Origin of the sequence: Streptomyces sp. NPDC127092 (assembly GCF_042722475.1) — a bacterium.
Lineage (GTDB): Bacteria > Actinomycetota > Actinomycetes > Streptomycetales > Streptomycetaceae > Streptomyces.
The window spans coordinates 27349-84754 of sequence record NZ_JBHXFE010000040.1; the positions used below are offsets into that span (position 1 = coordinate 27349).

Annotated in this window: 47 protein-coding genes, 1 tRNA gene and 1 pseudogene (1 of these 49 cut by a window edge); 30 read left to right on the top strand and 19 right to left on the bottom strand. The window is 73.9% G+C overall.

Annotated elements, in window-relative coordinates; all coding sequences use genetic code 11:
* Nucleotides 1-77: 77 nt before the first annotated feature.
* The 4 genes from ACFWJO_RS28245 to ACFWJO_RS28260 form a co-directional block, all read right to left on the bottom strand.
* Complete coding sequence (locus ACFWJO_RS28245; protein WP_386869563.1) at nucleotides 78-1217, bottom strand: alpha/beta hydrolase family protein; 1140 nt, start codon at nucleotides 1215-1217, stop codon at nucleotides 78-80.
* On the bottom strand, nucleotides 1202-1924 hold the full coding sequence (locus tag ACFWJO_RS28250; protein WP_386869565.1) for a CoA transferase subunit B: 723 nt from the start codon (nucleotides 1922-1924) through the stop codon (nucleotides 1202-1204). The genes ACFWJO_RS28245 and ACFWJO_RS28250 overlap by 16 nt, the downstream gene beginning before the upstream one ends.
* A complete protein-coding gene (locus tag ACFWJO_RS28255; RefSeq protein WP_386869567.1) occupies nucleotides 1924-2700 on the bottom strand; it encodes a CoA transferase subunit A in 777 nt (258 codons plus the stop codon). Before ACFWJO_RS28255 ends, ACFWJO_RS28250 begins: the two co-directional genes overlap by 1 nt.
* Before the next feature lie 166 nt (nucleotides 2701-2866).
* A complete protein-coding gene (locus ACFWJO_RS28260) occupies nucleotides 2867-4351 on the bottom strand; it encodes a PHB depolymerase family esterase (protein ID WP_386869569.1) in 1485 nt (494 codons plus the stop codon).
* Between the two features lie 463 nt (nucleotides 4352-4814).
* Between ACFWJO_RS28260 and ACFWJO_RS28265 the strand changes: the two genes are divergently transcribed.
* The 8 genes from ACFWJO_RS28265 (at nucleotide 4815) to ACFWJO_RS28300 (ending at nucleotide 14876) form a co-directional block, all read left to right on the top strand.
* On the top strand, nucleotides 4815-6275 hold the full coding sequence (locus ACFWJO_RS28265; protein ID WP_386869571.1) for a tannase/feruloyl esterase family alpha/beta hydrolase: 1461 nt from the start codon (nucleotides 4815-4817) through the stop codon (nucleotides 6273-6275).
* Nucleotides 6276-6385: 110 nt separating this feature from the next.
* Nucleotides 6386-7180 (top strand): 3-hydroxybutyrate dehydrogenase, encoded by a 795-nt coding sequence (locus tag ACFWJO_RS28270; protein WP_386869573.1) that lies wholly within the window; start codon nucleotides 6386-6388, stop codon nucleotides 7178-7180.
* A 140-nt stretch (nucleotides 7181-7320) separates the two neighbouring features.
* On the top strand, nucleotides 7321-8727 hold the full coding sequence (locus ACFWJO_RS28275) for an MFS transporter (RefSeq protein ID WP_386869575.1): 1407 nt from the start codon (nucleotides 7321-7323) through the stop codon (nucleotides 8725-8727).
* 42 nt (nucleotides 8728-8769) lie between these two features.
* Complete coding sequence (locus ACFWJO_RS28280) at nucleotides 8770-10782, top strand: helix-turn-helix domain-containing protein (RefSeq protein ID WP_386869577.1); 2013 nt, start codon at nucleotides 8770-8772, stop codon at nucleotides 10780-10782.
* Nucleotides 10783-10818: 36 nt separating this feature from the next.
* A complete protein-coding gene (locus tag ACFWJO_RS28285) occupies nucleotides 10819-11724 on the top strand; it encodes a universal stress protein (RefSeq protein ID WP_386869579.1) in 906 nt (301 codons plus the stop codon).
* On the top strand, nucleotides 11721-12587 hold the full coding sequence (locus ACFWJO_RS28290; RefSeq protein WP_386869581.1) for a universal stress protein: 867 nt from the start codon (nucleotides 11721-11723) through the stop codon (nucleotides 12585-12587). The genes ACFWJO_RS28285 and ACFWJO_RS28290 overlap by 4 nt, the downstream gene beginning before the upstream one ends.
* A 164-nt stretch (nucleotides 12588-12751) precedes the next feature.
* Nucleotides 12752-14485 carry a GAF domain-containing protein gene (locus ACFWJO_RS28295; RefSeq protein WP_386869583.1) on the top strand — a complete coding sequence of 578 codons (1734 nt, stop codon included), beginning with the start codon at nucleotides 12752-12754 and terminating at the stop codon, nucleotides 14483-14485.
* A 25-nt stretch (nucleotides 14486-14510) separates the two neighbouring features.
* Nucleotides 14511-14876 carry a zinc ribbon domain-containing protein YjdM gene (locus tag ACFWJO_RS28300; protein WP_386869585.1) on the top strand — a complete coding sequence of 122 codons (366 nt, stop codon included), beginning with the start codon at nucleotides 14511-14513 and terminating at the stop codon, nucleotides 14874-14876.
* Between the two features lie 133 nt (nucleotides 14877-15009).
* Here ACFWJO_RS28300 and ACFWJO_RS28305 read toward each other — a convergent pair whose 3' ends face one another.
* The 3 genes from ACFWJO_RS28305 to ACFWJO_RS28315 form a co-directional block, all read right to left on the bottom strand.
* On the bottom strand, nucleotides 15010-15426 hold the full coding sequence (locus ACFWJO_RS28305) for an ATP-binding protein (RefSeq protein ID WP_386869587.1): 417 nt from the start codon (nucleotides 15424-15426) through the stop codon (nucleotides 15010-15012).
* 179 nt (nucleotides 15427-15605) lie between these two features.
* Nucleotides 15606-16361 (bottom strand): metallophosphoesterase, encoded by a 756-nt coding sequence (locus tag ACFWJO_RS28310; RefSeq protein WP_386869589.1) that lies wholly within the window; start codon nucleotides 16359-16361, stop codon nucleotides 15606-15608.
* 60 nt (nucleotides 16362-16421) lie between these two features.
* Nucleotides 16422-17918 (bottom strand): PLP-dependent aminotransferase family protein, encoded by a 1497-nt coding sequence (locus tag ACFWJO_RS28315; RefSeq protein ID WP_386869591.1) that lies wholly within the window; start codon nucleotides 17916-17918, stop codon nucleotides 16422-16424.
* 351 nt (nucleotides 17919-18269) lie between these two features.
* On the opposite strand from ACFWJO_RS28315, the gene ACFWJO_RS28320 reads away from it, so the two are divergent.
* The gene (locus ACFWJO_RS28320; RefSeq protein ID WP_386869648.1) at nucleotides 18270-19088 is read left to right on the top strand and encodes a class I SAM-dependent methyltransferase; all 819 of its coding nucleotides are present in this window, start codon (nucleotides 18270-18272) and stop codon (nucleotides 19086-19088) included.
* A gap of 102 nt (nucleotides 19089-19190) precedes the next feature.
* Here ACFWJO_RS28320 and ACFWJO_RS28325 read toward each other — a convergent pair whose 3' ends face one another.
* On the bottom strand, nucleotides 19191-20366 hold the full coding sequence (locus ACFWJO_RS28325; RefSeq protein WP_386869593.1) for a glycosyltransferase: 1176 nt from the start codon (nucleotides 20364-20366) through the stop codon (nucleotides 19191-19193).
* 58 nt (nucleotides 20367-20424) lie between these two features.
* On the opposite strand from ACFWJO_RS28325, the gene ACFWJO_RS28330 reads away from it, so the two are divergent.
* The 7 genes from ACFWJO_RS28330 to ACFWJO_RS28360 all read left to right on the top strand — a co-directional run bounded on the left by ACFWJO_RS28330 (nucleotide 20425) and on the right by ACFWJO_RS28360 (nucleotide 28617).
* On the top strand, nucleotides 20425-21213 hold the full coding sequence (locus ACFWJO_RS28330; protein ID WP_386869595.1) for a glutamate racemase: 789 nt from the start codon (nucleotides 20425-20427) through the stop codon (nucleotides 21211-21213).
* Between the two features lie 59 nt (nucleotides 21214-21272).
* A complete protein-coding gene (locus ACFWJO_RS28335) occupies nucleotides 21273-21848 on the top strand; it encodes a hypothetical protein (protein ID WP_386869597.1) in 576 nt (191 codons plus the stop codon).
* Between the two features lie 139 nt (nucleotides 21849-21987).
* The gene (gene lnt / locus ACFWJO_RS28340; protein WP_386869599.1) at nucleotides 21988-23835 is read left to right on the top strand and encodes an apolipoprotein N-acyltransferase; all 1848 of its coding nucleotides are present in this window, start codon (nucleotides 21988-21990) and stop codon (nucleotides 23833-23835) included.
* 72 nt (nucleotides 23836-23907) lie between these two features.
* On the top strand, nucleotides 23908-24390 hold the full coding sequence (locus ACFWJO_RS28345) for an NUDIX domain-containing protein (protein ID WP_384408369.1): 483 nt from the start codon (nucleotides 23908-23910) through the stop codon (nucleotides 24388-24390).
* Nucleotides 24391-24445: 55 nt separating this feature from the next.
* Nucleotides 24446-25279: a 3-hydroxybutyrate dehydrogenase gene (locus tag ACFWJO_RS28350; RefSeq protein ID WP_386869602.1), complete on the top strand. Its 834-nt coding sequence runs from the start codon at nucleotides 24446-24448 to the stop codon at nucleotides 25277-25279.
* A 76-nt stretch (nucleotides 25280-25355) separates the two neighbouring features.
* The gene (locus ACFWJO_RS28355; RefSeq protein WP_386869604.1) at nucleotides 25356-27245 is read left to right on the top strand and encodes a helix-turn-helix domain-containing protein; all 1890 of its coding nucleotides are present in this window, start codon (nucleotides 25356-25358) and stop codon (nucleotides 27243-27245) included.
* A gap of 172 nt (nucleotides 27246-27417) precedes the next feature.
* Nucleotides 27418-28617 (top strand): CaiB/BaiF CoA transferase family protein, encoded by a 1200-nt coding sequence (locus tag ACFWJO_RS28360; protein WP_386869606.1) that lies wholly within the window; start codon nucleotides 27418-27420, stop codon nucleotides 28615-28617.
* Between the two features lie 43 nt (nucleotides 28618-28660).
* On the opposite strand, the gene ACFWJO_RS28365 is transcribed toward ACFWJO_RS28360, so the two are convergent.
* Nucleotides 28661-29515, bottom strand: a complete 855-nt coding sequence (locus tag ACFWJO_RS28365) for a LysR family transcriptional regulator (protein ID WP_386869608.1) — start codon at nucleotides 29513-29515, stop codon at nucleotides 28661-28663.
* 70 nt (nucleotides 29516-29585) lie between these two features.
* On the opposite strand from ACFWJO_RS28365, the gene ACFWJO_RS28370 reads away from it, so the two are divergent.
* Nucleotides 29586-30518: a DMT family transporter gene (locus tag ACFWJO_RS28370; protein ID WP_386869609.1), complete on the top strand. Its 933-nt coding sequence runs from the start codon at nucleotides 29586-29588 to the stop codon at nucleotides 30516-30518.
* On the opposite strand, the gene ACFWJO_RS28375 is transcribed toward ACFWJO_RS28370, so the two are convergent.
* Entirely contained in the window at nucleotides 30479-31630 is a 1152-nt protein-coding gene (locus ACFWJO_RS28375; protein ID WP_386869650.1) for an AI-2E family transporter, read from the bottom strand. The two genes, ACFWJO_RS28370 and ACFWJO_RS28375, sit on opposite strands and share 40 nt — an antisense overlap.
* Before the next feature lie 113 nt (nucleotides 31631-31743).
* Nucleotides 31744-32811, bottom strand: coding sequence for a serine/threonine dehydratase (locus ACFWJO_RS28380; protein WP_386869611.1), 1068 nt, complete (start codon nucleotides 32809-32811; stop codon nucleotides 31744-31746).
* Nucleotides 32812-33081: 270 nt separating this feature from the next.
* Between ACFWJO_RS28380 and ACFWJO_RS28385 the strand changes: the two genes are divergently transcribed.
* Entirely contained in the window at nucleotides 33082-35559 is a 2478-nt protein-coding gene (locus ACFWJO_RS28385; RefSeq protein ID WP_386869613.1) for an MFS transporter, read from the top strand.
* A gap of 30 nt (nucleotides 35560-35589) precedes the next feature.
* Here ACFWJO_RS28385 and ACFWJO_RS28390 read toward each other — a convergent pair whose 3' ends face one another.
* From ACFWJO_RS28390 to ACFWJO_RS28405, 4 genes are all read right to left on the bottom strand, one after another.
* Nucleotides 35590-35964, bottom strand: a complete 375-nt coding sequence (locus ACFWJO_RS28390) for a BlaI/MecI/CopY family transcriptional regulator (protein WP_386869615.1) — start codon at nucleotides 35962-35964, stop codon at nucleotides 35590-35592.
* Between the two features lie 332 nt (nucleotides 35965-36296).
* Nucleotides 36297-37049 (bottom strand): NUDIX domain-containing protein, encoded by a 753-nt coding sequence (locus ACFWJO_RS28395; protein WP_386869617.1) that lies wholly within the window; start codon nucleotides 37047-37049, stop codon nucleotides 36297-36299.
* Nucleotides 37050-37072: 23 nt separating this feature from the next.
* Nucleotides 37073-37834, bottom strand: a complete 762-nt coding sequence (locus tag ACFWJO_RS28400) for a hypothetical protein (RefSeq protein ID WP_386869619.1) — start codon at nucleotides 37832-37834, stop codon at nucleotides 37073-37075.
* 98 nt (nucleotides 37835-37932) lie between these two features.
* Nucleotides 37933-38346: a hypothetical protein gene (locus ACFWJO_RS28405; RefSeq protein WP_386869621.1), complete on the bottom strand. Its 414-nt coding sequence runs from the start codon at nucleotides 38344-38346 to the stop codon at nucleotides 37933-37935.
* A gap of 277 nt (nucleotides 38347-38623) precedes the next feature.
* On the opposite strand from ACFWJO_RS28405, the gene ACFWJO_RS28410 reads away from it, so the two are divergent.
* From ACFWJO_RS28410 to ACFWJO_RS28465, 12 genes and pseudogenes are all read left to right on the top strand, one after another.
* Nucleotides 38624-39589, top strand: coding sequence for a glycoside hydrolase family 26 protein (locus ACFWJO_RS28410; RefSeq protein WP_386869623.1), 966 nt, complete (start codon nucleotides 38624-38626; stop codon nucleotides 39587-39589).
* 126 nt (nucleotides 39590-39715) lie between these two features.
* Nucleotides 39716-39803 (top strand) — tRNA-Leu (locus ACFWJO_RS28415).
* Between the two features lie 356 nt (nucleotides 39804-40159).
* Nucleotides 40160-41200, top strand: a complete 1041-nt coding sequence (locus ACFWJO_RS28420) for an inosamine-phosphate amidinotransferase 1 (RefSeq protein ID WP_385696324.1) — start codon at nucleotides 40160-40162, stop codon at nucleotides 41198-41200.
* A 117-nt stretch (nucleotides 41201-41317) separates the two neighbouring features.
* Entirely contained in the window at nucleotides 41318-42583 is a 1266-nt protein-coding gene (locus ACFWJO_RS28425) for an ATP-grasp domain-containing protein (RefSeq protein WP_386869625.1), read from the top strand.
* Between the two features lie 33 nt (nucleotides 42584-42616).
* Nucleotides 42617-43819 carry an ornithine--oxo-acid transaminase gene (gene rocD, locus ACFWJO_RS28430; RefSeq protein WP_386869627.1) on the top strand — a complete coding sequence of 401 codons (1203 nt, stop codon included), beginning with the start codon at nucleotides 42617-42619 and terminating at the stop codon, nucleotides 43817-43819.
* A gap of 12 nt (nucleotides 43820-43831) precedes the next feature.
* A complete protein-coding gene (locus ACFWJO_RS28435) occupies nucleotides 43832-45148 on the top strand; it encodes an ATP-grasp domain-containing protein (protein ID WP_386869629.1) in 1317 nt (438 codons plus the stop codon).
* A 181-nt stretch (nucleotides 45149-45329) separates the two neighbouring features.
* A pseudogene (locus tag ACFWJO_RS28440) lies at nucleotides 45330-46124 on the top strand (Tat pathway signal sequence domain protein); the annotation flags it as partial.
* Nucleotides 46125-46157: 33 nt separating this feature from the next.
* Nucleotides 46158-46553, top strand: a complete 396-nt coding sequence (locus tag ACFWJO_RS28445) for a discoidin domain-containing protein (RefSeq protein WP_386869652.1) — start codon at nucleotides 46158-46160, stop codon at nucleotides 46551-46553.
* Nucleotides 46554-46648: 95 nt separating this feature from the next.
* Nucleotides 46649-47467: an arylamine N-acetyltransferase gene (locus tag ACFWJO_RS28450; RefSeq protein ID WP_386869631.1), complete on the top strand. Its 819-nt coding sequence runs from the start codon at nucleotides 46649-46651 to the stop codon at nucleotides 47465-47467.
* Between the two features lie 148 nt (nucleotides 47468-47615).
* Complete coding sequence (locus ACFWJO_RS28455; RefSeq protein ID WP_386869653.1) at nucleotides 47616-47993, top strand: hypothetical protein; 378 nt, start codon at nucleotides 47616-47618, stop codon at nucleotides 47991-47993.
* Nucleotides 47994-48028: 35 nt separating this feature from the next.
* Nucleotides 48029-49780 carry a cation acetate symporter gene (locus ACFWJO_RS28460; protein ID WP_386869632.1) on the top strand — a complete coding sequence of 584 codons (1752 nt, stop codon included), beginning with the start codon at nucleotides 48029-48031 and terminating at the stop codon, nucleotides 49778-49780.
* On the top strand, nucleotides 49777-51036 hold the full coding sequence (locus tag ACFWJO_RS28465; RefSeq protein WP_386869634.1) for a sensor histidine kinase: 1260 nt from the start codon (nucleotides 49777-49779) through the stop codon (nucleotides 51034-51036). The genes ACFWJO_RS28460 and ACFWJO_RS28465 overlap by 4 nt, the downstream gene beginning before the upstream one ends.
* Nucleotides 51037-51139: 103 nt before the next feature.
* Here the strand turns inward: ACFWJO_RS28465 and ACFWJO_RS28470 are convergent, their stop codons facing one another.
* The 4 genes from ACFWJO_RS28470 to ACFWJO_RS28485 all read right to left on the bottom strand — a co-directional run.
* On the bottom strand, nucleotides 51140-54181 hold the full coding sequence (locus tag ACFWJO_RS28470) for a hypothetical protein (protein WP_386869636.1): 3042 nt from the start codon (nucleotides 54179-54181) through the stop codon (nucleotides 51140-51142).
* Nucleotides 54182-56062, bottom strand: a complete 1881-nt coding sequence (locus ACFWJO_RS28475; protein WP_386869638.1) for an HSP90 family protein — start codon at nucleotides 56060-56062, stop codon at nucleotides 54182-54184.
* A gap of 96 nt (nucleotides 56063-56158) precedes the next feature.
* A complete protein-coding gene (locus ACFWJO_RS28480) occupies nucleotides 56159-57133 on the bottom strand; it encodes a hypothetical protein (RefSeq protein ID WP_386869640.1) in 975 nt (324 codons plus the stop codon).
* A 131-nt stretch (nucleotides 57134-57264) separates the two neighbouring features.
* Nucleotides 57265-57406 carry the 3' portion of a GNAT family N-acetyltransferase gene (locus ACFWJO_RS28485; RefSeq protein ID WP_386869642.1) on the bottom strand. It continues 479 nt past the right edge of the window, so only the last 142 of its 621 coding nucleotides appear in the window; the start codon falls outside the window, past its right edge; its stop codon occupies nucleotides 57265-57267.

A 57406-nucleotide genomic window follows, 5' to 3' on the forward strand; every position in this document is an offset into this window, starting at 1 on the left:
GGGGATGGGGCACTGGGCAAAAATGGCCGCCTGTCCCCCGCAGAAGGGCCCCGGCCTGACGGCTGCCCGGGCGCCGGCTACGGCGACACGAAGCCGACCTCGGGGAAGGCGGGAGCGGGCGCGTCGAGCAGCGGGCTCGGGACGCCCCGCAGCTGCAGGTCGAGGAAGGCACCGGCATAGGCACGGGTGATCTCGGTGGCGCGCTCACCCGAGACGGTGCCGAACATCGCGGGGACCAGGTGGGGAGGGATGACCTTGGTCAGGTCGACGTGTTCGTACAGCCAGTGGGCGTCGCTGAAGGACATGTGTCCCGCCGTGGGCACGCTGAGCCAGCGCTTCCAGGCGGCGAAACCGCTCCAGCGGTCGGCCCAGTTGGGCGCCGGCGTCCCTCCGGCGGTGGGCCACTGGGCGCCCATCAGCAGCACCGGCTTCGTCAGCGGCCCGGGGGGCGGCGTGACGAACGTGCCTTCCATGTTGACGGCGGCGGTGACCCGCCGGTCCTCTCCCGCGACCTCGACGGCGCTCGACCCTCCGATGCCGTGGCCGACGACGGCGATCCGGCAGGGATCGACCGGGAACGCGGAGCCGGGCCCGGTCAGCCGGCCGAGGAGGAAGCGGATGTCCTTCACACGACTGCGGACGACGTCGGGGCCGCCCTGACCGGTGCAGTTCAGGCAGGGCGTCAGCCGGCCGCCGGGGAACTCGACGACCGCTTCGTAGGTGTGGTCGACCGCGGCCACCAGGTAGCCCTTCGACGCCAGGTCCTCCGCCAGCGCGGTCTGGGAGACCCTGCTCATGCCGAAGCCGGGCGACAGGACGACCAGGGGCCGCCGGCCGGGCAGCGGCGCCGCGTCGAGGGTCGCGTGGGTGCGGACGCCGGCGAGGGCCTCCGTGCCGAAGGCGGCCGCGGACAACTGCGGGGACATGAAGGGGGCCTCGCGGCCGGAGGGCCGGAGGGCCGGGTACCAGACGGTGACCATCAACTCCCGGAAGGCGGTGTCCGGCTTCCAGGGGTCGGGGCGTGACGTGTCCTTGAGGTGGAGCAACCGGGCGCCGACCGGACGGTCGCCCGTCGGTGCCGGCAGAGCGGGACCCGTGGCGCCGGTCCGGGCGTGCGGCGGAGCGGGAGCCGCGGACGCGGTCGGAGCACCGGCCACCACGAACAGCCCCAGGAGACCCGCCACGGTGGCGGCAAGGCGTATTAATCGTTGCGACATGCCTCCACGCTACAAGCAAATGGGCGATCGCCCACCTCCGTTTCCGCATCCGCCGGTACGGACAACTCCGCGTCCGCCGGCACGGACAGCTCCGCGTCCGTGGCGGCGCGGACCTCGTCCACCGTGACACCCGGGGCGAGTTCGACCAGGGCGAAGCCGGCCGGCGTGACGTCCACGACGGCGAGGTCGGTGATGACGCGCTGGACGACGGCACGACCGGTCAGGGGCAGCGTGCACTCCGAGACGAGTTTGGGGGTGCCGTCCTTGGCGGTGTGTTCCATGAGGACGATGACCCGTCCCGCGCCGTGGACGAGGTCCATGGCACCGCCCATGCCCTTGACCATCCTGCCGGGGATCATCCAGTTGGCGAGGTCGCCGGAGGAGGAGACCTGCATGGCGCCGAGGACGGCGGCGTCGATGTGGCCGCCGCGGATCATGCCGAACGACAGGGCGGAGTCGAAGAAGGACGCGCCGGGCACGGTCGTGACGGTCTCCTTGCCGGCGTTGACGAGATCGGCGTCGAGCTCGTCCTCGGTCGGGTACGGGCCGACGCCCAGGATGCCGTTCTCGGACTGGAGGAGCACCTCGACGCCGGGCGGCAGGTGGCCGGGAATGAGCGTGGGAAGGCCGATGCCGAGGTTCACGTAGCTGCCGTCGGTGAGTTCCCGGGCGGCCCGGGCCGCCATCTGCTCGCGGGTCAGAGCCATCAGGCGTCGCCTTCCTGTCGTACGGTCCGGCGTTCGATGCGCCGTTCGGCTGCGGGGTCGCCGGGCGTCACCCGGACCACGCGCTGGACGAAGATGCCGGGCAGGTGGACCTCGTCGGGGTCCAGCTCGCCCGGTTCGACGAGGTGGTCCACCTCCGCGACGGTGATCCGGCCCGCCATGGCGGCCAGCGGGTTGAAGTTGCGGGCGGAGGACCGGAAGACGAGGTTGCCGTGCCGGTCGCCGATGGTCGCGCGGACCAGGGCGAAGTCGGTGGTGATGCCGTGTTCGAGCAGGTACGGGCGCCCGCCGAACTCCCGGGTCTCCTTGGCCGGGGAGGCGACGGCGACCGAGCCGTCGGCGGCGTACCGCCAGGGCAGACCGCCGTCGCCGACCTGGGTTCCGGTGCCCGCCGGGGTGTAGAAGGCGGGTATGCCGGCGCCGCCGGCCCGGAGCCGTTCGGCGAGGGTGCCCTGGGGCACGAGTTCGACCTCCAGCTCTCCGCTGAGGTACTGGCGGGCGAACTCCTTGTTCTCGCCGACGTACGAGCTCGTCATGCGCGCGATCTGCCCGGCCGCGAGCAGCAGACCGAGGCCCCAGTCGTCCACGCCGCAGTTGTTGGAGACGATCCGGAGACCGGTCACGTCACGCTGCCAGAGGGCGTCGATCAGCGAACTCGGTATGCCGCACAGCCCGAAGCCGCCCACGGCGAGCGAGGCCCCGTCCGGGACGTCGGCCACCGCCTCCGCCGCGCTCGCGACTGTCTTGTCCAGACCCATACGGTCCCTTTCCCTCGGGCGACCGGGCCGACCGTGCTGGTCAGAGCCGGTGCCTGTTCAACCGACGGGCAGCGAGCCTAGGGAGCGGCGAGGGGCCGAGCCATGGGTCCCATCCACACATCAACCCCCTCCGAGGTGGTGGTTGTCGACTCCTCGCCGCAGGCGGTCAGGACGAGCAGCCGGAGTCGGCGACCACGTAGTAGCCGGGAGACGTCTGCTTCAGGGTGTGGGTGGTGAACGTGTTCCACAGCCCCATGGCCTGGCCGGATCCCATGGCGTACGTGTATCCGCCGCTCTGGTAGGCGCGGCCGGCGGCGGTGTGGTCGTAGTTGCTCGCCGTGTGGCACGTGGGCGTGTACCCGGTGGTGGTCGCCGTCACCGAGGCGGACACGGCACCCGCCCTGCCGGCCGCGTCGACGGCCGCCACGGTGTAGCCGTACGCCGTCCCCGTCGCCAGGCCCGTGTCGGTGAACGAGGCCGACGTGGTGGTGCCCGCCTTGGCTCCGTCGCGGTAGACCTCGTACGAGACCGCGCCGGCGACCGCGTTCCAGCGCAGGCCGGCGGTGCTGTCCGTGGTCGCGCTCACCGTGAGGCCGGTGGGCGCGGGCAGGGTGCCCGGGGTCTCACCGCCGCCCGCGCCGTCGAGTCCCCAGAAGCGGGCGGTGTGGTAGCTGGAGCAGATGGTGTCGAGGTAGTACGTGCCGGCGGTGCCGCACTGCTCCGTGCCGCTGCCCGGGTCGACGGCCAGTCCGTGCCTCATGCCGGAGACGGAGTAGACCTGCACCGCGGGCCTGCCCGTGGGGTCGTCGTAGACGCTCAGCGTGGTGCCGCCGCTCAGGTTCTCGGTGCGCGACGGCGTCTGGCCGATGCCCCAGACGTTCGTCCACTGGTCGCGCAGCTCGGTGGCGTTGGCGGGCACGACGGTGGTGTCCGCGGTGCCCTGCCAGATCGCCACGCGGGGCCAGGAACGGGTTCCGGCGGGCGCGGCGGAGCGCACGAGGTCGCCCCACTGGGCGGGCGTCCTGTCCGGCGGGCTGTACATGCAGGTGTATGCCGCGGACACGCTGGTCGCGCAGGAGGCGGGCAGGCCCGAGTCGACGGCGCCGCCGGCGAAGACGTCGGGATAGGCGGCGAGCAGGTTCGCGGTCATGCCGCCGCCCGCGGACAGACCGGTGACGTAGACGCGCCGGCTGTCGCTGCCGTACTGCGCGACGGCCTTGTCGACCATCTGCCGGATCGACAGGGCCTCGCCCTGTCCGCGTGCGCTGTCGCCCGGCTCGAACCAGTTGAAGCAGGAGTTCGCATTGTTGGCGCTGCCGGTCTGGGGGAAGACCAGGGCGAAGCCGTAGCGGTCGGCGAACTTCGGCCACCCCGAGTTCGCGTAGTAGTCGCCGGCGCTCTGCGTGCAGCCGTGCAGGGCGACCACGAGCGGCGCACCGGCGGGCAGGCCGTCCGGCACGTACGCGTACATGGAGAGGTTGCCGGGGTTGGAGCCGAAGCCGGTGACCTGGGTCAGACCGGCTGCGGAGGCCTGGGGAGCGGTGGCCACGAGACCGGCGGTGAGGGCCAGCGCGCCCGCGGCGGCGGTGAGCCAACGGCGGACGCCTCCCAGGAGGCGGCGGCTCTCCGGGGCACGGAAGCCTGTCGGCAAACGGAAACCCCCCGGGGAACGGAAGCCTGTCGGGGAACGGAAACGTGCCCGGGAACGGAAACGCGTCGAGCGACGGGACGTGGAGTGCGGCTCTGTCATGACGACTGACTCCTGATCAGACGGACACGCCGGGCCACGGGGGTTGCCGGGCCCGGACGTCGGTGTGGCCTGAATCATCCGGTCGCCTCCGCCGTCGATGACATGGGCCGGTCAGCCAGGGTTGGCCGAACCCGTGTGTGACGGGCATCCATGGCTCGGCGTTCACTCCCGCGTGTATGTGGCGAGTGGGGAGCCGCGCCTCCTCTGCCGGTCACTCCACCGCGTGGCCGCTCCCGCGAGGAATCGCGGCATGGTGGCCTGCCCCATGAGCAGCCACCGGACCATATGACGCGGAGCCATGTTCCGGGCGGGCCCGTCGCCATAGCCTCCCGCGCATCCCTGCACACGATCTCGGAGGCAACCGATGCGTCTCTCCCGTGGCTCCGCACCACGCTTCTGGCAACGAGGTGTGCCGGCCGCTCTGGCCCTGGCCGCACTCACCTTCACCACCCCGGCCGCGACGGCCACCCCGGCCACCCCGGCCGCGACGGCCACGCCCGCCGACCGGGAGGCCGGCTGCGCGCATCCGTCCCGCCTGCGCGTGCCGGGTGCCGAATACCAGCGGTCGGCCTGTCTCGACGAGCTCACGACCGCCGGCACCGTCGCCTCCGGACACACCGACCCGGCCGACTGGGCCGGTCTGACGCCGAAGGACCTGGCCGTCCCCCGCGGAGTGCCGGGCATCCAGATCGACGGCTACTTCCCGGACACCTCCGCCACCAACACCAACCACGGCTGGCAGCACGACGCCCAGTTCGTCATCCGCCTGCCCGACCGGTGGAACGGCGGCCTGGTCGTGGCGGGCACCCCCGGCAACCGCGAGCAGTACGCCAACGACCGGGCCATCGCCGACTGGGTGCTGGCCCGCGGCTACGCGTACGCCGCCACCGACAAGGGCAACACCGGTCTCGCCTTCCACCGCGACGGCAAGGCGCCGGGCGACGCCATCGCCGAGTGGAACGACCGCGTCACCGAACTGACCAGGGCGGCCCGCGCCACGGTCGCGCAGCGCTATCACCGCCCGCCCTCGCGCACCCTGGTGACCGGGATGTCCAACGGCGGGTACCTGGTGCGCTGGCAGCTGGAGAACCACCCCGAGCTCTACGACGGAGGCGTCGACTGGGAGGGCACGCTGTGGCGCGCCGACGGCCCGACCCTGCTGGACTTCCTGCCGAAGGCCCTGCGCGCCTATCCCGTGTACGCCGCGGGAGGCGACGGCGCGGCAGAGGCGGCGCGGGCCCTGCACGCGGCCGGCTTCCCGGCCGGGTCGGAGTTCCTGTGGCCGTACCACCACAAGGTCTACTGGGACCTGACCCAGCGCATCTACCGTGAGGAACTCGACCCCGGTTTCGACGGCGCCGTCGAGGCCGGCACCCCGTTCTGCGCGTCGGGCACGCCGGCCTGCGACACCGACTACGACTACGCGGCACGCCCCGCCGAGGTCAGGCGGGCCGTCGGGAAGATCGCCCTCACCGGACGGATCGGCGAGCCGCTGATCACGGTGCACGGCACGCTGGACGCCCTGCTTCCGATCGGCCAGGACTCCGACGTCTACGCCCGCATGGTGCGCGAGGCCGGCCGTGGCCCGCTGCACCGCTACTACCGGATCGAGGGCGGCACCCACACCGACGCCCTGTTCGACACCTTCCCCGACAAGCTCCGGCCGCTCACGCCCTGCCACCGCAGCGCCTTCACCGCGCTGGAGCGCTGGATCGGGCAGGCCGGCCGGCCGCCGGCCTCCCGCACCGTCCCCCTGCCCGCGGGAGCGGATCCCGCGACGCTCCTGACCGACTGCTCCCTCGACGGCCGGGACCACCTCGACTAGCGATCATGTCGACCAGCACCACCTATGGTGGCTGCCACCATTCTCAGCTATCGCATTGTGGTGGCGGCTTACATGGGACGCGTCCGGGGCCGTCCCTACTGTTTCCGGCCATGACGAACACGTTTCCCACCCCGGTTCCCCTGCCGCCTCCCGCCGCCGCGGTCGACCTGACCGGACGCACCGCGCTGGTGACGGGCGGCGGCAGCGGCATCGGCCGGGCCTGCGTCCTAGCCCTGGCGCAGGCGGGAGCCGCCGTGCACCTGGTCGACCGGGACGCGGACGCGGCCAAGGCCGTCGCGGAGATCTCCGGGGGAGTGGCGCACACGGTCGACCTCGCGGACGCGGCGGCGGTCGACCTCCTGCCCACACGGGTCGACATCCTGGTCAACAACGCGGGACTGCAACACGTGGCCCCGCTCACCGAGTTCCCCCCGGAGCGCTTCGAGCTGATCCAGAAGGTGATGGTCACCGCCCCGTTCCTGCTGATGCGCCGCGTCCTGCCGCACATGTACGCGGGCGGCTGGGGCAGGATCGTCAACGTCTCCAGCGTCCACGGCCTGCGGGCCAGCGCCTACAAGTCCGCCTACGTCGCCGCCAAGCACGCCCTGGAGGGCCTGAGCAAGGTCGCCGCGATCGAGGGCGCCGCCCACGGGGTGACCAGCAACTGCGTCAATCCCGGATACGTCCGCACCCCGCTCGTCGAGAACCAGGTGCGGGACCAGGCCGCGGCCCACGGCATCAGCGAGGGCGACGTGCTCTCCGACGTCATGCTGGCCCGCTCGCCCGTCAAGCGGCTCCTGGAGGCCGAGGAGGTGGCCGCCGCCGTCCTGTGGCTGTGCGGTCCCCACACCGGCTACCTCACCGGCGCCTCCCTCCCGCTCGACGGCGGCTGGACCGCCGGCTGACCCGACCGGCCCCCGCCTCACGCCGGCCGGCCGGACCGGCCCCGACCGGCCCCGGCTGCCCCCACCGCGGGCCACTCGTTCCCCGCACCACACCTCCACCTACCACCCCCGTCCCGTCCGTTCGTGAAACCGGTGAACCCATGTCTGACGCCACGACCACGCCGAGAGGCGGCATCGGCCGCATCGTCGCCGCGAGCCTGATCGGCACCACCATCGAGTGGTACGACTTCTTCCTCTACGGCTCGGCCGCCGCCCTCGTCTTCAACACGCTGTTCTTCCCCGCGGCCGACCCGCTGGTGGGCACGCTCATCGCCTTCATCACCTACGCCATCGGGTTCGCGGCCCGGCCGCTCGGCGGTGTCGTCTTCGGCCACTTCGGCGACAAGATCGGGCGCAAGAAGCTGCTGGTGGTCAGCCTCCTGATGATGGGCGGCGCCACCTTCGCCATGGGCCTGCTGCCCACCTACGAGTCCATCGGTGTCGGAGCGCCGGTCCTGCTGACCGTGCTGCGTCTGGTCCAGGGCTTCGCCCTGGGCGGCGAGTGGGGCGGGGCCGTCCTCATCGTCTCCGAGCACGGCGGCGACCGGCACCGCGGCTTCTGGGCCTCCTGGCCCCAGGCCGGCGCCCCTGGCGGCAACCTGCTCGCCACCGGAGTCCTGGCTCTCCTGGCCGCGTTCCAGTCCGAGGCCGCCTTCCAGTCCTGGGGCTGGCGCGTTCCGTTCCTGCTGTCCGGCGTCCTCGTGCTGATCGGTCTGTGGATCCGCGTCTCGGTGTCCGAGTCCCCGGTCTTCCTCGCGGCGCAGGCCAGGGCCGAGGCGGCCGCCGCGCAGGGCGTCAAGGAGAAGGCCCCGGTCGTCGAGGTGTTCCGGCGCAGCTGGCGCGAGGTCCTGTCGGCCATCGGCACCCGCTTCGGCGAGAACATCTCGTACTACATCCTCACCTCGTTCCTCCTCGTGTACGTCACGGTGCACCTGGAACTGCCCAAGAGCACCGCCCTGAACGCGGTCCTCATCGGCTCCGCCGTCCACTTCGTCACGATCCCCCTGTGGGGCGCGCTCTCCGACCGCGTCGGACGCAGGCCGGTCACGCTCATCGGCTCCGTGGGCATGGCGGTCTGGGCGTTCGTCTTCTTCGGCCTCGTCGACTCCGAGTCCTTCGCCGTCATCACCCTGGCCGTCACCACCGGCCTGCTCCTGCACGGCGCGATGTACGGGCCGCAGGCCGCGTTCATCTCCGAGATGTTCGACACCAAGGTGCGCTACTCCGGTGCCTCGATGGGCTCGCAGCTCGCCTCGATCGTCGCCGGAGCCCTCGCCCCGATCATCGCCGTCGAACTCCTGAAGGACTACGGGTCCTCCACCCCGGTCAGCCTCTACCTCTGCCTGGCGGCCGTGGTCACGACCATCACCGTGGCCGTCACCCGGGAGACCCGCGGCCGCGACCTCGCCCGCAGCACCCGGGACGAGCAGAAGACCGCCTCCGCCTCCTCCGCCGAATCCGACTCCGCCACCGCCGACTCCCCGCTCGCCGCGGGCGACCCCGCCTGACGGCTCCGCTCCCGTACGGAACCCCGCCTGAGAGGAGGCACCATGAGCACCGCTCGCCGAGCCGACGCCGGGGTTCCGACGCCCGCCGCGGCGGCGGTGCGCCGCCTGCTCGACCTGCTCGCCGCCGACGCGCCCGCCGAGGAACTGGCGGGCCGGGCGACCCGCACGCTCGCCGACGGGGCCGACGACGCCGAGGCCGCGTGGATCGAGGAGACCACTCGGGTGGCCCTGTCCGTACGGCGCGTCCTCGACCAGTACCGCCGCCGCGAGGCGGAACTGGTCGCGCTGTTCGACACGGCGGGCGACCTGGCCGGGCTGCGGGACCTCGACGCGGTGCTCCGCGCCATCGTGCGGCGGGCCAGGACCCTGCTCGGCGCGGACGTCGCGTACCTGACCCTCAACGACCCGCTCGCCCGCGACACGTTCATGCGGGTCACCGACGGATCCGTCTCCGCCGCCTTCCAGCAGCTCAGGCTCGGCATGGGCGAAGGGCTCGGCGGCCTGGTCGCGCAGACCGCCCGCCCGTACGCCAGCACGGACTACCGCACCGACCGGCGCTTCCACCACACCGGGACCATCGACGACGGAGTGGCCGAGGAAGGACTTCGCGGCATCCTCGGCGTCCCGCTGCGGGTGGGCGAGGAGATCATCGGCGTCCTGTTCGCCGCGGACCGCACGCCACGCGAGTTCGCGCCCGAGGCCATCGCCCTCCTCGGCTCGCTCGCCGACCACGCCGCCGTCGCGATCGACAGCGCCCGGCTGCTCGACGAGACCCGCAGCGCCCTCGTCCGCCTCGAGGCGGCCAACGAGACCGCCCGCGCCCACAGCGAGGCCCTCCACCGGGCCTCCGACGCCCACGACCGGCTCACCAGACTCGTGCTGCGCGGCGCCGGAACCGACGACGTGGCGGCCGAGATCGCCGGGCTGCTCGGGGGCGGAGTGGCCATCCACGACACCGACGGCGGCGAACTCGCCAGGACCGGCACCGGGCCGGTCACGCCGTCGGCCGAGGGTCTCGCGGCCTCGCGCGCCGACGGCCGGGCCGTCCACGCCGACGACGCGTGGACCTGCGCCGTACTGGCGGGCACCGAACCGCTCGGCAGCATCACGCTGACCGGCCGCGCGGACCTCTCCGAGGCGGAAGGGCGCCTGTTCGAACGCGCGGCGCTCGTCACCGCGCTCCTGCTGCTGCTCCGCCGGTCCGTGGCCGAGGCCGAGGACCGGGTACGCGGCGAACTCCTCGACGACCTGCTCGCGGGCCCCACCGCGGCCGGCCACTGGGACGCCGGCAGCCTCGCCCTGCGCGCCCGGCGCCTGGACGTCAACCTGACCCGCCCCCACACCGTCGCCGTCCTCGACTGCGAACCGTCACAGCGGCCCAGGCTCGCCGCCGAGACCGCCCGCAAGGCCCGCGGCCTCGGCGGCCTCGCCGGGACCCGGCACGGGCTTGCCGTGCTCCTGGCCCCCGGCGACCGCCCCGGCGACCTGGCCCGCGCCCTCGCCGCCGACCTCACCAGGGCTCTCGGCAGCCCCGTGACCGTGGGCGCCGCCGGGCCCGGCCACGGCCCCGGCCGGCTTCCCGCACTGCACGCGGAGGCGGTGCGCTGCCTGCGGGCGCTGCACGCGCTCGACCGCGCGGGAGACGGAGCCGATACCGCCGACCTGGGCTTCGTCGGCGTGCTGCTCGGCGATCGCGCCGACATCGCCTCGTACGTCGAACGCGTCCTCGGGCCCGTCCTCGCCTACGACGCCGAGCGCGGCACGGAACTGCTGCGCACCCTCCACGCCTACTACGAGCAGGGCGCCAGCCTCTCCCGCGCCAAGGACTCCCTCCACGTCCACGTCAACACGGTCGTGCAGCGCCTCGACCGGGTGGCCCAGCTCCTCGGACCCGACTGGAACACCCCTGCCCGGGCACTGGAGACCCACCTGGCGCTGCGCCTCCACCAGCTCACCCGAGGTCACCAGCTCACCCGAGGTCCCGCAGGGGGACCGGCCGGGCCACGGCCGGGACCGAACGGCCCATCCCCGGCCGGGCCCTCGATGGCAGGCTGAAAGGCGAGACCCTGGGCGCACCGCCGAGGAGGAACCATGAGCAGCGAGAGCCCCGCCAGGCCGCGGCTCGGAGCCGTCGTCGTCGGCGTCGACGGCTCCCCCTCGGCGAGGACGGCCGCGCTGTGGGCAGCCGCGGAGGCGGAACACCGCGGCAGCACGCTCCATCTCGTGCACGCCGCCGACACCGACCGGCGCGCCTACTGGACCGACGCCGAGACGATCCAGGCGGTCCGCGAGGCGGGCCGGGAGCTGCTGGTCTCGACGGCCGACGCGGTCCACGAGCGCTTCCCCGAGCTCACCGTCACCAGGGAACTCAGCCGCCAGGAGCCGGTCGCCGGTCTCCGCGCGGCGGCCGGGGGCCGGGGAACGATCGTGGTGGGCAGCCGGGGGCTCGGCGGCTTCTCCGCCCTCATGCTCGGTTCCGTGGGTCTCGGCGCGGCGGCCCGCGCCGAAGTGCCCGTGATCGTCGTCCGCGGAGAGGGCGAACGGCCCGAGGCCGGCACGGTGACCGCGGCCGTCCGGGACGCCGGCGACCTCGACTGGCTGCTGCTCGCCGCCGCCGAGGCCGAGGCCCGCAAGGCGTCCCTCCGCCTCGTCAGCGTCTGGAACGTGCTCACCCACGTCGGCGGCGTCGCCACGATGCTCGACGACCTCGACGGCGTCGCCCGGCGACGCGTGCGCGAGACGAAGGCCCTCGCCGACCGCGTACGGGAGCGGCATCCCCGACTGGTCGTCGGGCACCGTGTGGAGACCGGCACGACCACGCCGGGCACCCTCGTCGAGACGAGCCGCCGCACCGACCTGATCGTGATGGGCCGCGGCCGCCGGCCGCTCGGCGTCGGACCGGCCCTGGGCCGCGTCGCCCACGCCCTGATCCACCACGCCCACTGCCCGGTGGAGATCGTCCCGTCCGTCTTCGTGACGAGGGGCGAGGAGCCATGAGCGACGTCCTGGCCGGCATCGACCCCCGCGACCTGTCCGTCCCCGCCCTGGTCTGGGCCGCCGACGAAGCCGTACGCAGAGGGGTACGGCTACGCCTGGTCGTCGCCGTCCCGCCGGTCCACGACCGGCTCCGGTACGACGCGCTCGCCCACCAGAGCTCCCTGCGCATCCGCGCGGAGTCGGCGCTCGCCAACGCGCAGGACCTCGTACGCGCCCTGCACGAGGGACTGTGGACCGTCACCGAGCTCGTCGACGGAGCACCCGCCACCGTGCTGGGCGAACGCACACGGGGCGTCGCCCTCGCCGTGCTGGGCTCGCGGCACCTCGGCAGGCTCGCCGAGGTCTTCGGCGAGGGCTCGGTGGCCGTACCGCTGGCCGCGCGCGCCGACTGTCCGGTCGTCGTCATCGCCGAACCGGAACACACGGCCGCCCGTCCGCCGCTGATCGTGGTCGGCGTGGACGGCAGCCCCGACTGCCGTGCCGCGATCGCCTTCGCGGCGGCGGAGGCGAGCCTGCGCGAGGCACGGCTCCTGGCGGTCTGGGTGTGGCCCCGCCCGCTCCGCACCCACGAGGACGGGGCCCAGGGCCTCGCCGAACGCCGCAGGATGCTCGCCGCGTCGGTCGCCGACTGCGCCGAGCGCCACCCCGACGTCGCCGTCGAGCAGGAGGTCGTGCGCGGGCACCCCGTCGAGGAGCTCACCCGGGCCTCCCGTGACGCCCTCGCGGTCGTCGTCGGCCGGCGGGGCCGTGGCGGCTTCTCCGGCATGCGGCTCGGCTCCACGGTCCACGGACTGCTGCACCACGCCGACTGCCCGGTGATCACGGTTCCCCTGCCCAGGGGCGAGTACGAAAGCCGTGCCTAGCCGGTGGCGGCCGCGATCGGCGGCGGCCGCGACAGGTGGAGGTCCCGGCCGGCGCAGGCCCCCGGCCGGGGCGGAGCTCGTCAGGAGCGGGCGGCGCTTCGGGGCTACGGTGAATGCGGGCGTGAAGGACGCGGCGTGCGCGCCCGGAACGACCGGAGGTTCCGATGGGCCGGGAGGACACCGACTCCGCCGCCGCGCGGTTGCCACGGCTGAGACTCGACGAGCTGCTCGACGAGCTCCAGGCGCGCGTCGACGAGGTCCGCGGCACGAGGGACCGGCTCACCGGGCTGCTCGAAGCCGTCATGTCCGTGGGCCGTGAGCTCGACCTGCCGCAGGTGCTGCACGGCATCGTGGAGGCGGCCGTGACGCTGGTCGACGCCGAGTACGGCGCTCTGGGCGTCATCGGCGAAGGACAGATGCTGTCGGAGTTCATTCCCGTCGGCATCGACGACGAGCTTCGCGGCCGGATCGGTGACCTGCCGTCCGGGCACGGCATCCTGGGCGAGCTGATCCGCAACCCGCGCCCGCTGCGCCTCGCCGAGCTGTCCGAGCACCCCGCCTCGTACGGCTTCCCGGCCCACCATCCGCACATGCATTCGTTCCTCGGCGTCCCCATCCGCGTCCACGACGAGGTCTTCGGCAACCTCTACCTCACCGAGAAGCGCGGAGGCGTCGACTTCGACGCCGAGGACGAGGCCGTCGTGACGACCCTGGCCGTCGCGGCCGGCATCGCCATCGAGAACGCCCGCCTGTACGAGGAGGGCCGGCTGCGCCAGCGCTGGCTGGCCGCGAGCTCCGACCTCACCAGCGCCCTGCTGTCCGGCAGGGAGGAGGCGGAGGTCCTCGACGGCATGCTGGAGCGGGCCACGGACATCGCCGGTGCCGACATGGGGGTCTTCTACCTGGTCGGCGCGGAGGGCGAGCTGCGGGGCTCGCTGGCGCGCGGCGAGGGTTCCGACGCGCACCGGGGTGTCGTCCTGCCGAGCAGCGAGGGCACCCTGGCCGCGGCCGCGCTCACCCAGGACGGCCTCGTGACGGTGGCGGACGTGGAGAGCGACGGGCGGATCACGGTCCAGCCCGAGCGCTGGCGGGGCTTCGGCCCGGCGGTGGCCGTCACGATCGGCACCAAGGAACGGCTGAGCGGGGTCCTGATCCTCGCGCGGCGCCGCGGGCGGCCCTCGTTCACGGACGCGGAGATCACCGCCCTTCCCGGCTTCGCCGGCCAGGCGGCCCTCGCCCTCGAACTGGCCGACCGGCGGCGCGATGCCGAGCAGGTGAGTCTCCTGGAGGACCGCGACCGGATCGCCCGCGACCTGCACGACCTCGCGATCCAGCGGCTCTTCGCCACCGGGATGACGCTGCAGAGCGCCCGGCGGTTCGTCGACCATCCGGAGGCCGTGGACCGGCTGACGAGGGCGATCGACGACCTGGACGCCACCATCAAGATCATCCGCTCGACCATCTTCGGCCTGCGCGAGCACGAGACCCCCGGCACCGCCCCGAAGCTCCGCAGCCGCGTCGTCAAGGCCGTCGACGCGGCCGCCGCGACGCTCGGATTCGCTCCCGCCCTCCGCATGGAGGGCCTGCTCGACACGGAGGTGCCGGCCGGCGTGGCCGACGAGGTGATCGCGGTGCTCGGTGAGGCGCTGACCAACGTGGCCCGCCACGCCCGGGCCCGCCGCGCCGAGGTGTCCGTGGTCGTCGACGGCGGCGTGCTCACCGTCACGGTGCGCGACGACGGCGTCGGCATCCGGCCGGGCGGTGCCCGCAGCGGACTGCGGAACCTGGCCGAGCGGGCCGAACGCCTGGGCGGAGACCTGACGGTCCTGGCCCGCTCCGGCCCGCCCGGCGGCACCCGGCTGGAATGGCGCGTCCCCCTGCCGACGGCCGGGGAGTGAGTCCTCCCGCACTTACGATGACCGCATGAACGAGAACCTTCCTCCTTGTCCCGAATGCTCCGGCACCTACACCTACGAGATGGGCGCGCTGCTCGTCTGCCCCGAGTGCGGGCACGAGTGGTCCGCGACCTCGTCCGAGGCCCCGGACGGCGAGTCGGGCGCGTCGGGCGAGAAGGTCATCAAGGACGCGGTCGGCAACGTCCTCGCCGACGGTGACACGGTCACCGTGATCAAGGCCCTCAAGGTCAAGGGCAGCCCCTCCGGCATCAAGGCCGGTACGAAGGTGCGCAACATCAAGCTGGTGGACGGCGTCGACGGTCACGACATCGACTGCCGGGTCGAGGGCTTCGGCAACATGCAGCTCAAGTCGAGCGTGGTCAAGAAGGCCTAAAGCGACGGGCCGGCGGCGGCCCGCACCGGACTCCCCTGGACACGGATTGCAGAATTCTTCAATTCGCCACATGTCGAATCCCGTAACCCGGCAGAACCGGCGACAGGACGGGGAGCGGGACGGCGGCGGGCCGTCACAGGGGCAGGGTGATCCACACGCTCTTGCCGCCGCCGTCCGCGTCACGCCGCAGGACGCAGGTGCCGCCGCTCTCCGCCGCGACCTCGGCGACGGTGGCGAGGCCGCCCGTCGCTCCCGGTCCGGGCACCAGTCCGGGGTGGTGGGGGTGGCGGTCGTGGACGGCGAAGGCGAGCGCGTACTCGCCGGCGGCGAAGGTGACCGTCAGGTCCGGCGAGGAGGCGGCGGCGTGCCGGACGCTGTTGGTGACCAGCTCGCTGAGGATCAGCAGCGCGGGTCCCATCGTCGGGTGCGTGTCGTCGATGCCCCACTCCGCGTACGTCATCTCCGCGGTCTGCCGCGCCAATCGGACCGAGCCGGGCACGGTCGGCATCGTGAGGACGTGCCGGTACGGAAGCACCTCGGATCGCGCCATGGGCCCTTCCTGCGGCCGTTCCTGACGCTGTGCCCACGGCTACCTGCGGGCACAGCGAAACCATGATGTAGCGAATTGCCGAATTGTGCAATTGGCTTGGGTGGGTCCGTCAGTGGCGACGATCCGGATGACGCGACGACCGCCCCGGCGGTTCGTCCCCGTCCCGCGGTCGTGCCGGCTCAGGCGACCACGGTGCGGTAATGGCTCGTCAGACGGCCGGTGTCGTCCAGGACGTGGAAGACGAGCGCCGGAGGCTGGTCGAGGTGGACGTGGTCCGCCGGGTGGTCGCGGTGCTCCCAGGGAAGCCGGAGGGTGGAGACGACGCCGGGCGCGACGACCAGGGGCTTCCCGGCGAACGTCGTCGCCGCCGGGGTGTGGGCGTGGCCGCAGACGAGGGCGGCGATGTTCGCATGACGGCCCACCAGTTCGGCGAGCCGCTCGTCTCCGAACTGGCGGATGCCGTCGACGAACGGGCTGTGCAACAGGGCCGGCGGGTGGTGGAAGCCCACGAGCACGGGCATCCCGTCCGGCGTCCGGGCGAGCACGTCCTCCAGCCAGAGCAGCGTCTCGTCCTCGAGGTAGCCCTCGTCCTTCCCCGGTACGGAGGAGTCGCACAGGGCGACGGTCAGCCGGTCCGTACGGAGCACCTGGTTGACGGGGGCCGCCGACTCGGTCTCGCCGAGCAGGAAGCGACGGAAGGCACCCCGCTCGTCGTGGTTTCCGGGGCACACCAGCACCGGGTGTCGTGACGTCAGCAGCCGGCGGGACAGCTCGTACTCGGCCGGCAGCCCGTGGTCGGCGATGTCGCCGGTCACCAGGACGGCGTCGAGGTCGTAGGGAAGGGCGTTCAGGTAGTCCATGACCGCCCTCGTGCGGTCGGCGCTGCGCTGCTCCCCGTCGATGTGGACGTCGCTCAGATGGGCTGTGACGATCACGGTGATGACTGGTCCTTCCGGGAGGGGCGGGACGCGGTTCCCTCCGCGGCCCTGGCGAGCCTATTCGGCGACCTGGCAGGGGGACAGGTCCGCTTTCCCGCCGGAGAACTGGTCCGGTTCGGCCTTCGATACGGAGCCTTCCTGCCGACCGCCGGCGAGGACCCCGAGGGAGCCGAGGGCCGTGAACAAGGCGTCGAGCGCGGCCGGATAGGCGCGTTCCGCAGGAGCGGCGAAGCCGACCAGCAGGCCCTGCGGCCGTCCGGCCGGGTCGTGGTGGAGCTCGGTGAGGCCGCGCAGGGCGATGCCGTCGCGGGCACACCCGGCCAGGACCTGTTCTTCGCCGGGTCCGTCGGACGGGAGGGTGACGAGGGTGTGGAGTCCGGCGGGGACGCCGTGGGCGACGAGGCCGGGGTGTGCGGCGATCCGGTCGAGGAGGAGTGCGCGGCGACGGCGGTAGCGCAGCCGGGCGGCACGGACGTGACGGTCGTAGGCGTGTGTCGTGATCAGGTCGGCGAGGACGAGCTGGCCCAGCGTCTCCGTGAACAGGTCGGCCTGTTCCTTGGCCCGCGTCATCGGTCCCACCAGGTGGGGCGGCAGGACCAGCCACGCCAGGCGCAGGGCGGGCGCGAGGGTCTTGGACGAGGTGCCGCAGTAGACGACGTGGTCGGGAGCGACTCCCTGCAGGGCGCCGACGGGCTGCCGGTCGTAGCGGTACTCGCCGTCGTAGTCGTCCTCGACGATCAGACCGCCGGTGGAGCGCGCCCAGGCGCACAGCGCCTGACGGCGGCTCGGATGCAGCGGAACGCCGGTCGGGTACTGGTGGGCGGGGGTGAGGACGGCCGCTCCGACGCGCTCGGTCAGCGCATCGACGCGGGCACCGTGGGCGTCGACGGGCAGGGCGAGGGTGCTGATGCCGGAGCGCTGGACGACGCCGCGGTAGAGGTTGTGGCCCGGGTCCTCCATGGCCGCGGTGCCGACACCGCCCGCGGCCAGGACGCCGCTGAGCAGACCGATGCTCTGGTAGTGGCCGGAGGTGATCAGGATGCGGTCGGGCGTGGTGAGCACGCCACGGGTGCGGCCGAGGTAGTCGGCGAGGGCCTCGCGCAGTTCGAGCCGGCCCTGCGGGTCCCCGAACCCGAAGACCTCGGGGCGGGCGCGGTCGAGCACGCGCCGGGTGGAGGCGAGCCAGGCCCGGGTGGGGAAGGCGCCGGCATCCGGGAGTCCGGCCCGGAGGTTGTGCAGGGGAGCCGCCGGAGGGGCGGCGGGGCGTGCGGGGGCCTGGGCGCGGCGCGGGGCCTTGGTGACCCTGGTGCCCGATCCCGGACGCGTGGTCAGGAAGCCCTCCTCGACCAGCTGGTCGTAGGCGGCGGTGACCGTGCCGCGCGAGAGCCCGAGCTCCTGGGCCAGTCCCCGGGTGGAGGGCAGAAGCGTTCCGGCGGGCAGGCGTCCCTGGCGGATCGCCCCTCTGAGCGCGGCTTCGAGCGCGGAGCGCCGCCCGCCCTTGGCGTCGAGGGCGAGGTGCAGGTCGATCCGGGCACCGGACCAGGATTGCGGCATGGAATTGGATCTTATGCGCGGTCAGTTGGCGAACTACGGTCGAGGCAGAAGGCCCTCATGCCACGCAGTGGCGACCCACCACGGCCGCTCACGACGACGACACGCAAGGACACCACCACCATGGCCGAACGGCAGCGCCCCTCCGACCGGCAGGAACCCAGCCGACCCGAGCCCGACCGGCACGAGCCCGCCCGACCCGAGTCCGACCGGCACGAGCCCGACCGACCCAAGTCTGACCGGCACGAGCCCGCCCGACCCGGGGCCGACCGGCACAAACCCAGCGGACCCGAGTCCGCCTCGCGAGAGCCCACGCCGCACGAGTCCGCCCCGCACGAGCCGGACCACACCGCGGTGCGCGTCGCCCTGTGGCGCGCCCTGCACGTTCACGCCGACCCCGCGCCGCACGTCCTCGACGACGAGATCGGGCTCCAGCTCGCCGACCCGGGGCCGGACTGGCGCGAGCGGGGCGACATGACGATGCCGGGAGTCGCCGGCGTCCGCGCCTCCATGGTCGCCCGGGCCCGCTTCATCGAGGACCTCGTCGCCGAGCGCGCCGACGCCGGCGTGACGCAGTACGTCATCCTCGGCGCCGGCCTGGACACCATGGCCCAGCGGCGCCCCGAACTCGGCTCCCGCCTCCGCGTCTTCGAGGTCGACCAGCCGGGAACGCAGGCGTGGAAGCGGCGCCGCCTCGCCGAGCTCGGCCACGGCGTCCCGCCCTGGCTGACCCTGGTGCCCGTCGACTTCGAGGCCGGCGACTCGTGGTGGGAGCGGCTGACCGCCGCCGGGTTCGATCCGGACAGGCCTGCGGTCGTCGCGTCGGCGGGCGTCAGCATGTACCTCACGCACGAGGCCAACACCGCGACCCTGCGCCAGGCCGCCGTGCTCGCCCGCGGCTCCGTGCTCGCCACGACCTTCCTGCTCCCGCTCGACCGGCTGGAGCCGGACCAGCGCCGGGTCCAGGAGTTCTCGATGCGCAACGCCGCCGCCGCGGGCACCCCGTTCGTGAGCCTGTACACGCCCGACGAGATGCGGCGGGCGGCCCTGGAGGCGGGATTCACCAAGGCGGAGCACGTGTCTCCCGACGACCTGGCCGCCCGCTACTTCGCGGACCGCACCGACGGCCTTCGCCCGCCCAGGTCCGAGCAGTTCCTCGTCGCCGAGGTGTAGGGCCGGTCCGGCGGATCCGGGCGCGAATCCGGGCACGGTCCGCTGACGGGCCCGTCAGAGGTAGGGCCGGTCAGAGGTCGGGCCGGTCCGCTGTCGGGCCGGTCAGCGGTCGGGCATGGTCTCCGGGCGGGCGTACGTCCGCCCCTTCCAGGCCGCGCCCCGGCCCCGATAGTGCTGGACGGCCGAGTCCACCGTCATCAGGAGGTACAGCAGCGCGGTGAACGGGAGCAGGGGCGCGAGCCAGGGCGGCTGGCGGTAGTAGCGCAGCATCGGGAGGTACGTGCCCGCCATCACCGCCCAGGCGAGCCCGCCCGCCCACGCCGCGGGCGCGTCCCCGGCGAGCAGTCCCGCGAACAGTGCCGCAGGCGGCGCCAGATAGACCAGTGCCAGGCCGGCGACCGTGCCCGCGAGCACGAGCGGGCTGTGCCGCAGCTGCGCGTAGGCGCTGCGCGAGACCATCCGCCACAGCTCGGTGAGCCCCGGATACGGCCGGACGCTGTCCACCCGCTCCGCAAGCCCCAGCCAGAGCCGGCCGCCGGCCCGCCGCACCGCCCGGGCCAGCGACACGTCGTCGATGACGGCCTGCCGGATCGACTCCGGCACCCGGGCCCGCTCCGCCGTCTCCGCCCGCAGCAGCACGCACCCGCCGGCCGCCGCCGTCGCGAGAGGCCGGCGGCGGTTGATCCAGCGGAAGGGGTAGAGCTGGCAGAAGAAGTAGACGAAGGCCGGCACGATCAGCCGCTCCCAGCCGCTCGCCACCCGCAGCCGCGCCATCTGCGACACCAGGTCGAGCCGGTGCCCCGTCGCCGCCGCGACGAGCAGCCGCAGACTGTCCGGCCCGTGCGCGATGTCCGCGTCCGTGAGGAGCAGGAAGGCGGGTCCACGCGCGCGTGCGAGCGCCATGCCGTGCCGCAGCGCCCACAGCTTGCCCGTCCAGCCGGGTCCGGGCTCGCCGGGGGAGGTCACGGTCAGCGGCAGCCCGCCGTGTCGCGCGGCCAGCTCGCCGGCGAGCCGCCCCGTGCCGTCCGTGCTCCCGTCGTCGACCAGGATCACCTCGGCCCGCCCGGGATAGTCCTGGCCCAGCAGCGAGGGCAGACTCCGCGGCAGCACCTCGGCCTCGTCCCGGGCGGGGACCACCACGACGACGTCGGGCCAGGACTCGGGGGCTGCGGCCGGCCCGGGCAGCCGCTGGTCCGTACGCCAGAAGAAGCCCTGGCCCAGGAGCAGCCACCCCCAGACAGCCAGGGCGGCGATCGCGATCCAGGCAAGCGTGCTCATTCGCCGCAGTCTGCCCCACAACGACGGGGAAACCGGGGTGGTCGGCTAGGGTGACCGGGTGAAGATCGCCCTCATGGACTCCGGAATCGGCCTGCTGCCGGCAGCGGTGGCGGTCCGTCGTATGCGGCCCGACGCGGATCTGGTGCTGTCCTCCGACCCCGACGGCATGCCGTGGGGCCCGCGCACCGTCGAGGACCTCACCGGGCGTGCCCTGGCCGTCGCCCGGGCCGCCGCCGCACACGGGCCGGACGCCCTGATCGTCGGCTGCAACACCGCGACCGTCCACGCCCTGCCCGCGCTGCGCGCGGAGCTGGAGCCGCGCATTCCGGTGATCGGCACCGTCCCCGCGATCAAGCCCGCCGCGGTCGGCGGCGGCAAGGTCGCCATCTGGGCCACGCCCGCCACCACCGGCAGCCCGTACCAGCGCGGCCTGATCCGCGACTTCGCCGACGGCGCCGAGGTCACCGAGGTGCCGTGCCCCGGTCTCGCCGACGCCGTCGAGCACGACGACGCCGAGGCCGTGCGCCGGGCCGTCGCCGCCGCCGCCGAGCTCACGCCCCCGGACGTCCGTGCCGTCGTCCTCGGCTGCACCCACTACGAGCTGGTCGCCGAGCAGATCCGCGCGGCGCTGCACCGCACCGAGGGCCTGCCGCCCGTCGTTTTGCACGGTTCCGCCGGGGCAGTCGCCGCACAGGCGCTGCGACGGATCGGCGCCGAGGCGGACCCGGCGGCGCCCCCCACGGGTGGTCTCACCGTGCTCCTCAGCGGCCGTACGGGCGAACTCGGCCCGGCCGCGCTCAGCTACGCCGAAGGCCGCGCCCTCGCGGAGGCGGCCGCCGTCCACTGAGGGTGACCGGACGACTCCGCCGAGGCGCCGCAACAGCGGAACGTGCTTAGGCTGTCACCATGAGGGACCACTCCACGAACCCGGGTCCCGAGGGACCCGCACCCCCGGTCTGGACCGGCCGCGCCACCAACCGGATGCAGTGGCTGCCGGCCGTCGGTGGCTTCGCCTGCATGGCGCTCGGCATCCTGCTGGCCGTCGAGTCGCCCTGGACCTCCGGCATCGCGCCGCTCCTGATGGCCGTCATCGGCTGCGTCGCCGCCGGCATCCTCGTGCTCTTCGGCACGCTCGCCTTCGTCCACGTCGCCGTCCGGGTCGACGACCGTGCGTGCGAGGTGCGCTGCGGGCACATCGGCGTGCCACGCCGCCGCATCCCGCTGTCGCACGTGGTCGGCGCCGAGTTCGCGCCGTCCGTCACCCCGCGCCAGTGGGGCGGCTGGGGCTACCGCTGGCGCCCCGAGAAGGGCACCGCGGTGGTCGTCCGCCGGGGCGAGGGCCTGGTGCTGCGGCTCGGCGACGGACGGACCTTCACCGTCACCGTCGACGACGCCGAGTCCGCCGTCCACGCCATCCGCGCCCTGCTCCACCGCACCACGCCTCCCACGGCACCGGCCCCGGCCGGACCCGCAGGAGTCTGAGCGGATCACGCGGAGCGGCGAACGCGGCGGGGCGAGACGCCTTCCCGGCGCCTCCCGCCAGCGGAACCCCTCGGCCGTGGGGGCGCGCGGTGCGGACCGCACTCCTGCCGGGCGCGCCCCGCGCCGTAGACTCCGGCTCGTGAGCACCACCATCGCCCCCGCCGACGCGCCCGAGTCCGATACCGCCCCCGAGCGGGCCGGCGGCCCTCGGCGGCTGCTGCGCCCCGGTGCGGCCCTGCTGTCCGGGCTGATGCTCTTCCTGAGCTTCCCGCCCCGGCCCCTGTGGTGGCTCGCGCTGCCCGCGTTCGCGCTGCTCGGCTGGACGCTGCGCGGCCGGCGGCCGCGGGCCGGCTTCGGCCTCGGCTACCTGGCCGGCCTCGGCTTCCTGATGCCGCTGCTCGTGTGGACCGGCGAAGAGGTCGGGCCGCTGCCGTGGGTGGCGCTCGCCGCCGTGTCGGCGCTGTTCGTCGGAGCCGTGGGCCTCGGCATCGCGGTCGTCTCCCGGCTGCCCGCGTGGCCGGTCTTCGCCGCCGCCGTGTGGATCCTCGGCGAGGCGGCACGCGCGCGCGTGCCGTTCGGCGGCTTCCCCTGGGGCAAGATCGCCTTCGGGCAGGCGGACGGGATCTTCCTGCCGCTCGCGGCCGTGGGCGGCACCCCGGTCCTCGGCTTCGGCGTCGCGCTGTGCGGTTTCGGCCTGTACGAGCTCCTGCGCCAGGTCCTCGTCCGGCGCGCCAGCACCGGCACGGGTCCGACGAGCCGTACCGGCACGGGTCCGACGAGCCGTACGGGCACGGGTCCGGCGTCCGAGGAGGCCGCCGACGCCGCCGACGCTGCCGGGGCGTCTGAGTCCGCCCGGACGCCTGAGCCCGCCCGGACCCCCGAATCCGTCCGGACGCCCGAGTCCGCCAGTACGCCCGGGTCCTCCGAGGAGGCTCCCGACTCTTCGCGGACGACGGCCACGGCCCCGGCCCCCGCCGCGGCGCCCTCGCGCCCGGCGCGCGGCCCGCTGGTCGCCGCCGCGCTCGCCGTGCTGGTGCCCGTCACCGGGGCCCTCGCCGCCCTGCCGCTCGTCTCCGACGCGGCGGAGGACGGCACCGCGACCGTCGCAGCCGTCCAGGGCAACGTGCCCCGCCTCGGCCTCGACTTCAACTCCCAGCGGCGTGCCGTGCTCGACAACCATGCCAACCGCACCAAGGAGCTCGCCGCCGAGGTGAGGGCGGGCCGCGCGCCGCAGCCCGACTTCGTGCTGTGGCCGGAGAACTCCTCCGACATCGACCCCTACGCCAACCCGGACGCGTACGAGGTCATCGACGACGCCGTGCGCAAGGTGAACGCGCCCACCGTGATCGGCTCCGTCATCGCGCCCGAGACCGGCAAGCTGCGCAACACCCTCATCCAGTGGGAGCCGGGGAAGGGCCCGGTCGCCGAGTACGACAAGCGGCACGTCCAGCCCTTCGGCGAGTACATCCCCATGCGGTCGTTCGTCCGGCTCTTCAGCAGCGACGTCGACCGCGTCCGCCGCGACTTCGGGCCGGGGAACAAGGTCGGCGTCTTCGACCTGGCCGGTACGAAGGTGGGCCTCGCCACCTGTTACGAGGCGGCCTTCGACTGGGCGGTCCGGGACACCGTCACCCACGGCGCCCAGCTGATCACCGTACCCAGCAACAACGCCACCTTCGGCCGCAGTGAGATGACCTACCAGCAGCTCGCCATGTCGCGGGTGCGCGCCGTGGAGCACAGCCGCAGCGTCGTCGTCCCGGTCACGAGCGGTGTGAGCGCGGTCATCCGGCCCGACGGGACGATCGTCGCGGAGACCGAGCTGTTCACCCCCGCCGTGCTCGTCGAGAAGGTGCCGCTGCGCTCCTCGCTGACCCCGGCGACCCGCATGGGCACCCTGCCCGAGGCGCTCCTCGTGGCGGTCGCCGTGGCCGGTCTCGGCTGGTCGGCCGCACGCTCCGCGCGGGCCCGCCGGTCGGACTCCGCCTGAACCGGCACCCGTGCGGGCCCGGGAGGTCCGAGCGGCGGCCGGGACGATCGGATGATGATCTAGGGTCGAGTCATGGGCACCCCTGACTTCATCCGTGACATCCGGGCATCCGCCGGCCACCAGCTGCTCTTCCTGCCCGGCGTCTCCGCCGTCGTCTTCGACGACCGGGGACGCGTGCTCCTGGGCCGCCGCGCGGACAACGGCATGTGGGCCATCGTCGGCGGCATCGTGGAGCCCGGCGAGCAGCCGGCCGCCTGCGCCGTCCGCGAGGTGTACGAGGAGACGGGCGTGCGGGCCGAGGTGGAGCGGGTCGTGCTCGTGCAGACCCTCCGCAAGCCGGTCGTCTACCCCAACGGCGACCGCTGCCAGTTCATGGACGTGTCCTTCCGCTGCCGGGCCGTCGGCGGCGAGGCCCGGGTCAACGACGACGAGTCGACGGAGGTCGGCTGGTTCGCGCTCGACGAGCTGCCCGAGATGAAACGGTTCTCGCACTTCCGCATCGAGCAGGCCCTCAAGGACGAACCCACATGGTTCGACCCCAGCCCCCTGGGCTGAACTATGTGTCCGGCACACATCGGTCGGGGAGGAACCGCTTCGTAGGGTGCCGCACATGAGCGCCTCCATCACACCGGGACCCGTCCCGGCCCAGGCCGCCCGGCCCCGCCCCGCCCCCGGGCCCGTCACCCTCGACCTCTCCGGGCGCACCGCGCTCGTCACCGGCGCGGCCGGCGGCATCGGCCGCGCCTGCGCGCTGCGGCTCGCCGCCGCCGGAGCCCGGGTCAGAGCGGTCGACAAGGCCGCGGAAGGACTCGACGCGCTGACCGAGGCCGCCCGGTCCCTCCCCGGCGCCGTCGAGCCCCGGCTGCTCGACCTCACCGACCTCGACGCCGCCGAGGCCACGGCCGCCGGCGCCGACATCCTCGTGAACAACGCGGGACTCCAGCTCGTCCGGCCCCTCCAGGACTTCCCCCCGGACGTCTTCCACACCGTCCTGACCGTGATGCTGGAGGCGCCGTTCCGGCTCATCAGAGGCGCGCTCCCGGAGATGTACGCGCGGGGCTGGGGCCGGATCGTGAACATCTCCTCCGTCCACGGACTGCGCGCCTCCGCCTTCAAGTCGGCCTACGTGGCCGCCAAACACGGTCTTGAGGGCCTGTCGAAGACCGCGGCCCTCGAAGGCGCCCCGCACGGCGTCACCTCCAACTGCGTCAGCCCCGGCTACGTCCGCACGCCGCTCGTCGAGCGGCAGATCGCCGACCAGGCCGCCGCCCACGGCATCCCCGCCGAGCAGGTGGTCTCCGACGTCCTCCTGCGCGACTCCGCGCTCAAGCGGCTGATCGAGCCCGAGGAGGTCGCCGAGGCCGTGCTGTACCTCTGCACCCCGCAGGCCTCCTTCGTCACCGGCACCTCGCTCAGCCTGGACGGAGGCTGGACGGCGCACTGAGCGCCGCGTCCGTTGTCCACAGGCGGTTGTCCACAGGGCTGGTGCGACCCCCCGTACGACAGGTATCCCTGTGACCATGACCCACGAACAGGCCGCCTACCTGGAGCTCCTCGCCCGCGGCGCCGCGACCGAGGCGTACGACCGCCCCGTGCTGCTCGCCCGCGCGAGCGGCGCGGGGCCCGAGGAGCTGGCCGAACTGGAGCAGGCCAAGCAGCTCGCACTGCGGGTCCGGGCCGAGCTGGAGGGCCGGCGGCGGCGCGAGGCCGAGCTGTCCGCGCTCTTCGAGACCGCGCACGACCTCGCGGGCCTGCGCGACCTCGACGACGTGCTCCGCGCCATCGTCCAGCGCGCCCGCTCCCTGCTCGGCACCGAGGTCGCCTACCTCAGCCTGAACGACCCGGTCAGGGGCGACACCTACATGCGGGTCACCGAGGGCTCCGTCTCGGCCAGGTTCCAGCAGGTCAGACTCGGCATGGGGGAGGGGCTGGGCGGACTCGTCGCCCAGACCGCCCGGCCGTACGTCACCGAGGACTACTTCCAGGACGCGCGGTTCCAGCACACCGAGGCCATCGACAGCGCGGTCGGCGACGAGGGCCTCGTCGCGATCCTCGGCGTGCCGCTCACCCTCGGCAGCCAGGTCATCGGCGTCCTGTTCGCCGCCGACCGGCGCGCCCGCGTCTTCGAACGCGAGCAGGTCGCCCTGCTCGGCTCCTTCGCCGCGCACGCCGCCGTCGCCATCGACACCGCCAACCTGCTCGCCGAGACCCGCTCCGCCCTCGCCGAGCTGGAGCGGGCCAACGACATCATCCGCGAGCACAGCGGCGTCATCGAGCGCGCCTCCGAGGTGCACGACCGGCTCACCGAGCTCGTGCTGCGCGGCGGCGGGGTCCACGACGTGGCCGCGGCCGTCTCCGAAGTCCTCGGCGGCACCGTCGACTTCGTCGAGGAGCCGCCGGGACCCGCGAGGATCGCCGAGGGCCACGCCGCGCGGGACGGCGACGACTGGATCGCCTCGGTCTCCGCGGGCGGCGAGACCTTCGGCGCCCTCGTGCTGCGCGACCGGCCCGGACTCGACCCCGTCGACCTGCGGACACTGGAGCGGGCCGCCCTCGTGACGTCCCTGCTGCTGCTCGCCCGCCGCTCCGCGGGCGAGGCCGAGCAGCGGGTCCGCGGCGAGCTGCTCGACGACCTCCTCGACGCGCCCGACCGCGACCGGCGGCTGCTGCGGGAGCGCGCCGCCCGGCTGCGCGCCGACACCGACGCGCCCCACGTGGTCCTCGCCGCCCGCATCGACCGGGCCGGCGCCGACACCGAATCCGACGGCGGCGGACGGGAGAGCGCCGACCGCCAGCGGCTGCGCTCGGCGGCCTCGCACCTTGCCGCGACCCGCCACGGCCTGGCCTCGGCGCGCGACGGCGGCACCGTCCTGCTGCTGCCGCTCGGCCCCGGAGAGACCGCCGCCGAGCTCGCCCGGCAGACCGCGAAGCACCTCGGCGGCGCCCTCCACGAGCCCGTCTCCGTCGGAGCCTCGGCACCCGTCCCCGCACCGCTCGCCCACCCCGACAAGGTCGCCCCGGCCTACGAGGAGGCACGCCGCTGCCTGGAGGCGCTGCGGCTGCTGCACCGGCAGGGCGAGGGCGCCGCCGCCGAGGACCTGGGCTTCCTCGGGCTGCTCCTCGCCGACACCCGCGACATCGAGGGCTTCGTGGAGCGGACCATCGGCCAGGTCGTCGACTACGACCGGCGCCGCGGCACGGACCTGGTGCGCACCATGGACGCCTACTTCGCCAGCGGCATGAGCCCCGCCCGCACCAAGGACGACCTGCACGTCCATGTGAACACGGTGGCCCAGCGCGTCGAGCGGATCGGCCGGCTCCTCGGCCCTGACTGGCAGTCACCGGCCCGCGCCCTGGAGATCCAGCTGGCCCTGCGGCTGCACGCCCTCTCGGCGGCCGTCATACGCTGACCGCGCCCGCCCTCATGCCCGCACCGCCCGCCCACACGTCTGCCAAGCACCGTCGGCCCGCACAGCACGCCCGCCGAGCAGCCGAGCACCGCACGACCGTCCGCACCGCGCACCCGCACGCCCGCCCGTACCGCACACCGCGCCGCACCGCCTGGCGCCAGGAGGCCCCCCGATGACCGGACGTCCCGCAGACCTGCCGCTCTCCGGCATCACCGTCGTCAGCCTCGAACAGGCGGTGGCCGCGCCCTTCGCCACCCGCCAGCTGGCCGACCTCGGCGCCCGGGTGATCAAGGTGGAGCGGCCCGGGGACGGAGACTTCGCGCGCCGCTACGACACCACCGTGCACGGGGAGTCCAGCTACTTCGTCTGGCTCAACCGGTCCAAGGAGTCGATCACGCTCGACCTGAAGACGGACGCCGGCCGCGAGGTCCTGGAGCGGCTGCTCGCCGGGGCCGACGTGTTCGTGCAGAACCTGGCGCCCGGCGCCGCGGCCCGCCTCGGGCTCGCCCCCGAGGCCCTCGCCGAGCGCTTCCCGCGGCTCGTCGCGGCCGGCCTCTCCGGTTACGGCACCACCGGCCCGTGGGCCGGCCGCAAGGCCTACGACCTGCTCGTCCAGTGCCAGACGGGACTGGTCTCGCTGACCGGCAACGAGCACGGCACCGCCCGGGCCGGGATATCCGTGGCGGACATCGCCGGCGGCATGTACCTCTACAGCGGCATCCTCACCGCCCTGTTCACCCGTGCCACCACCGGCACCGCCCGCCCCGTCGAGGTCTCCCTCTTCGAGGCGCTCGCCGAATGGATGCACCAGCCCGCCTACTACACCCGCTTCGGCGGCGCGCAGCCCCCGCGCATCGGCACCCGGCACGCCACCATCGCGCCCTACGGCGCCTTCACCGCCGCCGACGGCAAGGACGTCCTGTTCTCGATCCAGAACGAGCGGGAATGGGCCGCCTTGTGCGCGCGGTTCCTGGAGCGGCCGGAACTGGTCACGGACCCGAGGTTCGCGACCGGCTCCGACCGGGTCGCCCACCGGGCGGAGCTGGACGCCCTGGTGGCCGAGCGGTTCACCGAGCTCGACAGCGCGACCGTGGGAAGGATCCTCGACGAGGCGGGCATCGCCAACGCCGGGGTCAACGACATGGCGGAGTTCCTGGAACACCCGGTGCTCGAGGCCCGCGACCGCCGGCGGGACGTGCGGCTCCCGGGCGGCACCGAGGTCCCGGCCCTGCTGCCGCCGGCCGACCTCGGCGGCACGCGGCCGCGCATGGACGCCGTCCCCGGCGTCGGCGAGCACACCGAGCACATCCTGGCCGAACTCGGCTACGACCCGGCCGCCGTCGAGGAGATGCGCGCCGCCCACGCGATCTGACGCCCGGAGGAAGGTGCGGCGCAGGGGCCGACGTGCCGGAACGTCACGGTGTGCGGTACAGCGCGGTGAGCAGTTCGATCACCGCCTGTGCGGCGGGATGCGGGTCGTCCCGCCACCAGGCGAGGCGTACGGCGACCGGTTCGGCGTCGCGCACCGGGCGGTAGACGACGCCGGGCCTGCGGTACTGGCTGGCCGTGGCCTCCGCGCTCATCCCGATCCGGCGGCCGGTGGAGATCGCGGTCAGCCAGTCGTCCACGTCGTACGTCTCCTCCGTCGCCGGCCGGGAGTCGGGCGGCCACAGCTCCGGAGTGGTGGTGCCGGTGCGCCGGTCGATGAGCAGCGTGTGACCGCTGAGGTCGGCGAGCCGTACCGAGCGGCGCCGGGCCAGCGGCTCGTCGGCGGCCATGGCGCACAGCCGCCGCTCGAGCCCCACGATCGCCGAGTCGAAGCGCCGGTCCTCCAGGGGCCTGCGGAGCACCGCCAGGTCGCACGAGCCCTCGGCGAGGCCGGCGGTCGGCGAGTTCACCCGCACCATCTGGAGTTCCGTACCGGGATGTGCGGCGGCCCACTGCCGCTGGAACGCGGGCGTGTGCCGGCCGAGGGCCGACCAGGCGTAGCCGATCCGCAGCGCGTCTTCCCCCGATGCCGCCACCCGGACCAGCTCCTCCGCCTCGGCGAGCACCCGGCGGGCGTGCGCCACCACCCGGGCCCCGGTCGCCGTCGGCGTCACCGACCGCGAGGTGCGCCGCAACAGCCGTACACCCAGGTTCCGTTCGAGCGAGGCGAGGGTGCGGGACACCGCGGCCTGGGAGACACCGAGCACGAGCGCGGCGTCCGTGAAACCGCCCTCGTCGACGATCGCGACCAGACAGCGCAGCTGGCGCAGTTCCATATCCATACGGCCAGCGTATAGATCGGATCCAGCCATGCATTTTGCGCAAGCATCCGTGGCGAGGACGATCGGGACCATGCCCGCAGCCCCGTCCGCCGCCTCCTCGGATCTCGCCTCCTCGTCCGCCGCCGCTCCCGCGCCCCGCACCTCCGCGGCCGGCGTGGCCGCCATGCTCGGCAGCGGTCTGTCCAACCAGATCGGCGCCGCCACCGGCTCCCTCGCCTTTCCCGTCCTCGGCCCGGTCGGGGTCGTCGCCGTCCGCCAGTACGTCGCCGCGCTCGTCCTCATAGCCGTCGACCGGCCCCGGCTGCGCACGTTCACCCGTCACCAGTGGTGGCCGGTGGTCCTGCTCGCGGTCGTGTTCGGCACCATGAACCTGTCCCTCTACACGGCCATCGACCGGGTCGGGCTCGGCCTCGCCGTGACCCTGGAGTTCCTCGGCCCGCTCGCCATCGCGCTCGCCGCCACCCGCCGTCGCGTCGACGCCGCCTGCGCCGTACTCGCCGCGGCGGGCGTGGTCACCCTCATGCGACCCCAGCCCTCCACCGACTACCTCGGCATGGGCTTCGGCCTGCTCGGAGCCGCCTGCTGGGCCGCGTACATCCTGCTCAACCGCACCGTCGGCAACCGCATCCCGGGAGCCCAGGGCAGCGCCGCCGCGGCCGGCCTGTCCGCGCTGATGTTCCTGCCCGTCGGCGTCCTCGTCGTGCTGCGCCACCCGCCGACGGCCGCGGCGCTCGGCTGCGCGGTCGCCGCCGGCGTGCTCTCCTCGGCCGTCCCGTACCTCGTGGACCTCTTCACCCTGCGCCACGTGCCGCCCGCGGCCTTCGGCCTCTTCATGAGCGTCAACCCGGTGCTCGCGGCCCTGGTCGGCTGGACCGGCCTCGGGCAGCGCCTCGGCTGGCCCGACGCCGCCGCGATCGCCGCGGTCGTCACCGCCAACGCCGTCAGCATCCTCACCTCACGCCGTCAGGACCTGTCCGGCGGACGAGGACCGGACGGATCCTGACCGTCCTCCGGGCCCTCCTCCGCGAGGGCCCGTTCCGTCTCGCGGGCCGTCTCGCGGTCCGTCTCCCGGGCCGCCCGCAGCGCCGAGTGCACCGACCACACCACCGACACCAGCGGCACCGCCACCACCGCGCCCACGAAGCCCGCCGCGATGGAACCCGCGACGACCGAGACCGCCACCACCAGCGGATGGAGCCGAACGGCCCAGCTCATCACCAGCGGATGCAGCACATGCCCCTCGATCTGGCCGATCACCACGATCAGCGCGATCACGATCGCCGCCACCAGCGGCCCCTCGGCGGCCAGGGCGACCACGGCGGCCACCGCGAGCGCGATCGGCGAGCCGATCAGCGGGATGAACGCCGCGGCGAACTCCAGCAGCGCGAGCGGCACCGCCAGCGGCACCCCGAGCAGCCACAGCGCGACCCCCACCAGCACCGCGTTCGTCGCCGCCACCAGCACGATCCCGTGGGTGTAGCCGGTGAAGGTACGCCAGGCCGCGCGTCCGCCCACCTCCGCCCGGCCCCGTACGGACACCGGCAACTGCTCCCGGAACCAGGCCCACTGGCGGTCGCCCGAGTGGATGAAGAGGACCGCCGAGAACAACGCGAGCGCCAGCGTCGCCAGCACCGCCACCAGATGGTGGGCCCCGCTCACGGCATCGCTGACCAGCGTCGAACGGTGACTGGACAGGAACTGCCCGATCCGTGCCTGCACGTCCGACAGCGCCTCGGGATTCAGCCGGAACGGCGGCCGCTCCAGCCACTGCTCGATCCGCTCGACGCCGTCCCGGAACTCCCGCACGAGCGTCGTCCGCTCGTTCGCCACCGCCTCGCCCACCAGCGCCAGCACGCCGAGGACCAGTGCGATGCTCCCCAGCATCGTCAACGCCACCGCGAGCGCGCGCGGCAGTCCCCGGGCGACGACGTCCGCGACCGGCCGCAGCAGGGCGGTGACCACCAGACCGAGGAAGAGCGCCACACCGATCTCGTGGAACCGCCCCAGCAAGGCGAACAGCGCGTAGACGAGCGTGCCGACGACCAGCAGCCGCCACGCGTAGGCGGCGGCCGTACGAAGGAAGGGGGCGACCGCGGGGGACGAGCCTGGCTGCATGGCCATCGACGTACCACCCGCGCGTCGGGCGTCAACGCCCGCGCCCGCACATTCCCCCGACCGGGTAACCGTCACCCCGCCGACGGGCAGGCCGGATCCCCGCCCAGGTCACCTCACACCAGGTCGGTGGGATCGGTGTTGGCGCCGCAGAGGACCACGCAGACCTTCTCGCCGGGACCCGGCCGGTAGCCGCCGGCGGTGAGCCCGGCCAGAGCGGTGGCGGCGGCGTGCTCGACCACGAGCCGGTGATCCGCCCACAGCGCCCGGCGCACCCGCACGATCTCGGCGTCCGGGACCAGGAGCGTACGGACGTCGTCCTGGCCGGCCGCGTGCAGCGCGGCGGCGGAGACCCGCCGGGCGCCGAGCGAGTCCGCCGCCACCGATTCGACCGTCACGTCGACCGGAGCGCCGGCCGCCAGGGCGGCGTCCAGCGCGCGGCAGTTCTCCGGCTCGACCGCCACCGTACGGATGCCGTGCTCGCGCGCGGCCGTGGCGACACCGGCGAAGAGACCACCGCCGCCGACCGAGACCACCACGGTGTCCAGGCCGGGGATCCGCCGGTGGATCTCCTCCACGAGCGTGCCCGCGCCCGCGGCGATGAGCGGATGGTCGTACGCGTGGGAGGCGAGCGCCCCGCTCTCCGCCGCGAACGCCTCGCAGGCCGCGAGCGCCTCGGCGTACTCGGAGCCGACCAGCCGCACGTCGGCGCCGTACCCCCGCAACCGCTCGACCTTCACCTTCGGGGCGGTCTCCGGCAGGAACACGGTGGCCCGCACGCCCTGCTGCCCCGCCGCCCACGCGCACGCGAGCCCCGCGTTGCCGCCGGACGCGATGGTCACGCCCGCCTCGGGGAGGGTGCCGGCGTCCCGGTGCGCCTGGAGGAAGTTCCGCGCGCCGCGCGCCTTGAAGGAACCGGTGTGCTGAAGGAACTCCAGGGCGAAGAAGAGCTCGTAGTCGGACGCTCCGGGCGCTCCGGGCGCTCCGGGCGCTCCGGGCGCTCCGGGGGCTTCGGGGGCGGCGGCGACTCCGGTAGCGTCGGAGCCTCCAAGGCTTCCCGTTCCTCCGTCGCCCCGGAGGTCCCGCGGGTGTACGGGCTCCGCGGGTGCGATCGCGACCGGGCGGACGTGGTCGGCGACGCGCTCCACCGCGGCCTTCACGTCGCCGTAGGAGAGGGTCTGCACGATGCTGCTCCTGGAGGGTGCGTCCGGGTGCGGGAATACCGCCGTGCCACCGATGATCGCACCGCCCGTACGCCCGCGACCAGCACCGCCCGTATGCCGCCCGGCACCGTCCGCTCGCCCGTGGCCGGCGCCCCCTCGCCCACTTCCCGCACCGCCCGTCCGCCCGCGGCCGGGCGCCGCTGAGTGTGCCGGGTCGTGCCCCGTAAAGATGCGGTGAGAGCCTGCCAAGTGCCCTCCTCCGGCAGGAGAGTTGGACTATCTTGCTGCCTTGTGGATCAGTTGACCGCCGAAGACCCGACGCACATCGGCCCGTACCGACTCATCGCCCGGCTCGGTGCGGGCGGAATGGGCCTGGTCTACCTGGGTCGTTCCGAGGGCGGCCGCACCGTGGCCGTGAAGGTCGTGCAGGCCGAGTACGCGGGGAACTCCGAGTTCCGCAGGCGCTTCGCGCGGGAGGTGGCGGCCGCGCGCCTGGTGGGCGGGAGCTGGACGGCGGCGGTGCTCGACGCCGACCACGAGGCCGCCGTGCCGTGGGTGGCGACCCAGTACATCCCCGGGCCCGACCTGCACTCCGTGGTGGCGAAGGACTACGGTCCGCTGCCCGAGTACTCCGTCCGCGCCCTCGCCAACCGGCTCGCCCTCGCGCTCGGGACCGTCCACGAGGCCGGTCTGATCCACCGGGACCTCAAGCCGTCCAACGTCCTCGTCACCGTGGACGGCCCCCGCGTCATCGACTTCGGCATCGCCCGCGCCATGGACAGCCTCGCCGGCGACAGCCTGCACACCCGCACCGGCATGCTGATCGGCTCACCCGGCTTCATGTCGCCGGAACAGGTCCGCGGCCTCGAACTCACCCCGGCCAGCGACGTGTTCTGCCTCGGTGCCGTCCTCGTCTACGCGGCCACCGGGCGCATGCTCTTCGGCGCCACGGACACCGGTCTGAACGCCCACCTCTTCCGCGTCGCCGAGGAGGAGGCCGACCTCACCGGCGTACCCGACTCCCTGGTCGACCTCGTGCGGGCCTGCCTGGAGAAGGATCCGGCCAGGCGGCCGACCCCGCGGCAGATCGCCGAGCGCACGGCGGCCGACGGGACCGAGGAGTGGCTTCCGGGCTCCGTGCTCGCCCAACTCGGCCGGCACGCTGCCCAGTTGCTGGACTTCGCACCGCCGGCGGCGCCCGCGCCGCCGACGCCCGCCGTACCCGCGCAGCAGGACCCCCGGGTCGCGCTCGCGCAGCACGGTGCTCCGCCCCACGGCACGCCGCCCGCCTACGCCCCGACCGCGCCCGCCCACCCGGCCGCCGGGCAGGGCTTCGGGCCGCCGGGGCCGGCCGCCGCGTGGTCCGCCGCCACCGCCCCGGCCCACCCCTACGACGTACCGCCCGCGGACCCGAGGCGATGGCGGGTCCTGGCGCTCGCGGTCCTGGTGCAGCTCCTGGTGGAGCTGGACCTGACGGTCTTCGGCGGCTCGGCCTCGTTCATCCACATGGACCTCGGCGTCGGTTCCGACCTCATGGACGCGGTGTTCCGGGCGTACGTGGTCGCGGTCGCGGTGGTCATCCTCCTCGGTGGACACCTCGTCGACGGCATCGGGCGCAGGAAGACGCTGATCGCCGGTCTGACCGTGTTCGTCGCCGCCGCAGCGCTCAACGGCAGTGCGACCGCGGAGCTGCTGGTGGCCACCCGCGCGCTCCAGGGCGTCGCGGCGGGCCTGCTCGTGCCGGCCGCACTGGCCCTGGTCGCCCGGGCCTTCACCGACCCGAGGGAACGCCGGACGGCCTTCGGCGTGTACGCGGCCGTGGCCGTCGGCGGCACGGCGGTCGGCATGCTCGTCAGCGGAGTCTTCACCGAGCTGCTCAGCTGGCGGACGGCCGTGTACGTGGGTGTCCCGCCGGCCGTCCTCGCCCTGATCGCCGCTCTGAGACTGGTGCGCGAACCCGTCGCGGCGGCGGGCCCCGGCACGCCTCCTCGCTTCGACGCGGGTGCGGTCCTCTTCGGCTCCGTCGGGCTGGGCGCCCTGGTCTACGGCCTCGACACCGTCCGTGTCGCCGGCGACGCGCCCGGCCTGGGCTGGATCCTCACCGCCGTGGGGTTGCTGCTGTTCCTGGGCTTCCTGTGGTGGCAGCGCACGACCCCGGATGCGCTCTTCGGGCCGTACGCCCTTCGGGACGGGCACCGCACGGGCGCGCTCCTCGCCCTCGTCCTGCTCGGCACCGCGCTTCCCGTCCTGTACTTCCTCGTGACCATGCGCCTGCAGTTCATCCTCGGCTTCGGCCCGATCGTCGCCGGACTGATGGCCCTGCCCGCCGCCCTCGCGGCGGTCGTCGCCGCGCGCCTGGCCGCCGGCCGGCTCTCGGCGGGCACGACGCCCCGGGCGCTGGTCGTGACCGGCACGCTGTTCACGGCCGCCGGACTCGCCGCCCTCGGCGCCGTACCCGAGCACATGGTCTACGCCGTCAGCGTGCTGCCCGCCCTGCTCGTCGCCGGGGCCGGGGCGGGCCTGGCCCTGATGCCGCTGTACGCCGCCGTCTTCGACGGCATGCCGGGAGAGCGCGTGGGCGCGGTGGCGGCGCTCGCCGGGGCCGCCGGGCAGGTGGGCGCGGGCAGCAGCGTCCTGATGCTCCACCACACCAACCTTGTCATCGGCAGCTCGGCCGCGATCGCGGCGCTGCTCGCCATGCTCGTCGGCGGCCTGACGGCTCGGGGGCGCGGTGTCGTCACGCCCGGGGCCGGGTCCACGGCCGGGTGAGGCGCTCCGCGGGAGCGCCGCGGAAGTGAGCTAGCGGCGGCCGTCCGCCGGCGCGTCGGTCCAGCTCAAGGCCTCGCGCAGGGCCGCGAGTTCAGCCGCGTCGAGCTCACGGACGAACGCGGCGAGTGCGGCGGGCCGGTCCTCGCTGGCGTCGAGACCGTCCGCCATCAGCGCCGCCGCATAGGCCTCGCGCGTGGCCGCGGCCCGGTAGACCCAGATACGGCCCTCCCGGGCGCGGGTCAGATAGCCCTTGTGGAAGAGGATCGTGGTCACGGTCGTCACCGTCGTGTAGGCGACGTCCCGCAGGCGGTTGATGTCGTCGACGATCTCGCGCACCGTGGCGGGCCGGCTCCACCTCCAGAAGCGGTCCATGATCTCCGCCTCGAGCTCCCCCAGCCGACGCATGGGCACGTGTCCTCTCCGCTCCGCGCATCTCTCGCCGGTCATAGTAGACGCGCGGACGCCCAGCTCACGGGCCCTGAAGCCCTACGGGACGGGCCCCCGGGTGGCGGGATCGTGCCACCGCGTGTTCACGCAGCCGGGAACCTCTGGTCCGCGGCTCCGGGCCCGGGACACGATGGGGCACGCGACGCGCACCCCCGCGGCACGGGAGCACCGCGTCGAACGGCACGGACCGGGCGGCGCCCTGGAGGAGTCGCCACGGCGGAGACCTTCCCCGCCTCCGTCGTGGCCGTGGCCCCGCCCGGTCCTGCCGTCCAGGACAGGCCCGTCGGCGGTCAGCGTGCGGCGTACCGTGCGAGCACCTGCGGCAGGTAGTCGGCGCAGGGTAGCGGGGCGGGTGCCCGGCCGCCCGGCGCGGCGAAGGCGATCGCGTCGAGCTCGGGCCCGATGCCACGGGCGGACTCCGCCGCGGCGAGTGCGGCGTGCCGGTGGCGCACCCGGTCCGCGGGGGCGGACGGTGCGAGGAAGTGGAAACCGAGGCTGCCGAAGCGCGCGCCCCGGGTCAGCGCCCACAGCCGCAGCTCCGGCGCCGGCAGGGTGACGCCCACCTCCTCGGCCAGCTCGCGGACGGCGTGTCCGCTGAGGGTGACCAGATCCAAGGGCCGTCCGGTGGGCGGAGGTTCGGCCGCACCACCCGGCAGGCTCCAGAGCCCGGGGGTGGCGGTGGTACGGGAACCGCGTCCGAGCACCAGTCCCTCGTCGGTGGGCAGCAGCACCGTCACGTAGACGGAACCCGGGACGTCCTCGGGCGGGCGGATCGCCCGCAGCGCCCGGTGCCGGTACGTCATCCGGGCCCACCGCACCGTCGCGCGGCCGGAGCCGTACAGGTCGAGGCCGAGGGCGGCGACGAGGGGTCCGTCGAAGGTCGCCGGGTTGCGGTCCCTGGTCTCGGCCCAGCGGCGGTCGACCTCGCGCCGTTCCCCGGCGGAGAGCGGGGGCGGCGGGCACTCGACGAAGTCGAGGGCGACCTGCTCCGTGTCCACGAACACGACGGGCGGGGCCGCCGGACGCCCGGCAGCGGGCCTCACGCCCCGCTCCTCACGCCTCGCCCTCATGCCGGGACGCCGTCGGCGGAGGCCGACGCGGTCCATGCCGTCATCAGGCCTTCCAGCCAGGCGGGCGGGAGTTCGGCGGCGTCCCACTCCTCGCGCAGCGCGTCGGGCGTCGTGGTGAGCCGCTCCAGGACGGCGATGCTGCTGGGGGAGTGGAGCAGCGAGTAGCGGCCGTGGATGGCGATGGGGCTGCCCGGGCCGTACTCCGCGTACATCCGCTCCACCCGGTCGTGACGGGCGGCGGCGAACTGCGTGAGCCGGTCCGCGTACCCGGCCCGCTGCCGGGCCGTCATCGTCCTGAGCACGGCCGTGAGCACCTGCTCGGAGACCTCGGGGTCGAGGTCGGAGGCCGTGGAGAAGGACAGGTAGAGCGGCAGGACGACCACCTTCGCCCGCTCCAGCTCCATCCGCCCGACCGGCGGCAGCGGCTCCTGCCCGGCTCCGCCCTCGTCCTCGCCGGCGGCGCCGACGGCCTGACGCAGGATCCGCTCGGCGCGGGCCCCGAGCCCCCCGGCGACGGTCCGGGCCCCGTCGGCCCAGCCCGCGGCGTAGGGCTCGCCCTTCTCCCGGGGCGCGTCACGGGCGAGAACGCCGAGTTCCTCGCGGGCCAGCGCGAGGGCCCCGGCCTCGACGATCCCGATCAGCTCCTCCGCGTCACCGGAATAGACACCGGCGCGGGCGAGAAGCTGGACCAGCGTCGTCTTCGCGTTCCGGACGTCGGCCTCGGCCGGCCCGAGCCGGTCTCCGTCGGTGGCGTTCATGGCTCCTCCTCGTCGAACTGGCCGCGCCGCCGTGAGCCTACGTGCCCGAACCACCACCCCGCTGCCGCCCACACGGAACGCACACCGACCAGCACCCCTCACACCGGCCGGTCCGGCCCCCGCGGCACCGCCACCACCTGGACGGCGTCCTCGTAGACGATCCGCCCCGGGTCCGAGGACTCGACGCGCTCGCAGGCGACGCCGTGTGCCGCCAGGAGCGACAGGTAGCCGGGCACGCGGTCCAGGAGGTGGACGGCCGTGACCTTGAACCAGGCGGCGGCGCCGGGGTTCAGAACAGGGTCGTAGACGGTCGGGTCGATGTCGGACGGGTCGGGGTACGCGGCGTCGTACCAGTCGTTGGCAGCGCGCCAGAACCGGTGCTCCGCCTCGCTGAGCAGTCCGTCCCGGGCGAGTCCGTTGGCCAGCGCGAAGACGCCGGGGAAGTGCCCCCGGGGGTGCCGCACCGGGCTCTGGAAGCGGAGGAAGCGAGGCGCGCCCCCACGTCCGCTCACGAGACCGCTCTCGTGGTGCGCCGGTGCGGAACGGGCGGGGGGAGGCGGCATCGCAGCAGTATCGCAAACCGTGGTCGCGAGCCGGCCGGGTCACCCGAGCCTGCCCTGGCCCGCCGCACCCACGCCCCCCCACGCTCGGCGGACCGGAGTGGCGGGTCCGGGGGCGGTTCGCCAGACTCGGGAGCGCCAGTACCCGCCCGGGCCCGGTCCCTCAGGGCGGTCGGCCGTGAGGACGTACGACGAGGGCCGGCGTAGCCCGGACGGAAGGGCGGTCCGGGTGAGGCGTGCTCCACGGGTGTGGTCGGTGGTCGTGTTCGTCGCGCTGTTCACCGCGGCGCAGCTGGTCTCGCCCGGCGGGCTCTCCGACGGTGACGGCAAGCCGGCTCCGCGGCCCACCGCGAACGGGGTGTACACCGGCTCCCTGGCCGACGGGATCGACCGGATCGCGCGCTTCGAGAAGTGGTGGGGGCGCGGAACGCTGACGGCGGGGCGCACGTACCTGCCCGGTGACGACTGGGAGAGCATCGAGGGGCCGCCGGAGTTCCTGCGGCCGTGGGGGGCCTGGCGGGCCGCCCGTGCCGGGCGGCTGGTCGTCCTCAACGTGCCGATGCTGGACCGCAGTGAGGCCCATCTGTCCGACGAAGAGGTCGCCGGGCTTCTGGACGAAGGCGCGAGCGGCGCCCATGACCACCACTTCCGGGTGCTGGCGCAGCGCCTGGTCGGGCACGGGCTCGCCGACAGCGTCCTCGTCCTCGGCTGGGAGATGAACGGCGTCACCTTCACCCACCGCTGCCATCCCGCCCCGGACAGCTGGCGGGAGTACTGGCGCCGCATCGTGCGCACCATGCGGGCGGTCAAGGGCCAGCGTTTCCGCTTCGACTTCGCGCCGAACCGCGGCCGGGACGCCGTGCCGTGGACGAGCTGCTACCCGGGCGACGCGTACGTGGACGTGATCGGCATGGACGCCTACGACCAGCCGCACCTCTCGACGTTCCGGGAGCAGGTGGACGAGCCGTACGGGCTGCGCGCGCAGGTGAGCTTCGCGAAGCTGCACGGCAAGGCCATCTCGTATCCGGAGTGGGGGCTGTTCCGCAACGGCGACAACCCGGCGTACATGAGCGGCATGCTCGCCTGGTTCCGCGCGCACCAGCCGCTCTACCAGTCGCTTTCGGATTACTGTCCGCACGGCGTGTGGGCCTGCGCGGAGAACGGCCGGAGCGCCCGCGTCTACCGGGGACGCTGACCACGCCGGACCCCTGTTGCCGCCGTCACGGCGCTGACCACGGGAAACGTGGTGAACGGAGGCTCGAACACCTGGTAGATTGATCTCTGTCGCCGCGGCCGGAAAGCACGCGGACGACGACACCTTGTCCGGGTGGCGGAATGGCAGACGCGCTAGCTTGAGGTGCTAGTGCCCTTTATCGGGCGTGGGGGTTCAAGTCCCCCCTCGGACACCATGGGGATGCTTTCGCGAGAACGTCCCGATTCGTTCACGACATACCGGTCGAGTCCCTGACTCACCGGTATTTCGTCGTTCCCGGCCATATGCGGCGCCTTTCGCGGACGGCATCACCGGCGTGGGTGCGCCGGAGCCGTCCCGCGCGTCCGCGACAAGCTCATTCGCGGGGACGCACCGCGTTTACTTTCGGCCCTCTCGGCTCCGCATCTCGCTTACCCGGCCGGAGCGCCGCCCGTGCCACGCTTGACGGGATTCCGAACCCCGGCCGGGAAATGCCGGCGTTGCGGGAGAAGCGGTGTTCGAACGGCTGACCGGTGCCGCGTCGGCGGCGCCCGGCATGGGAGGGACAACCCGATGAGCCTGGTGGACGTGTACACGGAATGGGATCCGCTGGAGGAGATCGTCGTCGGCACCATCGCCGGCGCACGGGTGCCCGTCACCGACCGGAGTCTGCTCGCCGCGGAATACGGTGACATCGACAACCCGGAGGAGATCGTCCCCGGCCCGTATCCCGCCCACGTCGTCGAGCAGACCGAGGCCGAGCTCGAGGAACTCGTCGACATTCTCACCGGGCTCGGCGTGAAGGTGCGGCGGCCCGGCGGGCGCGACCACAAGTCGGTCGTCTCCACGCCGGACTGGAGCACGGACGGATTCCACGACTACTGCCCCCGGGACGGCTTCCTCGCCGTCGGCAAGACCCTCATCGAGTCGCCCATGGTGCTGCGGTCCCGGTGGCTCGAAGGCTTCGCCTACAAGGACCTGTTCATCGAGTACCTGGAGAGCGGCGCGCGGTGGATCTCCGCGCCCAAGCCCCAGCTGACGGACGACATGTACGAGCCGAGCGCGGCGCCCGGCGAGCGGCTGAAGAACCTGGAGCCGGTCTTCGACGCGGCCAACGTGCTCAAGTTCGGCACGGACGTGCTCTACCAGGTCTCGGACAGCGGCAACATGCTCGGCGCCCGCTGGCTGCAGGCCGCGCTCGGCGACGAGTACACCGTGCACCCGTGCCCGGGCATCTACACCTCCACCCACATCGACTCCACCATCGCGCCGCTGCGCCCCGGACTCGTGCTGGTCAACCCGTCCCGGGTCAACGACCGCAACATGCCCGACTTCCTGCGCGGCTGGGACAGGATCGAGTGCCCGGAGCTGGTGGACCAGGGCTTCGTCGGCCCCCACCCGCGCGGGTCGGTGTGGATCGGGATGAACTTCCTGACGGTCGGGCCCGGCAAGGTCATCATCGACAAGCGCCAGGTGGACCTCATCCGGGTGCTCGAGAGCCACGGCGTCGAGTGCATCCCGGCGCAGCTCACCCACGCCCGCTCGCTGGGCGGCGGTTTCCACTGCGTGACCCTCGACGTGCGTCGCACCGGCGAGCTCGCCACCTACCGGTAGGACGAGCCGACGGCCGGCCCGCCGCCGATGTCCCCCGCATCGGCGGCGGGCCGGCCGTGCCGCCGCCGGAACCCTCCGTCCCGAGACCCTTCCGACTCACAAGGGAAACAGCTGACGATGGTGACCAGCTCCCGCGCGGGAACGCGCCGCGTGGCGATCGTCGACGGGCGCTCGACCGGGCGCTATCTGCCGGCCGCGCTGCTGCGGCACGGCATCGAGTGCGTGCACATCCACTCGCCGCACCCCGACGTCCACATGGCCTACGACCCCGAGGGCTTCGTCGACCACGTCCGCCACGACGGCGACGTGGTGGCCACGGCGGCCGCCCTGCGCGAGCACGGGGTCATCGCCGTGATCCCCGGCACCGAGTCGGGCGTCGAGCTGGCCGACCAGCTCTCCGCCGAACTCGGCACCCCCGGCAACGGGATGAGCCGGCCGACCGCCCGCCGCAACAAGTACGACATGGTCCAGGCCCTGCGGGACGCCGGACTCGACCACGCGGCCACGATCGTCTCCGCCGACGCCGACGAGATCGTCGCCTGGGCCGGGTCGACCGCGGGCTATCCGGTCGTCGTGAAGCCGGTCTCCAGCTCCAGCACGAACAACGTCGTGGCGTGCTCGACCCCGGAGCAGGTGCGCGCCGCCCACGCACGGATCATGGGCGGCACCGACCGGCACGGCATGGTCAACAAGGTCGTGCTCGCGCAGGAGTTCCTGGACGGCGACGAGTACTACGTCAACACCGTCAGCCGGGCCGGCCGGCACCGCACCGTGGAGATCTGGCGCTACCACAAGCGCAAGGTCCCCGGCGGCGACTTCATCTACGACTACGACGAGCCGCTGGCACCGGACGACCCGGTCGCCCGGCGGCTGGAGTCCTACGCGCACCGCGTGCTCGACGCGCTGGAGATCCGCAACGGCGCCGGCCACACCGAGATCATGCTGACCGCCCGGGGACCGGTGCTCGTCGAGTGCGGGGCACGCACCGGCGGCGGGCAGATCCCGGAGATCATCACGCGCTGCTTCGGCGTGAACCAGGTGGACCTCCTCGCCCTTTCCGTCGCGGACCCCGACGCGTTCGACCGCCTGCCCACCACCGCGTACCGGTTGCTGAAGCACCCGCGTTTCGTGGCCCTCATCAACCCGAGGGAGCACGGCGTCGTGCCGTCCCACGAACAGCTGGCTCCGGTCCGCGCACTGCCGTCGTACGCCCACACCGTGATGGCGCATCCGGCGGGCCACGTGCTTCCCCGGACGGTCGACGTCGCGACCTGGCCGGGCTACGTGTACCTCATCGCCGACGATCCCGCGGAGACGCTCGCCGACTACCAGGAGCTGCGCCGGATCGAACATGACCACCTCTACGACAACAGATCCCTCTAGGGAACCCGACGCCTGCCGAAGGAGTGTCGAAACATGACCACGGACGTCAGCTCGACCGAGGACTACATAGCGCTCGCCGAGCGCTGGGGCGCCAACGACTACGTTCCGCTGCCCGTCGTGCTCACCCACGGCGAAGGCGCCTGGGTGACCGATCTGGACGGCCGGCGCCATCTCGACTTCCTCGCCGGGTACTCCGCGCTGAACTTCGGTCACCGGCACCCCGACATCATCGCCGCGGCCAAGGCGCAGCTCGACCGTCTGACGCTGACCAGCCGGATGTTCCACCACGACCAGTTCGCGCTGTTCTGCCGTGAACTCGCCGAACTGACGGGCACCGAGCGGGTCCTGCCCTCCAACTCCGGCGGCGAGGCCGTCGACTCGGCCGTGAAGATCGCCCGGAAGTGGGCCTACCGGGTCAAGGGCGTGCCGGACGGCGCCGCCGAGATCGTCGTCGCCGGCTCGAACTTCCACGGCCGCACCACGACCATCGTCTCCTTCTCCACGGACGCCACCGTCCACGACGGCTTCGGCCCGTACACGCCGGGCTTCAGAGTCGTGCCCTACGGCGACATCGACGCCCTGCGCTCGGCGGTCACCGAGCACACCGCAGCGGTCCTCCTGGAGCCCATCCAGGCCGAGGCCGGCGTCGTCGTCCCGCCGAAGGGCTACTTCACCGAGGTCCGCCAGCTGTGCGACGAGACCCACACGCTGTTCGTCGCCGACGAGGTGCAGTCCGGCCTGGCCCGCACCGGCGCGACGCTGGCCCTCGACCACGAGGGCGTCCGCGCGGACCTCTACACCCTCGGCAAGGCGCTGAGCGGCGGCACCATGCCGGTGTCCGCGGTCGCCGGCCGGGCCGACGTCATCGGCGTGCTCAGGCCCGGCGAGCACGGCTCGACCTTCGGCGGCAACCCGCTGGCCGCCGCCGTCGGCCGCGCCGCGGTGAAGCTGCTCGCGACCGGTGAGTTCCAGGAGCGGTCCCGAGAGCTCGGCACGTACCTGCACGCGCGGCTCGGCGAGCTGGACAGCGTGGCCGAGGTCCGCGGCCGCGGCCTGTGGGCCAACGTCCGGATCGCCGAGGGCCACCCGAAGGGGCGGCAGGTCTCCGAGGCGCTGCTCGAACGGGGCCTGCTGTGCAAGGTGGCCGAGGAGAACCTGCGGGTCTCGCCGCCGCTGGTGATCACCCGCGAGGAGCTCGACCGCGGCATCGACGCCATCGCCGAAGTCCTGGGCTGACGAGGAGCCACGTTGTCCGAGAATGTCGGCCCCAGCGGCCAGGGTTCCCCGCAGGACGCCGCCTCCGGCCGGCCTCGCGTCCTCGTCGTCGGCGGCAAGGTCAGGCAGCTGCGCAAGGCCCGGGAGCTGGGCCTCGACGTGGTGCACGCCCAGTACCCGAACGCGTACGGCAGCGAGCACTGGCCGTACGTCGACCAGGCGCTGCTGCTGGACTACTCCGACGTCGACCGCGTCCTGCCGATGGCCCGGGCCCTGCACGAGCAGTACCCGTTCCGCACTGCCGTGACGCTGACCGAGTTCGGGCTGCTCCCGGCGGCCCGGATCAACGAGGCGCTCGGTCTCGCCGGCGAGTCCGTCGAGACCGTGGAACTGCTGCTCGACAAGGCTCGGATGCGGCAGCGTCTCGCCGAGAAGGGCATCAGTCCGGTGGCCTCCGCGGTCGGCCGGTCCACCCAGGACGTCCGGGACTTCGTCGCGGAGCACGGCCTGCCGATCATCGTCAAGCCGGTCCGGGAGTCGGGAAGTCTCGCGGTGTTCTGCGTCCGCGAGGAGGCCGAGGTGGAGGCGGTCGCCGAGAAGTACCGGTCCCTGAACGACAAGGACTGGGCCCAGGGGGACGTGGCCTTCGCCGACACCTTCCAGGAGTTCCTCATGGAGGAGTACCTGGAGGGCCCGTTGTTCAGCGTGGAGACGCTGAGCTTCGACGGCCGGCACGTCGTCGTCGCGACGACCGGGCGGGAGCTCGGCGGCTCCGGTTTCGCCGACTTCGGCACGACGGGCTTCGCGGAGATCGGCCTCTCGATGCCCGCCCCGCACCCGCCCGAGGCGGTGCGCGAGGCCACCCGACTGGTGTTCGACTTCCTGGACGCCGTGGGTCTCCGCAACGGCCCCGGGCACACCGAGGTCAAGCTGACCCCGCGGGGCCCGCGGATCCTGGAGTCGCACAACCGCATCGGCGGTTACGCGATCAACGAGATGGCCGAACTCGTCTACGGCGTCGACATGGAGCGTTACGCGCTGGCCGCCGGGTTCGGCCTGCTGGAGCCGCTGGACGGGTCGCCCGAGCCCCGTGGCGCGATGGCCCTGCGGTGCCTGCTTCCGGAGCCCGGCCGGGTCGTGGAGGTGACCGGCACCGAGGCCGTGCGCGCGGACCCGGCGTTCGTGAACCTCCACGTGATGGTGGAGCCCGGCGACGTGGTGAACCCGCTGACCTGGAACGAGGACATCGGCGGTTACGTCGTGGCCCGGGGCGCCGACGCCGCCGAGGCGATCGCCCACAGCAGGCGTCTCGCCGGGCTGGTCCGGGTGCGGACCGAACCGGTGGGGTGAGCGCCGGGCAGGCGAGCGGCGCTGAGGCCTGAGAGGGGGCGGCCGGGCGGGGCCCGGCCGCCCCTTTCGCCTGCCCGCCCGCGCCCCCGAGGAATAACTGTCAGGAAGCTTTACTAACGCCTCAGATGGCGGCAGCATGTCATGCGCCCATCACATCCCCGCTCCCCACCGGAGGTGGCGCATGGCACGACGGCGTACGCTCCCGGCCGCCCTCGCGGCGGCCCTCACCGCGCTCGCCCTGACCCTGCTCGGCGCGTTGTCCTCACCGGCGCCCGCCCAGGCGGCGGCCGGCTGGACCCTGCGATGGGCACCCGACGCCGCGACCCACGGCCTCGGGGCCTTCGAGACCGTCGAGGACGACCGGGCCGACTCCCACCCCGGCGGCCAGCCGCACATCAAGGTCGCCGGTGACGCCTACCGCTTCGACATGCACATGGTGGACCGGGACACCGCGACCGACCGGCAGCGGCAGGAGGTGACGGGCAACCGCACCTCGTCCACCTCCTACCTGTCCTGGAAGCTCGGCGAGACCTGGCGCGTGACGTACTCGATGTACATCCCCAGCTCGCTGATGGCGACCACGACCTTCACCCACGTCATGCAGACCAAGCAGCCCGGCACCGGAACCTCCCCGATCACGGTCACCTCCCTGCGCCGCGTGAACGGCAGGCAGACCATCGAGCACAAGGTCTTCGACGGCGACGTCCTCGTCGGCCGCACCGACCTCGTACCGCTGCAGGACAAGTGGATCGACATCGAGTACGAGATCAGGATCGGCGACGGCACGGACGGAGCCGTGCGCTGGGTGGTCAAGAGCGGCGGCACCACCGTCGTCGACGCCACCAGGACCGGCGTCGACACCTTCCTCGCCGACCGGGTGCGCCCCAAGTGGGGCATCTACCGCTCCCTCGGAGACACCTCCGGCTCCCTGCGCGACACCTACCTCCTGCTGCGCGGCCTCCGCGCCTACCAGCTGACCGACTCCGCCCCGGCCCCCGGCCCCGAGACCCTGCTCTCCCAGGGCAGGCCGGTCACCGCCTCCTCCACCGAGGCGGCCGGACTCGAGCCCGCCAAGGCCGTCGACGGGCGGACGGACACCCGCTGGGCCTCCGCCGAGGGAGCCGACCCGCAGTGGCTCCGCGTCGACCTCGGCGCGCCCGCCGCCCTCTCGCGCGTCCGCCTCGACTGGGAGGCCGCCTACGCCCGCGCCTACCGCGTCCAGGGCTCGCTCGACGGCACCACCTGGACCGACCTCCACGCCACCACGACCGGCGACGGCGGCACCGACGAGACGGCCGTGACCGGCACCGCCCGCTACGTCCGGGTCTACGGGACGCAGCGCGCCACCCCGTACGGCTACTCCCTCTGGGAGTTCAAGGTCTACGGCACACCTCCGGGGGCGTGACCGACGGCCCTGCGACCGAAGTCGTAGGCCGTGGCGGGCTCCGCATCGGGCGGCAGGCCGACGCGGAGCCCGAACCGGCTGCGTACGGTGGGCGCATGACCATCGACCTCGACGCCTACTTCGCCCGCATCGGCTGGACCGGCGAGCGCCGGCCCACACGGGACGTGCTCACGTCCGTGCACCGCGCCCACATCACCGGCATCCCGTTCGAGAACCTGGACCCGGTGCTCGGCAGCGCGCCCTCGCTCGCGCTGCCGGACCTCGAGGCCAAGCTCGTCCACGGAACCCGCGGCGGCTACTGCTACGAGCACAACACCCTGCTCGCCGCGGTGCTCAGGGCGCTCGGCTTCGAGGTCACCCTGCTCACCGCGCGCGTCCTCGTCGGGGCCCGGCCCGGCGACGTCCGGCCCCGGACCCACATGCTGATGCTGACCGAGGTGCCCGGCGAGCCCGTTCCGTACGTGACCGACGTCGGCTTCGGCAGCATCGGCGCCCTCCTCGAACCGATCCCGCTGACCGCCGGCACCGAGGCGCACGACACCCCCCGCCGCCACCGGCTGGTCCGCGCACACCAGGACGGGCCGCTGGAGACGTGGACGCTTCAGGCGCACGGCGCGGAGACCGACGGCTGGGACGACCAGTACGCCTTCACCGTCGAACCCTTCGAACGGCCCGACTACGAGGTCATCAACTGGTACATCGCGACGCACCCGCGCTCGCCGTTCGCCCGCGCCGTCTACGCCCAGCGCACCACCGACGACACCCATCTGTCCCTCACCGGCCGCACCGTGACGGAGACCGCGGCCGACGGCACCCGCAAGGAGCGCGAACTCGCCGACGCGGACGAGGTGCTGGCGGTCCTCCGGGCGGACTTCGGCATCCGGCTGCCGGAGGGCACCCGCCTGCCGGAGTAGCGCCCCGCCGCACCGGCCGCGCGTCCCGGAACGCCCTGACCGGCGGAAAGTCTCCGCCGCTCTGGTCGAGCCATGGCCCGCTGCGTACACTCCACCCTCGATGCGACACGGCGCGGTGATCCGCATCGAGGAGTGGGAGGGCGTGCGTATGGCAGCGGAACCGGTTCCCCGGCGCGAAGTGGTCACGCGCCGCCCCGGGAGCACGCCCGCGCCCACGGCGTACCGGCCCGCGCCCGAGCCGCCCCGCCCCCTCACACCGGCCGCCGACGCGCAGGTACGACGGCTCGTCCGGCGCCAGCTCCGGGCCGGGCTCGCCACCGCCGGGGCGCTCGCGCTGCTCGTCGGCACCCTGCCGCTGCTCTTCCTCCACCTTCCCGCGACCGGACTCGGCCCCGTACCAGCCGTCGTCGTCTGGGCCGTGCTCGGCGTCGCCGTGTACCCGCTCCTCCTGCTCCTCGCCGGCCGCTACGTCCGGCGTGCCGAGCGCAACGAGCGGGACTACCTCCGGGCCGTCGAAGGGTCCTGAGCGGTGTCCCGCGCGGCGGCGGCCGAGGCCGCCGAGTGAACCAGCCCTACGGCGTGGCGGCCGTCTCCGCCGTGATCGTCACCACGGTCGCCGTCGGCGCCCTCGGCCTGCGCATCTCCCGCACCACCTCCGACTTCTACGTGGCCTCGCGCAGCGTCCCCGCGCGCCTCAACGCTGCCGCCATCAGCGGCGAGTACCTGTCCGCGGCCTCCTTCCTCGGCATCGCGGGACTCGTGCTCGCCCAGGGCGTGGACATGCTGTGGTTCCCCGTTGGATACACCGCCGGATACCTGGTCCTGCTCGCGTTCGTCGCCGCCCCGCTGCGCCGCTCCGGCGCGTACACGCTGCCCGACTTCGCCGAGGCGCGCCTGGAGTCCCGGGCGGTGCGGCGCGCCGCGGGAATCCTCGTCGTGGTCGTCGGCTGGCTGTACCTGCTGCCCCAGCTCCAGGGCGCCGGCCTCACCCTCGGCACCCTCACCGGACTGCCCGCCTGGTCCGGCGGGATCGTCGTGGCCGTCGTGGTCGCCCTGTCCGTCGCGGCGGGCGGCATGCGCAGCATCACCTTCGTCCAGGCCTTCCAGTACTGGCTGAAACTGACGGCCCTGCTGGTGCCGCTGCTGTTCCTGCTGTTCGCCTGGTACGCCGACGGCCGCCCCGCCCCGGCCCTCGACGAACCGCCCGGATTCCGCAGGCACAGCGAGGTCCGCGTCGACGACGGCGTCACCCTGCGGATCGGCGAGCCGCTGCGGGTCACCGTCACCGGCACCGTCGACGGCCGCCGCCACGACGGCGAACCGGTCGACCTGGCACCCGGCCGCCACCCGGTCGAGGCCGGCACCGTCCTCGGCTTCCCCGCCGGCAGCCCCGTGCCCGAGCGCTCCACCGCCGCGGCGGACGGCGGCACGTCCACCGGCTGGGCCGAACCCCGGGGCCGGGCGGGCGAGGAGCATCCGCTGTACGCCACGTACGGACTGATCTTCGCGACCTTCATGGGCGCCATGGGCCTGCCGCACGTCGTGGTCCGCTTCTACACCAACCCCGACGGCCGGGCCGCCCGCCGCACCACCGTCGTCGTCCTCGGCCTGGTCGGCGCCTTCTACCTGCTGGCACCGCTGTACGGGGCCCTCGGCCGCGTCTACGCGCCGGACCTGCTGCTCACCGGGAACACCGACACGGCCGTGCTCATGCTGCCCGACCGGCTGATCGGCGGCACCGCGGGCGACCTCCTCGGCGCCCTGCTCGCCGCGGGCGCCTGCGCCGCGTTCCTGTCCACCGCCTCCGGCCTCACCATGGCCGTGGCCGGGGTCCTCACCCAGGACTTCCTGCCCTCGCCCCGCGGCGTACGGCACTTCAGGCTCGCGGCCGGCCTGGCCGTGGCCGTGCCCGCCGCCGGGCACGTCGTGGTCCAGGGCCTGTCCGTCGCCAACGCCGTCGGCCTGGCCTTCGCGGTGGCCGCCTCCTCCTTCTGCCCGCTGCTGCTGCTCGGCATCTGGTGGCGCCGGCTCACTGCCGCCGGCGCCGTCGCCGGCATGGTCACCGGCGGCGGAGCCGCGCTCACCGCCGTCTTCGCCACCGTCCTGGGCGGCCCCGACTCCGGCTGGCCGCGCGCGCTGCTGGCCTGGCCCGCCGTGTGGACCGTGCCGCTGGGCTTCCTCACCATGATCCTGGTCTCGCTCGCCACCCCGAAGGGCGTACCGGCCGGCACCGACGCGATCATGGCGCGCCTGCACCTGCCCGAGGCGCCCGCACCACCACCGCCCGCCGCATCCTGGAAGTCGCGCCGATGACCCTGCTGTTGCTGCTGCTCTGCTGCGCCGTCGTCGGCGCGGTCTGTTTCGCCGCCGGCGCCGCCTACGTGCGGGGCGCCGGCTACGTCCTCGGCGCCGGATACGTACGGGGCGCCGGGCGCCGGAGCCGCGCACGCGGGGACACGGGCGGCCCGGACAGCGTGGAACGCGCCACCTTCCAGACCCTGCACACCGCGTCGCTCGCCGCCCCGCCGCTGCGGGCCGGGCTGAGCGCCGACACCGCCCGCAAGGCGGTGCGCCGGCTGCGCCCGCTGCTCGGCACCCAGTCACTGGCGCTCACCGGGCTCGACGGCGTGCTCGCCTGGGAGGGCGGCGGCGAACACCACGGCGAGCAGCTCGCCGCGCAGGTCACCAAGGCCGTGCAGGCAGGCCGCACCCGCAGCTTCTCCGTGGACTGCGACCGCGCGGACTGCGCCGTCCGCTTCGGGGTGGTCGCGCCGCTGACCGCGGGCGGCCGCCCCAAGGGCGCCCTCGCGGCCTTCGGCACCCACGACTCGGCCGCCGTCGCCCGGGCCACCGAGGAGGTGGCCCGCTGGGTGTCGGTCCAGCTCGAGCTGGCGGAACTCGACCGGGCGCGCAGCAGCCTCATCGAGGCGGAGATCCGCGCCCTGCGCGCGCAGATCTCCCCGCACTTCATCTACAACTCCCTCGCCGCCATCGCCTCGTTCGTCCGCACCGACCCGGAGCGTGCCCGCGAACTGCTCCTGGAGTTCGCCGACTTCACCCGCTACTCGTTCCGCAGGCACGGCGAGTTCACCACGCTCGCCGAGGAGCTGAACTCGATCGAGCAGTATCTGGAGCTGGTCCGCGCCCGGTTCGGCCGGCGACTCCAGGTCACCCTGCAGATCGCACCCGAGGTGCTGCCCGTCGCGCTGCCGTTCCTCTGCCTCCAGCCGCTGGTCGAGAACGCCGTCAAGCACGGCCTCGAGGACTCCGTCGAACGCAGCCTCATCACCATCGTCGCCGTCGACGAGGGCGCGGTGGCACGGGTCAGCATCGAGGACAACGGCGTCGGCATGGAACCCGAGAGGCTCCGCCGCATCCTGCACGGCGAGGGCGGACCCACCAGCGGGATCGGCCTGCGCAACGTGGACGAACGGCTGCGGCAGGTCTACGGCGAGAACGAGGGCCTGGTCATCGAGACCGCCGTCGGCGCCGGCATGAAGATCACCCTCCGCATCCCCAAGTACCACGCGGGCGTCCACGCCCACGCCCCGGCCGGCCGCGACGGCTGAGCCGCGTCCGGGCCCGCCGGGCCGTTTCCTCCGGACCAGGGCCGGACCCGGCCAAGATGTCGGAAGATACGGCCCGGGGACCCGGACGCGACGGGAACACCGCCTACCGTGCCTGGTACTCCCGGCGCAGCGACTCCAGGATGTCGGCGGCCTCCGGCAGGCCCGCGGCGCGGCAGCGGGCCGCCGCGGCCGTGAGCCGGGTGACGGCCGCGGCGTGCCGCTCCAGGCCGTTCCCCTCGATCAGGGCCGCGATCCGCACCGCCTCGGCGCGCGGCACCTCGCCCTCCTCGCCGCCCCGCTCGTGTGCGGCGACGGCGGCCTCCGCCGCCACCAGCGCTTCGGGGAAGCGCTGGGCCTCCGCGAGCACGCGCGCACGCCGGTAGTGCACCGAGCCCTGCTCGTACCAGAGGGGGAAGTCGGCCGACTCCTCGGGCACGGCGGCGAGCAGCGCGTCGGCCCTCGCCAGATGCTCCAGCGCCTCGTCCAGGCCCTCCTCCTCGCGGGCGAGCATCGTGAGACGGGCGAACTCCCGCATCATGTGGGCGAGCAGCGGCGGGTTCGGGGCCTCGGCGTGCGAGGCCACCGCGCGGTCGTAGGCGGTCGCCGCCGCGTCCCAGCGGTCGGCCAGCGCCAGGGTGACCGCCGCCTCCGCCGCCACCAGCGTGTGCACGGCGCGGTCGTCCTTCCACTCCGCGACGACGTCCGCGAGCCTCAGGAACTCCTCGGCCGCCGGCAGGAACTCCTCCAGGTCCCGCAGGCCGCGGCCCAGCGTCAGCCGCGCCTGGGCGAGCATCCGCTCGTCGAGCGACGCGGCCGCCTCGTCGGAGAGGACCGACTCCAGTACGGCGACGGCGTCGGCCTGCTGCCCGCCGCGCGCCAGCACGTCGGCGAGCTGGAGCCGGATCTCCGTGGCCTCCTCCGGCTCCCCTGCCTGGTCGAACCGGGCTGCCGCCTCGGACAGATGGCGCACCGCGGCGCCGAAGTCGCCCAGGTGCGAGGCGGCGTGACCGAGCAGCGCGTACGACGGGGCCATCGGGAAGTCGGCGTCGTCGTGGCGCACGGCGTCGCCGATCGCCTCGTGCAGCAGCTCCACCGCCTCCGCGGGCTCCTGCCTGGCCAGCAGGAACTGCGCGAGCAGACACCGCGGCCGGGTGCCGCGCCAGGGCCGCCCGGAGGCCGCCACGTCGGCGAGGGCCGCGCGCAGCTCCGCCTCGGCCACGGCGAAGTCGCCGCGCCGCCCGGCCAGGTCCGCGGCGTACTGCCGCGCGTTGGCCGCCTGGTGGGGCACGGACAGCCGCTCAGCCTCCGACCGCAGCGTCCCGGCGAGCTCCTCGAACCGCGCGACGGCGGCGTCGGAGGGCTCCGGCAGCTGCCGCAGCACCTCGCGGTAGCCGCTGTAGGCGGCCGCGTTCAGGACGATCAGATACTGCAGGACCCGCGCCCTGGCGACGTCGTATCCCTCGTGCACGGACGCGGCCTCACCGGCACCGGGCTGCTCGCCCGTGAGCGGGGCGTCGGCCTTCAGCCGCTCGGCCTCGCGCAGCACCGCGTCGACCTCGGCCCGCACCGCCTCGGGGTCACGCCCGTCCGCGTCCGGACCGGCCTGCGTCTCCCCGCCCGTCTCCTGGTCCGCCTCCTCGGCGGCGCCCCAGGCCAAGGAGCGGGCCCGTGCGGCGAGCGCGTGCCAGGGCATGCCGGCGCGGGCGTACAGACCGGCCGCCCGGTCGAGCTCGGCGGCGAACTCGACGCGCCGGTCCGCCACGCCGAACCGGGACGCGCGGTGATCGGCGAGTTCTGCCTCCAGGAGCTCCGGCGGGCCGAGGCGATGGTCGTGCGGGTCCGGCGCGCTGCCGTCCGCGATCCGCTCCTCGACCCGGTCCCACAGCCGGCGCTCCGACGGCCGGCCCTCACCGGCCAGCCGGCGCGCCTCCCGCACCAGCTCGACGAAGTGCTCCGGGACCTCGACGACGGCCGCCGACGCGCGGGCGGCGGCCCCGGGCACGCCGGCGGCGGCACCGGGACCCGCGGCCGGGCGGGTCACGGACGTGCGCAGACCGAGCGGCAGCGGCTCGTCGAGCAGCGGAGCACGACCGAGCCGCTCCCGGCGGCGGTCGCCGACCGCCGTGGTGCCGTTGCGCGCGTCGAACGCGGCGGCCAGCGGGCCGGCCTCCGAGCGGACATGGCCGAGGAGTTCGTCCGCCGTCCAGTTCCGGCCGGGCGGACCCGCGACCGCGGTGTCGCCGAGACCGTCCGCCACGATGCGGGCGAGCAGCACCTCGACGCCGGTGAGGAAGCTCAGCCGGGCCAGCGGCGCGCCGCTCGCCTCGAACAGCCCGCGGTTCTCCGCCAGGATCTCCAGGCCCCGCCCCTCGTTCCGGGACAGCGCGCAGAACTCCAGGTGCAGGCCCACCTCCTCCTGCATGCCGGTGTTGCCCCGGACCCGGCGGTAGCCGGTGAGGTGGTGGGAGCGGGCCTCGTCCACGCGGCCGGTCCGCAGCAGCGGCAGCAGGGCGCGCGCCTGACTGGACTGGGGCTCCTCGGAACAGCCCTGGGAACCGTCGAGCACGGGTCCCCAGCCGTCCAGGGCCCCCGCGTCGTCGCCGGCCGTCAGCCGGTACCAGGCGATGTTCCGGATCTCGCAGGCCTCGCAGTCGCTCAGGTCCGTGCGCGGCCGGGTCACCCACAGGTCGTACGCGTCGGCGACGCCCACGCCGGTGTGCGCGGCGACGTGATAGCCCATGGCCGCCACCGGCTGCATGCCGTGCCCGGCCGCCTCGTAGCGCTCGCGCATCCGGTCGATCCAGCCCCGGACCGTGGCCAGCGGCACCTCGGGCACCTGGAGCAGTGACGTGGTCACCCACTTGAAGCGCCAGAAGACCTGGTGGGCCTCCCACTCGCTGAACGACTCGGGAGCGGTGTCCCACAGCTTGAGCAGCCGGGCGAAGGCGACCGGCGACTTGCGGTGTTCGCCGGTGAACTCGTACGAGGTCATCAGCTCCAGGAGCGCGGTGACGAGCACGTCCGGCTTGTCGAAGACCTCGGCCGCCTCCACCAGCTCCTCGGCGGTGACGGTGCGCTGCAGGCCGTGCGGGCGCTCGTGGTTCTCCCGCAGCGCCTCGAACACGGCCTCGGGGGTGTCCAGCATCTACAGTTCCTTCCGGGGCTCGGTGCCGGGGTCGCCGGGGGTGTCCGTACCGGCCTGGTGCATGGCATGGCTGAGCAGGCCCATGAAGGCCCGGTTGAGCAGGGCGCTCTCGCTCGCCTTGAGCGGGCGGCGGCTCAGCAGCAGTGCCTGGCCGTACAGCGCCTCGGCCGTGGTCACGGCGAGGCCGCGCTCGGTGATCGTGACGGCCTGCCGGACCAGCGGGTTGAGGTGGTTGAGGACCAGCTGCGCGCGCGGCGTCTCGTTCCGCAGCGAGCCGAGGATGTCCGCCCACAGTCCGTCGCTGTCGGCGGCGAGGCTCGACCGGGTCCGCTCGTGCCGCGCCTCGCGGTTGTCCAGCAGCAGCGCGGGCGCGGTGACCGGCTGGAAGTCCCGCAGCACCACGTCGCAGTCGTGGACGCCGACGGTCTCCCGGGCCACCGCGAGGAAGCCCGCGGCGCGCAGCTCGGCGGACGGGTCCACGGCGTCGAGGTGCGCGGTCACCGTGGCCGGATCGAGGTCGGTGACGGCCGTGCCGGGCCGGATCTCCGGCAGCCGGAGCACCAGGTCCCGGTCGTAGGTGTAACCGCCGTTGACGACGCCGAGGCCCGCGGCCGCGGCGATCGGCGCGACCTGGCGGAACTCCTCGACGCTGCGGGTGACGAGCAGCGTCGGATGGGTCCGCGCGAACTCCTCCAGCGTGACGTTGCCGTCGGTCGTCTCGAACGGCAGCCAGGGCAGCACGATCCGCAGCAGCTCGTCGTCGTAACGGGCCAGCGCCTTGACCGCGAGGTGGTGGGTGTCGATGAAGCGGTGCAGCAGCGCCGGGTCGCTCGCGGCGAGCCCGGTCAGCCAGTCGCGGATCCGCTCGCCGAGCGCGTCCCGCACCGCCGACAGGGTGCCGTCCTCGTACAGCGACTCCCGGGACGCCGTCGGCCGCAGGCTGGTCGTGTCGACCACGCAGCGCACGAAGAACGCCCAGTCCGGCAGCAGTTCGGGCGCCTGGTCGGTCAGCAGCATGCCCTTGAGGTGCACCCGGTGGCCGGCCCGCTGCGCCGGGCTCACCGCGGTCGGCAGCACATAGGCCACACCGCGCAGCCCGGCCGCCGGAAGGTCGAGGTCGATGGCGTCGAGCGGCGTGAAGTCGAAGAGCGTGCGGCAGTACGCGGTCAGCGCCTCCCGGCGGGCCAGCGGGGAGCGGTGCTGCTGCTCCCACGGCGGCGTGTCGTTGATCCGGTGGCTCTCGCCGCGCGGGCCGACGACGGTCACCTCGTGCCGCAGCAGCCCGCCGTAGTGCCGGGCCAGCGCGACGACCTGCTCCGGGCTCGTCCACTCCGCGTTGTCGGCGCGCGGGGTGAGGCGCACGGTGGTGCCCGGCTCGGGCACCGCCGACGCCGGCAGCGTACGGATGGTGTAGCGGCCGTCGGAGTGGCCCCGCCACTCGACGGCCGGGGCCGCGGGGTCGACCGCCGACCGGCTGAGCACCGTGATCTCGTCGGCCACCACGAAGCAGGCGAGCAGACCGATGCCGAACTGGCCGATGAACTCGCCGCGCGCCGCGTCCAGTCCGGCGCCGTCGAGGCCGCCGTCGGCGGTCCGCTTGGAGCTGCGCCCGATGGTCGCGAGGAAGCGGTGCACGTCGGCCTCGGTCAGGCCGATGCCGGTGTCCGTGACGGTGAGGGTGTCGCCGGTGCGCACGGTGATGCCGCCGGGCGCGCCGGGCACGGCCGCCTGACGTGCCGTGATCGCGTCGACGGCGTTCTGCAGCAGCTCGCGGAGGTAGACGCGGGGGCTGGAGTAGAGGTGATGGGAGAGCAGGTCGACCAGGCCGCGCAGGTCGACCTGGAAGGTGTGGGCGGTCTCGGTCCGGTTCGGGTGGGACACCTGGATGACGTCTTTCTGACGGTACGACGGTCGGTACGGCCGTACGGCGGGAGTACGGAAGGCCCGGGAACGGGGAACGGGGGAGGGGCCGCGGGCTCAGCGGCCGGCGGCGGAACGCTGCTTGCGGTAGGCGGCGGCCGGGTCGTCGTCGAGGTAGTTCCACGGGAACTCGGTGACCCGGCCCTCGGTCGCCTCGAAGCACTCGCGCGCGGCGGCCCGCTCCCCGGCGAGCGAGAAGGCCATGGCGAAGCTGTTGAGCACCTGCAGCCGGCCGGTGCGCGGACCGAAGTCCGCGTGCCGGTAGGAGTGGTCGGCGGCCCGGTGCAGCGACGCCACCACCTCCGGGCCGCGCATGTACGCGACGCCCGGATCCGCGTCCAGGGCGAGCCAGTGCTCGATGTGCGCGAGCGCGACGAGCTGACCGAGCGGGGTACCGGCGGGCGCGCCGAACGCGGACTCCCGCGCGAAGGAATGCATCTCCTCGTGCGAGCCGCCCCACTTGTCGCAGACCTGCTGCAGACGCTGCTGGTGCGCGCCCAGGTGGTACGGGTCGCGCCGCACCGCCGCCTCGAACCGGCGCCGCGCGACGACCGGGCCGGCCTCGAGGCCGCGGCCCGTCATCAGCAGGCCGTACCACGGCGACGTCCACGCCGGCTCGCGCTCGGCCACCTCGTACAGCCAGGACTCGGCCGTACGCAGCCGCTCGTGGAACACCTCGAACTGCTCCCGCGAGACGTGCTGCGCCCTCATGCCGGTCCGGGCCTCCCAGCCCCAGCAGACCTGGCGCAGCCCCGCGACCAGCTTCGGCAGCGCCGCGTCCGGCTCCGCTTCGAGCACCCCGGTGATCCACCGCTCCACGCCGGCGGTCTCCGCAGCGGCCATCAGCAGCTCCGCACGGTCCGCGCTCTCGGGCCGCGCCTCCAGGACCGCCCGCAGGGAGGGCCAGTCGCCCGCCTCGGCGGCCTCCCGGGCGCGCGTCACCTCGGGATCGCCGGAGTCCCGCTCCAGGGTCGCACCGGGCCGGCCGGTCCATTTCCCCAGAGTGAGCCCCCACTCACGAAGCAATGCCATGTCCCCACCCCTTGCCATGTCGAACGGGCAGGTCAGAGATCACCTCCCCGGTGGAGTAGTGACTATCACGCGCGGCCGACATTCGCACGGCGGTATCCACAGGCCTGCCCGGCCGGGCCCGGAAGCCCTGGTCACACCACGGGCCGGGCCATGAACAGGGCCTTCTCGCCGGCCGACGCGGTGCCGTCGTAGAGGCTCGTGTCGAGACCGCAGAAGGCGAATCCCATCCGGAGATAGGCGCGGACGGCGGGCGCGTTGACGTTGCTGACCTCC

What these genes read in the sequence shown, in the direction of transcription:
- ACFWJO_RS28245 (WP_386869563.1), bottom strand. Translation starts at nt 1,217, where the DNA reads ATGTCGCAACGATTAATACGCCTTGCCGCCACCGTGGCGGGTCTCCTG.
- ACFWJO_RS28250 (WP_386869565.1), bottom strand. Translation starts at nt 1,924, where the DNA reads ATGGCTCTGACCCGCGAGCAGATGGCGGCCCGGGCCGCCCGGGAACTC.
- ACFWJO_RS28255 (WP_386869567.1), bottom strand. Translation starts at nt 2,700, where the DNA reads ATGGGTCTGGACAAGACAGTCGCGAGCGCGGCGGAGGCGGTGGCCGAC.
- ACFWJO_RS28265 (WP_386869571.1), top strand. Translation starts at nt 4,815, where the DNA reads ATGCGTCTCTCCCGTGGCTCCGCACCACGCTTCTGGCAACGAGGTGTG.
- ACFWJO_RS28270 (WP_386869573.1), top strand. Translation starts at nt 6,386, where the DNA reads ATGACGAACACGTTTCCCACCCCGGTTCCCCTGCCGCCTCCCGCCGCC.
- ACFWJO_RS28275 (WP_386869575.1), top strand. Translation starts at nt 7,321, where the DNA reads ATGTCTGACGCCACGACCACGCCGAGAGGCGGCATCGGCCGCATCGTC.
- ACFWJO_RS28280 (WP_386869577.1), top strand. Translation starts at nt 8,770, where the DNA reads ATGAGCACCGCTCGCCGAGCCGACGCCGGGGTTCCGACGCCCGCCGCG.
- ACFWJO_RS28285 (WP_386869579.1), top strand. Translation starts at nt 10,819, where the DNA reads ATGAGCAGCGAGAGCCCCGCCAGGCCGCGGCTCGGAGCCGTCGTCGTC.
- ACFWJO_RS28290 (WP_386869581.1), top strand. Translation starts at nt 11,721, where the DNA reads ATGAGCGACGTCCTGGCCGGCATCGACCCCCGCGACCTGTCCGTCCCC.
- ACFWJO_RS28295 (WP_386869583.1), top strand. Translation starts at nt 12,752, where the DNA reads ATGGGCCGGGAGGACACCGACTCCGCCGCCGCGCGGTTGCCACGGCTG.
- ACFWJO_RS28300 (WP_386869585.1), top strand. Translation starts at nt 14,511, where the DNA reads ATGAACGAGAACCTTCCTCCTTGTCCCGAATGCTCCGGCACCTACACC.
- ACFWJO_RS28305 (WP_386869587.1), bottom strand. Translation starts at nt 15,426, where the DNA reads ATGGCGCGATCCGAGGTGCTTCCGTACCGGCACGTCCTCACGATGCCG.
- ACFWJO_RS28315 (WP_386869591.1), bottom strand. Translation starts at nt 17,918, where the DNA reads ATGCCGCAATCCTGGTCCGGTGCCCGGATCGACCTGCACCTCGCCCTC.
- ACFWJO_RS28325 (WP_386869593.1), bottom strand. Translation starts at nt 20,366, where the DNA reads ATGAGCACGCTTGCCTGGATCGCGATCGCCGCCCTGGCTGTCTGGGGG.
- ACFWJO_RS28335 (WP_386869597.1), top strand. Translation starts at nt 21,273, where the DNA reads ATGAGGGACCACTCCACGAACCCGGGTCCCGAGGGACCCGCACCCCCG.
- ACFWJO_RS28345 (WP_384408369.1), top strand. Translation starts at nt 23,908, where the DNA reads ATGGGCACCCCTGACTTCATCCGTGACATCCGGGCATCCGCCGGCCAC.
- ACFWJO_RS28350 (WP_386869602.1), top strand. Translation starts at nt 24,446, where the DNA reads ATGAGCGCCTCCATCACACCGGGACCCGTCCCGGCCCAGGCCGCCCGG.
- ACFWJO_RS28355 (WP_386869604.1), top strand. Translation starts at nt 25,356, where the DNA reads ATGACCCACGAACAGGCCGCCTACCTGGAGCTCCTCGCCCGCGGCGCC.
- ACFWJO_RS28360 (WP_386869606.1), top strand. Translation starts at nt 27,418, where the DNA reads ATGACCGGACGTCCCGCAGACCTGCCGCTCTCCGGCATCACCGTCGTC.
- ACFWJO_RS28365 (WP_386869608.1), bottom strand. Translation starts at nt 29,515, where the DNA reads ATGGATATGGAACTGCGCCAGCTGCGCTGTCTGGTCGCGATCGTCGAC.
- ACFWJO_RS28370 (WP_386869609.1), top strand. Translation starts at nt 29,586, where the DNA reads ATGCCCGCAGCCCCGTCCGCCGCCTCCTCGGATCTCGCCTCCTCGTCC.
- ACFWJO_RS28375 (WP_386869650.1), bottom strand. Translation starts at nt 31,630, where the DNA reads ATGCAGCCAGGCTCGTCCCCCGCGGTCGCCCCCTTCCTTCGTACGGCC.
- ACFWJO_RS28390 (WP_386869615.1), bottom strand. Translation starts at nt 35,964, where the DNA reads ATGCGTCGGCTGGGGGAGCTCGAGGCGGAGATCATGGACCGCTTCTGG.
- ACFWJO_RS28400 (WP_386869619.1), bottom strand. Translation starts at nt 37,834, where the DNA reads ATGAACGCCACCGACGGAGACCGGCTCGGGCCGGCCGAGGCCGACGTC.
- ACFWJO_RS28420 (WP_385696324.1), top strand. Translation starts at nt 40,160, where the DNA reads ATGAGCCTGGTGGACGTGTACACGGAATGGGATCCGCTGGAGGAGATC.
- ACFWJO_RS28425 (WP_386869625.1), top strand. Translation starts at nt 41,318, where the DNA reads ATGGTGACCAGCTCCCGCGCGGGAACGCGCCGCGTGGCGATCGTCGAC.
- rocD (WP_386869627.1), top strand. Translation starts at nt 42,617, where the DNA reads ATGACCACGGACGTCAGCTCGACCGAGGACTACATAGCGCTCGCCGAG.
- ACFWJO_RS28450 (WP_386869631.1), top strand. Translation starts at nt 46,649, where the DNA reads ATGACCATCGACCTCGACGCCTACTTCGCCCGCATCGGCTGGACCGGC.
- ACFWJO_RS28455 (WP_386869653.1), top strand. Translation starts at nt 47,616, where the DNA reads ATGGCAGCGGAACCGGTTCCCCGGCGCGAAGTGGTCACGCGCCGCCCC.
- ACFWJO_RS28465 (WP_386869634.1), top strand. Translation starts at nt 49,777, where the DNA reads ATGACCCTGCTGTTGCTGCTGCTCTGCTGCGCCGTCGTCGGCGCGGTC.
- ACFWJO_RS28470 (WP_386869636.1), bottom strand. Translation starts at nt 54,181, where the DNA reads ATGCTGGACACCCCCGAGGCCGTGTTCGAGGCGCTGCGGGAGAACCAC.
- ACFWJO_RS28480 (WP_386869640.1), bottom strand. Translation starts at nt 57,133, where the DNA reads ATGGCATTGCTTCGTGAGTGGGGGCTCACTCTGGGGAAATGGACCGGC.